The organism is Mesorhizobium sp. UC74_2 (assembly GCF_042701485.1).
Lineage (GTDB): Bacteria > Pseudomonadota > Alphaproteobacteria > Rhizobiales > Rhizobiaceae > Mesorhizobium.
The window spans coordinates 3,672,182-3,728,623 of the sequence record NZ_CP170562.1; the positions used below are offsets into that span (position 1 = coordinate 3,672,182).

Consider the following 56,442-nt stretch of genomic DNA (forward strand, 5'->3'; position numbering starts at 1 on the left):
TATCCGCTGTTCCCGACCGATCTCGAACAGCGCAAGTTCGATCCCGAGAAGGCCGCCGAATTCTACAAGAAGTCGGGCCATTCCGGCACCATCCTGCTTCGGACCTCGGACGTTGCCTTCCCCGGCGCGGTTGACGCCGCCCAGCTCTATCAGCAGAGCTGCGCCAAGGCCGGCATCAAGATCGAGGTGAAGCGCGAGCCGGGCGACGGCTACTGGTCGGAAGTCTGGAACAAGCAGCCATTCTCACTCTCCTACTGGGGCGGACGGCCGACGCAGGACCAGATGTATTCCACAGCCTACATCTCCAGCGCGGACTGGAACGACACGCGCTTCAAGCGGCCGGAATTCGACAAGATGGTACTGGCGGCTCGTGGCGAACTCGATCAAGATAAGCGCAAGAAGATGTACAGCGACATCGCGACGGTGATGCGCGACGAGGGGGGCCTGATCGTTCCGTTCTTCAACCAGTATATCGACGCTTCCGGGAAGGGTGTTCAGGGTTGGGTAAGCAACCCGGCGCAGGAGATGTGCGGCGGCTACGCGCTGTCGATCTGCTGGCTTGCGGCCTGATCCGGACCGCCCGGTGAGTTCGCCCATCCTGAAGCTGATCGCCCAACGCATCGCGTTGGGCCTTCTGCTCCTGTTCGCCGTCTCCGTGCTGATCTTCGTCGGCACGCAGATTCTTCCGGGCGACGTCGCCCAGTCCATCCTCGGTCAGTCGGCGACGGCAGAGTCGCTCGCCAACCTGCGCGAGGCACTCGGCCTCAACGATCCCGCCTATATCCGCTATTTCAGATGGCTGGGCGGCATCCTGACCGGCAACCTCGGCACAGCGCTGTCGTCGGGACAGGACATCGCTTCCGCCATCAGCGGGCGGTTGTGGAACACGTTGTTCCTCGCCTTCTGGGCTGCCATTGTCTCGGTGCCGCTGGCGATCGGCCTCGGCCTGCTTGCGGTGCGCTACCGCAACGGTTTCGTCGACAAACTCATTTCGGGTCTGGCACTGGCGTCCACATCACTGCCGGAATTCTTCATCGGCTACCTGCTCGTCTATTTCTTCGCCGTGCAGTGGCAGATCTTCCCCGGCATCTCGACGGTCTATGACGGCATGCCGTTCCTGGAGCGCATGAAAGCGATCGCCTTGCCGGCGACGGCGCTGACGCTGGTCGTGCTGGCGCATATGATGCGCATGACACGCGCAGCGATCCTCAACGTCATGCAGTCGGCCTATATCGAGACCGCCGAGCTCAAGGGGTTGTCGCCCTTCGACATCATCCGCAAGCACGCCTTCCCCAATGCGATCGCGCCCGTGGTCAATGTGGTGATGCTGAACCTTGCCTATCTGATCGTCGGCGTCGTCGTGGTCGAGGTCATCTTCGTCTATCCTGGCATGGGGCAATATCTGGTCGACCATGTCGCCAAGCGCGACGTGCCGGTGGTGCAGGCTGTCGGCCTGATCTTCGCCGCCGTCTACATCACGCTGAACATGATCGCCGACATCGCCGCGATCCTCGCCAATCCGCGTCTGCGGCATCCGAAGTGAGGGCGGCATGAAAAACATTCCGCTCACCGCCTGGATCGGCCTGATCCTTACCGGACTGTTCCTGATCTGCGCGATCTTCGCACCCTGGATCGCGCCCTACGGCAACGGCGAAATCGTCGGCGACGTCTGGGCGCCGATGTCGTCGGCGAACGTGCTGGGCACCGACAATCTCGGCCGCGACCTGCTGTCGCGCATGATCTACGGCGCGCGCGTCACCATCTTCATCGCGGTGCTGGCAACGGCGCTGGCGTTCTGCCTGGGCTCCATCCTCGGTTTCACGGCAGCGACGATCGGCGGCAAGTTCGACATGATCCTGTCGCGCTTCGTCGATCTGCTGATGGCGATCCCGACGCTGATCTTCGCGCTGGTGGTGCTGTCGGTGCTGCCCTCCACGATCCTCACTCTGATCCTGGTCATGGGCATCCTCGATGCCACCCGCGTCTATCGCCTGTCGCGCGCGGTCGCCGTCGACATCAACGTCATGGATTTCGTCGAAGCCGCCAAACTGCGCGGCGAAGGGATGCGCTGGATCATCTTCCGTGAGATCCTGCCCAACGCGCTCTCGCCCCTGATTTCGGAACTTGGCCTGCGTTTCATCTATGCGGTGCTCTTCCTGTCGGCGCTGTCCTTCCTTGGCCTGGGCGTCCAGCCGCCTGACGCCGACTGGGGCGGTATGGTGAAGGAGAACAAGGACGGCATCGTCTTCGGCATTCCCGCGGCCCTCATCCCGGCGGCAGCGATCGCCCTGCTCGCCATCTCGGTCAACCTGGTCGCCGACTGGGTGCTGAACCGCACCTCGGACCTGAAGGGAGGACGCGGCAATGGCTAAGGCTCAGGCGGCAACGCAAAAGCCCGAAATGCTGCTCGACATCCGCGATCTCAGGATCGAGGCGCGGGTGTTTCCGCCCGACGAAGCACCGAAGACCGTGACCCTGGTGCATGACGTCTCCTTGACGCTGAAGCGCGGCAAGGTTCTGGGCCTCATCGGTGAATCCGGTGCCGGCAAGTCAACCATTGGCCTGTCGTCAATGGCTTATGGCCGTGGCGGTGTGAAGATCACCGGCGGCCAGGTCCTGCTCAACGGGCGCGATATCCTGCCGCTGAACCCGAAGGGCGTGCGCAAGCTGCGCGGCCGGGAAGTCTGCTATGTAGCGCAATCGGCCGCAGCCGCCTTCAACCCTGCGCACAAGCTGATGGATCAGGTCGTGGAAGCGGCTCTGCTGCACGGTGTCGCCACGCGCGCCGAGGCAGAAAAGCGCGCCATCGCGCTTTTCAAGAAACTCAGCCTGCCCAATCCCGAGGCCATCGGCAACCGCTATCCGCACCAGGTCTCGGGTGGTCAGCTGCAGCGCGTGATGACGGCGATGGCGCTGTGTTCGGAACCGGACCTCATCGTCTTCGACGAGCCGACGACAGCGCTGGACGTGACGACGCAGATCGATGTGCTGGCGGCGATCAAGGATGCCATCCGAGACACCCATGTCGCGGCGCTCTACATCAGCCATGACCTCGCCGTGGTAGCCCAGGTCGCCGACGAAATCCTGGTGCTGCGCCACGGTAGGCTGGTCGAGCGCGGCGATACGCACCAGATCATCAAGCTGCCGCAGCAGGACTACACCCGTGCACTGGTGGCCGTGCACGAGATCGACCACGCCGAAAAGCAGCCGAGTTCCACGCCGGTGCTTTCGGTGAAGAATGTGACGGCGGCCTATGGCGGCGGCGCCGTCAAGGTCCTGAAGAATGTTTCGGTCGACCTGCATCCCGGCCAGACGCTGGCGGTGGTCGGCGAATCCGGCTCCGGCAAATCGACGCTGGCCCGGGCCATCACCGGGCTTCTGCCTCCGGAAGCGGGCTCGATCAGCTTCGATGGCCGCACCTTGTCCAACCGCCTCGCCGACCGGCCGAAGGAAGACCTGCGCCAACTGCAGATGATCTACCAGATGGCCGATGTCGCCATGAACCCGCGCCAGACCGTGCGCACCATCATCGGCCGGCCGCTCGAATTCTATTTCGGCATGCGCGGCAAGGCGCGCGACCAGCGTGTCGCCGAACTGCTCGACAAGATCGAGATGGGCCAGGGCTTCGCCGACCGGTATCCGGCCGAGCTTTCCGGCGGCCAGAAGCAGCGCGTCTGCATCGCCCGCGCGCTGGCGGCGAAGCCGAAGCTGATCATCTGCGACGAGGTCACGTCCGCACTCGACCCGCTGGTTGCCAACGGCATCCTGAAACTGCTGCTCGAACTGCAGCAGGAAGAAAAGGTCGCCTACCTGTTCATTACGCACGACATCGCCACGGTGAAGTCGATCGCCGACGCGATCGCGGTCATGTATCGCGGCGAAGTCGTTCGCTACGGTCCCGAAAACCAGGTGCTGGCGCCCCCCTTCGACGCCTACACCGATCTGCTGCTTTCTTCGGTGCCGGAGATGGAACAGGGCTGGCTGGAAAGTGCGATCCAGGGCCGGCGCATGGAGAGCGCCGGGAACTAGGTTTCCAGCTGACTGTCATGCGGCCGCAACGAGCGGCCGCCACTGTGATCTTCTTGGGGGCGGACAAGCCCAAAATGGGAAGGGAGCAGAACATGACAACCGAACTCGATCATCTCGCCAGGCTGGCCGGCAAAGGCGGCATCACCCGCCGCGATTTTCTCGGCCGCGCCGCAGCGCTCGGCGTGACCGCCGCCATGGCCGGCACGCTGGCCGACCGCGCTTTTGCACAAACCCCGGCCAAAGGCGGTCTCCTTCGGGCCGGCCTGCAAGGGGGCGAGTCGACCAACAGCCTCGATCCGGCGACGAACCTCAGCCAGGTCACTTTCAATTTCTGCAAGCAATGGGGCGAGTTCCTCAATCGGCTGACGCCGGACGGCGACCTGGAAAACATGATCGCGGAGGAGATCGGTTCGTCGGACGATGCCAGGATCTGGACGATCAAGGTCCGCGACGGCATCGAGTTCCACAACGGCAAGACCGTGAAGGCGGAGGATGTGCTCGCGACACTGGAGCGGCATGCCGACGAGAAATCCAAATCGGGTGCGCTCGGCGTTCTGAAGAACATCAAGGCGATGAAAGCCGAAGGCAAGGAAGTGATCGTCTCGCTGGCTGAGCCAGATGCGGACTTCCCTTACCTGATGGCCGACTATCACCTCGTCATCCAGCCGAATGGCGGCAGGGACAACCCCAATGCCGGCATCAGCGCGGGCCCCTACAAGGTCAAGGTCAACGAGCCCGGCGTGCGCCATGGCGGCGAGCGCTTCGCCAACTATTGGGGCGGCGACAAGCTTGGCCACGCCGACCAGGTCGAGATCGTGGTCATCAACGACGCGACCGCGCGGCTGGCGGCGCTGCAGGGCGGCCAGGTGCATTTCATCAACCGGGTCGAGCCCAAAGTGGTGAACCTCGTCAAGCGGGTGCCGGGCGTGTCGGTGGAAGCGACCTCGGGGCGTGGCTTCTATCCGTTGAACATGTTCTGCGACACCGCCCCCTTCGATAATGCCGACCTGCGCATGGCATTGAAACTGGCCATGGACCGCGAGGAGCTGCTTTCCAAGATCCTGTTCGGCTACGGGTCGCTCGGCAATGACTTCCCGATCAACGCGGCCTATCCGCTGTTTCCGGACAACATCGAGCAGCGCAAATTCAACCCTGAAAAAGCCGCGGAGCACTACAAGAAGTCCGGCCATTCGGGATCGATCCTGCTGCGCACTTCCGATGTCGCGTTTCCCGGAGCGGTCGATGCCGCCCAACTCTACCAGCAGAGCTGCGCCAAAGCCGGCATCAAGATCGAAATCAAGCGTGAACCCGGCGACGGCTACTGGTCGGAAGTGTGGAACAAGAAGCCGTTCTCGCTCTCCTATTGGGGCGGCCGCGCGACACAGGCGCAGATGTATGCAACGGCGCTTGCCTCCACCGCGGACTGGAATGACACGCGCTTCAAACGCCCGGATTTCGACCAGTTGCTGATGAAGGCACGAGGCGAACTCGACCAGGACAAGCGCAAGGCGCTGTTCCATGACATGGCAATGATGGTGCGCGACGAAGGCGGCACGATCGTACCGTTCTTCAACCAGTTCATCGACGCTGTGGCGACCAGCAAGATCGACGGCTGGGCCGCCAATCCGCAGGGCGAGATGATGGATGGTTATGCCCTGGGAGCCTGCTGGCTGAAGGCCTGACCCTCAAGAACACAGCGCCATGCGGCAGGAAGGGATCGCCGCATGGCGCTGAAGACGGTGGCTCAGCGCATGAGTTAGGAGAGCTTCGTCATGCGCGAATTTTCAGGGCGTCCCTTGTCCGTCTGAACGGACGCAGGCCGCCCTAGTGCCACCAGTCATAGGCATGAACCACATGATCAATCCGGGCGTTGTCCGCCTGAACGTTCGCGTTGTTCAACTCATAGGCGCGGATGTAGTCGACCTGCATTTCGGCGGGTGTCGCCAGCCCGTCCGACGGTGTTCCGGCGGCGCCGCCCACAGCCAGATTGACCAGCATATACATGGGCTTGTGCATGTCTGACGGCGTTTGAGTCCGAAAGATCTCGGTATCATCGAAATACCAGACCAGTTCGTCCTCGGTCCAAAGCAGGCCGTAATTGTGGAAACCCTCGGTATCGGGAACACCTACCGCCGAGCCGACGGTGGTACGGCTGCCGGTCTCGTTTGAATGCGCAGCGACATTGACCGTGTTCGGATCCTGGCCACGCATTTCCACCACGTCGAGCTCCGGCGGCCACGATCCGTCCGCCGGCAACAGCCAGAAAGCCGGCCAGACGCCGTGGTTGTCGGGCATGTCGGCGCGGATCTCGAAGTAGCCGTAGGTCTGGGCGAACGATCCGTAGGTGTTGAGCAGTCCCGATGTGTAGTCGTAGTTGTTGATATAGGGCTTGATCGTGTCTTCGGCCCGGGCGGCGGTGATGGTCAGCACGCCATTCTCGACATCGAACGGCTGGACCGAACTGGTCGGTGCATAGTCGTGGTCGATGTACCACTGCTTTTCGCCGTTCGAGGTCAGCGTGCTTCCGTTCTTGGCGCCCCACCAGAAATTGGTGTCCCAGGTGCCGCAGGTGCCGTTGCGCAGGCTCAGCGTGTTGAACTCATCCGAGAAGGAGAGGTTGAGATGGGACCGGTCAAGGCTGAGCTCGAACTGGTCCGCCTTCAATTGGTCGACGGTGGTGTTGGCAAAGACGGGAATTCGGTTGGCCCGAGGTTCAGCCGCACGTCGTTGCCGGACTGGACCATGCTGGCCCTGACCTCGGCGAAGGAACTGAAGCCATAGCCGGTCAGGCGGACATTATCGTCGCTGCCGAAATCCAGGATCAGGTCACTGCCATTGCCTTTCTCGAACAGGAAGGTGTCGCTGCCCCCTCCGCCCTTCAGGACATCGTCGCCCAGTCCACCGTCGATCGTCTGCTTGCCGGCACCGCCGCTGATGATGTTGTTCAGATCGTTGCCGATGGCGTAGCGCCCATTGCCGGTGACGGTGAGGTTCTCGATGTTGGCGGGCAGTGTATAGCTCATCCAGGTTTCGACAGTGTCGATCCCCTCACCCGGGCGTTCATCCGCGCGGTTGATGGCCGAATAGAGATGGTAGATATCGTCGCCCAGCCCGCCATGCATGGTGACGTTCACCCTGCTGTCGCCCCACAGCGAATCGTTGCGGACGCTGCCGTAGAGGTCAGGGCCGGAATTGGTCGCCGAAAAGTGGCTGACGGAGGGATCACTGTAAGGAAGCAGCACGCCCTTGGCGTTGCGCACGGTGGCCATGACGATCTCCTGTCGTCGAAAATGCCACCCGTCTTCAAGCTAGCATCCACCCGCTAATCTGACGACCCGCTAAAATGCTAACATTATGATACAGGCTGTTACCGATGGCCGCGGCTCAATGCGGCCATTCGCTTCTGCCCAGTCGCCACACGGCTTCCACGATGCGCGAGAAGCTTTCACGGGCACGCGTCACGGTGTGGCGGGCGCGCAGATAGCCGTGCACAAGGCCTGCTTCCTCTCGCCAGAACGCTTTGCCGCCAGCCGCCAGGATACGGTCGCGATAGGCTTCGCCATCGGAAGACAGCGGGTCGCATTCGGCCGTGATGACCACAGTGGGTGGAAGTTTTGAAAAGTCGCGGTCGAGCATTGGCGCAATGGTTGGGTCGAGTATGCGCCCTTCCCCGCCGGTGCGGACATTCTTGTAGAAGATCAGGTCGCGCATCGTCAGCATCGGCGCTTCGGCATGAGTGACGTAGGAACCCTTGGACTGATCGCCGCCGAGACCGGGATAGATCAGCAGCTGACCGACAGCCCGGCGTGGATGCGCGCGCGTCGCATGCGCGACCGCAGCCGCCAGGTTGCCGCCGGCGCTGTCGCCGACCAGCAGGATCGGCACCTGGTAGCGGGAAGCTGCCCAGCCGAATGCCGCCATCGCGTCGTCGAAGGCGGCAGGATGACGATGCTCCGGGGCCAGCCGGTAATCGACTGAAACCACCTCGTAACCGGTGCGGCCGCACAGTTCGGCGCAGACGTCATCATGGCTGTCCAGCCCACCGAGTATGAACCCGCCGCCATGGAAATAGAGGACCAGCGCCCGCGGCTCCGCGTCCGCCTGGCGGTAGATGCGGATGGGAATGGGATGATCAGGCGTTGCGATGGTGGTCGTTTCCGCCGAGACGCCCTCCGGATAGCCCGCAAAGAACTCCCGGCACATGCGGTTGTAGATGCCGCGCTGCTGCTCGATCGTGTAGTCGATCGTGTCAGGCGGATAGTAGGAATTGGTCTTCTCGATGAAGGCCCAGGTCTCGGCGTCGATCAGCTTGGTGTAGTCGGTCATGACCGTCTGTCGCTCACTTGCCTTTCCACACCGGATCGCGCTTTTCCGCGAAGGCCTTGAAGCCCTCCAGATTGTCTTCCGAGGCATACAGCTCGTCCACAGTGCGGAACTGGCGCTTGGTGATGCGGTTCATGGTCTCCTGGAAGCCCATGGTCTCGGCGGCGCGCGCCACTTCCTTTATGGCCGCGAAGACCAGAGGCGGACCGCCGGCGAGCAGACGGGCGACCTCCCAGACACGATCTTCCAGTCTGTCGGCCGGCAGCACCTCGTTGACGAGGCCCCAGCGATGCGCCTCCTGCACATCCATCCAGCGGCCGGTGAGCAAAAGATCCATGGCGACATGGTAGGGAATGCGCTTCGGCAGCTTGATGGTGGCGGCATCCGCCAGCGTGCCGGCGCGGATCTCGGGCAACGCGAAGCTGGCATGATCCGAGGCGTAGATGAGGTCGCAGGACAGTGCCAGTTCGAAGCCGCCGCCGACTGCCATGCCATTGACGCAGGCGATGACCGGCTTGTTCAGGTCGCGCAGTTCCTGCAGGCCGGCAAAGCCGCCGACACCATAATCGCCGTCGACGGCGTCGCCGGCAGCCGCGGCCTTGAGATCCCAGCCGGCGGAGAAGAACTTGTCGCCGGCCGTCTTGACGATGGCGATGCGCAGTTCCGGGTCATCGCGAAACGCCTTGAAGGTTTCGCCGAGCAGGCGCGACGTCTTTAAATCGATGGCGTTGGCCTTGGGCCGGTCGAGCGTGACTTCGAGGATGACACCTTCGCGGCGGGTTCTTACGACGTCAGACATTCTTTTTCTCCATCGGCCGAAACGCCGGTTGTCTTTTCGGGAAGCTGTGGGACGGCCACGACCAGCAAGGCGTCCGCGATCCACGCTCCCTTGCCTTCGGCGCAGACGATCAGCGGGTTGATGTCGAGTTCCTCGATGCCACCGGCATGAGCCATGGCGAAACGGGCAATCCCCTCGATTGCCGCCACGGCGGCGTCGAGGTCGGCCTTGGGCCGGCCGCGATAGCCATCGAGCAGCGGGAACATGCGCAGGCTGCGCAGTGCAGCCTCGATCTCGTCGCGCGCGGTCGGCAGAAGCAGCGTGGCGCTGTCCTTCAGAAGCTCCACCAGCACCCCGCCAGTGCCGACCGTCATCACCGGACCGAAGACCGGATCGCGGGTCAGACCGACGATCAGCTCCGCGACGCCGCCGGTCACCATCGCCTCGACATAAAGCCCGCTGCCCAGTGGCAGCAAAGCGGTAGCGGCATCATGAACATCCGCAGCGCTCCTCAGATTGAGCCGCACGGCGCCAAGTTCACTCTTGTGCGCAACGCCGAGCGCCTTGAGCGCAACCGGAAAGCCGAGCGCCTCGGCCGCCGCGACGGCCCCGGCAACGTTCGCCGCCTGCCTGCCTTGCGGAACCGGCAGGCCGGCAACCGCCAGCATGGCCTTGGCGGTGGCTTCGTCCGGCTGCCGCTCAGGCGCGACAGCCTCGCCTCCGCCAAGTGCGGAACCACCGATCCCGATGCTCGGCGAGGTCGGATGCTGCCATGCTTCCGCAACGAACACGGCCGCTTCGGCTGCGTCGAACGCCTCGGCGATGCCATGGATCGGGACGATCCCGCGCCTGAGCAGTTCGGTCGAATGATCTTCCGACAGGTTCTCCCCCATCGAGGCGACGATGGCGCCATGCGCGCCGTTGGCCTTCAGCGCGGCCTCGAACGCATTCACGGTCGGCCACCAGTCGGCATCGGAACAGCGGTCCGTGCGCGGAAAATCCAGCACCAGCATGTTGAGGCCGAAGCCGCCGGACGCCATGGCCGAGAAGGTTGCGGTGAGCGCGTCCTGCTTGCCCCAGATATAGGTGTTGTAGTCGAGCGGGTTGGCGACGGCGACCAGCGGCCCGAGCGTTTCCTGCAAGCGCGCCTTATGCGCTTCGCTCAAGGCTGGAAAGTACACGCGCCGGCCTTCGGCGGTATCGGCCATGACCGACGCTTCGCCGCCTGAGCAGCTCATCGACGACAGCGTTGGTTTCGAAAGCGGCCCAACCGCGTGCAGCAGCTTCAGCGTTTCCAGGAATGACGGGATGGTATCGACACGCGGAATGCCGAGCCGCTTCAGGAACGCATCGGAGGCGGCATCCGAACCGGCAAGTGAAGCAGTGTGCGAAATGGTGGCGGCGCGCGCCTGTTCGGAGCGGCCGACTTTCATGGCAACGATCGGCTTTTTCAGCTGCCGCGCCCGTGCCGCCAGCCGCTCGAAGCCGTCGACCTTGTCGAAGCCTTCGATGTGCAGGCCAAGGCAGGAGACGCGCTCGTCCTCGATGAGGCCGAGCGCCATTTCGGAAAGGCCGGTCTGCGCCTGGTTGCCTGCCGTCATCAGGAACGCCACGGGCAGGCCACGCGTCTGCATGGTCAGGTTGCAGGCGATGTTGGAGGACTGGGTGATGATGGCCGCACCCTTCTCGCCATCCTGTAGCCGGCGACCGCCATGCTGGTCCGGCCACAGCAAGGCGCCGTCGGCGTAGTTGATCAGGCCGTAGCAGTTCGGGCCGATGATCGGCATGCCGCCGGCGGCTTCGATCAACGCCAGTTGCAGGTCCTGGCCTTCGGCCTCGTAGTGCGCGGTCTCGCGAAAACCTGCCGCAAAACAGATGGCGCCGCCGGCGCCGCTCGCACTCAACTCGCGCACCACATCGATGGTGAGATGCCTGTTGACACCGATGAAGGTGGCATCCGGTGCATGCGGCAGATCAGCGAGCGAGCGGTAGGCCTTGACGCCTGCCACCTCGTCCTTGCTCGGATGGACCGGCCAGATCTCACCGGCGAAGCCCATCTTGAGCGATTGCCTGACGACATTGGGGGCAAAGAAGCCACCACCAACGACGGCGATGGACTTCGGGCGCAGCAGGCGGGAAAGGTCGCGGGGCGTTGTCATGGTTCGATGGTCACAACTGCATTGTCCGCGCGAGCCGCACGGAGCTTTTCGATTTCGGTCAAATAGTCTTCCGTCGCCTTCACGCCCTTCGGGCTCAGCGCATAGATACCGGTGCCGACCCGCTCGAACCATCCGTAGTGATTGTCGGCCATCAGACGGCGGGCATGCGTTATGCCGGTCTGCCTGGCAACTTCGGCCGCCTTCGTCGGCCCTCTTTCATCGAGCAGATTGAGGCAGCGCAGCGCTTCCTGACGATATCCGGTCACGAGATTGCGGCGGGTTGCGCCACCGAGGTTCGGATCGCCGACCAGTCTTTCGAATTCACGCAGCAACCGGGTCTTGCGCGGCTTCGACTGCCGCGGCTTGTAAGGTGCGGGATCGCAATGAATCTCGGTAAAACCGTCGGCGAGCCGGACAGTGATCAGGCCGAGCCCAAGTCGCCGGCAGAGTTTCCGGTTGTCGACCAGCGCCTTGAGCGAAGCGCGCCCGGCGCCGCGCGGCACAGCGACATAGACCGCATCGCTGATGGCCTGACGCTGAATTGCCTGGTGGAACAGCGACAGCGAAAACCCCGCTTTCAGTTCGACGATGACCGGGTCGTCGCCGTCGCGGACAGCCACGATGTCGGCAGCACCGACCTCTCCCTTGACCGAATAGCCCTGCGCTTCGAGCAGATGCTTGACAGGCAGATAGAGCTCGGTCTCCCTGATGCCGGTCTTAGCCATGAGACGGGGCCATGATGCGAGGCTATCCTCCGACTGCCCGCAACAGGGCACGCGATATGATGTGGCGCTGGATTTCGGACGTGCCTTCCCAGATGCGCTCGACGCGGGCGTCGCGCCAGATACGCTCCAGCGGCAGGTCGTCCATCAGACCCATGCCGCCATGTATCTGGATCGCCTCGTCGGCGATATAGGCCAGCACCTCGGTGGCCTTGAGCTTGGCCATCGCCATGTCCTGGTCGGTCACGCTGCCCTGGTCGTATTTCCAGCCGGCTTCCATCACCATCAGGTTCGCTGCCTTCAGTTCCGTCGCCATGTCGGCCAGCTTGAAGGACACGCCCTGGAATTTGCCGATCTGCTGGCCGAACTGCTCGCGCTGCGCGGCATAGTCGATGGCGTGCTGCAGCGCGCGCTCGGCCCGGCCGAGGCATGTGGCACCGACCTGCAGGCGTGTGGCGCCCAGCCAGCTGTTGGCCACCTCAAAACCTTTGTGGATCTCGCCCAGCACCTGTTCCTGCGGGATGCGGCAGTCGTCGAACTCCAGCACCGAATTGGTGTAGCCGCGATGCGAGACGTTGCGGTAGCCGTCGCGCACGGTGAAACCGGGCGTGCCCTTGTCGACGAAGAAGGCGGTGATCTTCTTGCGTTTGCCGCGCGGGCTGTCCTCTTCGCCGGAAGCCATGAAGCAGATGGCGAAGTCGGCAATGTCGGCATGGGAGATGAAGTGCTTGGTGCCGTTCAGCACCCAGTCGCCGCCCTTCTCGATCGCGCTCGCCTTCATGCCGCGCAGGTCCGAGCCTGCGCCAGGCTCGGTCATGGCGAGGCAGTCCCATTTCTCGCCGCGGATGCAGGGAAAGAGATATTTCTCGCGCTGCGCGTCGGTGCCGGCGAGCAGGATGTTGGATGGCCGCGCCACGCAGGTCCAGTGCAGCGCATAGTTGGCGCGGCCCAACTCCTTCTCGTAGAGCAGCCAGGTCAGCGTATCCAGGCCGGCGCCACCGACTTCGGCCGGCATGTTGGCGGCATAGAGGCCAGCGGCGATCGCCTTGGCCTGCAGTTCCTTGATCAGGTCCATGCGCAGGTGGCCGCTGCGCTCGACCTCCAGCTCATACGGATAAAGCTCGTTCTCGACGAAAGCGCGCGTTGTATCGACGATGAGCTGCTGTTCTTCGGTCAGGCCGAAATGCATGGCTCAGCCCTTCTTCCCGGCCGTCTTCTTGGTCGCCTTTTTCACTGGCTTGGTCGCCTTGGCTTTCGCCGCGGCGCTGGAAATCTTTGTCCTTGCCGTGGCCAGATCAGTCAGCTGCTTGGTGTAGCTGTTGTGCAGCGCGCCGGCGCCCCAGCCCTTGCCCTTGTTCTGTTTTGACAGCGCTTCCATGATCGCGACGAGGTTGTCGTCGCGGATCTTCTCGAGCTCGCGGATCGACCATTTGGACGACTGGTCATCGGATTGGCCAGCGATCAGGTCGACCAGTTCATCGTTGAACTCCGGCACGTTGGTCAGCTTCGTCCATGGCCACTGCAGGCATGGCCCGAACTGCGCCATGAAGTGGCGCATGCCGGCCTCGCCGCCGGCAATGCGGTAGACCTGGAACATGCCCATCTGCGCCCAGCGCAGGCCGAAACCGTAGCGCATGATGTCATCGAGTTCCTCGACGGTGCAGATGCCGTCCTTGATCAGCCAGAGCGCCTCGCGCCAGGCTGCTTCAAGCAGACGGTCCCCGACAAACGCCTCGATCTCCTTGCGGATGACCACCGGTTTCATGCCGATCGACGAATAGATCTCCCTGGCGACCTCGATCGCTTCCGGGAAGGTCTGCGCGCCGCCGACGATCTCGACCAGGGGCAGCAGATAGACCGGATTGAACGGATGGCCGACGACCAGCCGTTCAGGGTGCTTCTTCATCGCCACCTGCATGTCGGACGGCTTGATGCCGGAGGTCGACGAACCGATGATCGAATTGGCCGGCGCATGCAGGTCGATCTCGGCCAGCACCCTGTGCTTCAGGTCGAGCCGTTCCGGCACGCTTTCCTGGATAAAATCGGCATCCGTCACCGCTTCGGCGATCGTCTTGGCGAAGGTAAGCTTGCCCTCCTTGGGCAGGCCGCCGGGCAGCATCCGCTTGTAGGCGCGGCGCGCGCCCTTCATCACTTCGCTGACCTTGCGCGAGGCCTCTGGATCGGGATCGTAGATCGAGACGTCGATGCCGTTGAGCAGCAGGCGCGCGACCCAGCCGGCGCCGATGACTCCACCGCCGATGGCGGCCGCTTTTTCGATTGTCATTCCTGTCGTTCCCCGAAACGGCTTCAAGTTTTCGAAGCTTATGCCGCCAGCGGCGCGCGCTTGGTCAGGTTGAGCTTCTTGCGGACTTCTTCCGGCCCGATCACGCGGGCGCCGAGATTTTCGATAATGCCGACCGCACGTTCGACCAGCTGCGCATTGGTGGCAAGCACGCCCTTGTCCAGCCAGAGATTGTCTTCCAGCCCGACGCGGACATTGCCGCCCGCAAGCACGGCCGCGGCAGCGTAGGCCATCTGGTTGCGGCCGAGCGCGAACGCCGAGAACGTCCATTCCTTCGGCACGTTGTTGACCATCGCCATGAAGGTGTTGAGATCATCCGGGGCACCCCACGGCACCCCCATGCACAGTTGCACCAGCGCATCGGGCGCCAGAACCTTTTCTTCCACCAATTGCTTGGCGAACCAGAGATGGCCGGTGTCGAACGCCTCGATTTCCGGCTTCACGCCCATCGCCGTCATCATGCTGCCCATGGCACGCAGCATGCCCGGCGTGTTGGTCATGACGTAGTCGGCTTCATTGAAATTCATCGTGCCGCAATCCAGCGTGCAGATCTCGGGCAGGCACTGGCGCACGTGCTCGACACGGTTGCTGGCGCCACCCATGTCGGTGCCCTGCTGTTTCAGGGGCAGCGGATTTTCGACGTCGCCGAACACCATGTCGCCGCCCATGCCAGCGGTCAGGTTCAGGACGACGTCGACATTGGCGTCACGGATGCGTTCGGTGACTTCACGATAGAGATGGATGTCGCGGCGCGGCTTGCCGGTTTCCGGATCGCGGACATGGCAATGCACGATCGCAGCACCCGCCCTAGCCGCCTCGATGGCCGAGTCGGCGATCTGCTTGGGCGAACGCGGCACATGTGGGCTGCGGTCCTGCGTGCCGCCGGACCCGGTCACGGCACAGGTAATGAAGACCTCGCGGTTCATCGCAAGCGGCATCGCTTTTCCTCCCGAAATGCTTTGACGGATCATCGCGCCGCTTGCCGAAGTCTGTTTTGCGTTTTACGAACCAAACATGGCAAAAACCGAAAGGCCCTCAATCTTTCTTGCCGAGCGCGCGCCGCTCAAGGTCACCCTGCTTGTCTTCTCCGGTTCGTCGATCATGTGCGTGGCGTCCGCGATCGATCCACTGCGCGCAGCCAATCGCATCACCGGCGAGACGCTGTTCGACTACCGGCTCGTGTCCATGACCGGCGATGCGCCAGTGACCACCTGCGGCTTGCCCGTCGCCGTCTCGGGGCGTTTCGACCCGGCCGAAGCCGCCGACATGCTGGTGGTGATTGCCGGTTTCGGCACGCAGAACTACGCCACGTCGGCTTTGCTGGCAGGCTTGAGACGCGCCGCCCGTACCGCGCGTGCGGTCGGCGGTGTCGAGGCCGGAACCTGGCTCGTCGGCCGTGCCGGATTGCTGGAAGGACGCAGCGCCACGACCCATTGGGAAGACATGGAGGATTTCACCGCGGCCTTTCCCGGCAGCGACGTTCGGCCCGACCGCTATGTCATCGACGGCCCTGTCTTCACCTCGGGTGGCGCCTCACCGACCTTCGACCTGATGCTGCATCTGGTGCGCTCGCGGCTCGGCATGGCCGTGGCGCTCGATGTCGCCAGTGTCTTCATCTACGATCAGGCCCGCGCGGCAACCGATGCGCAGCCACTCGTCTCGCTTGGACGGCTCGACGGCTATGATCCGCGCCTTGCCCAGGCCATCCGGCTCATGGAGGCACATGTCGATCGACCGCTGACGATCGCCGCAATCGCAAAACGTGCGGGCGTCACCGCCCGCACGCTGGAGAGCATCTTTCGCGGCTCGATCGACGAGACGCCGGGGGCGTACTATCTGCGGCTCAGGCTCGGTGCGGCCAGGCGCCTCGTGGTGGATACACGCATCGCCATGACGGACATTGCCGAACGCACGGGATTTTCATCCGCAGCGGCATTTTCCAGAGCATTTTCGAAAGCGTTCGGCGAAGCGCCGACGAAGGTAAGAGGTAGCTAGATCGCCGCCCGGATCAGGCAGCGCGGCGAGGTCCGTCAATGAGGTCACGCATCTGCCTGGCAAGATGCGCCTCGAAGCGGCCTGCCACTGCACGGTCCCATTCATTGGCCACCTTTGCATCGCTGGCAGGGCGCGGCATCGACATCAGCCGGTCGATGATCGAGCCGGCATGCTCACGCGACAGAAGAGCGTCGATTTCGTGTTCGGTCTGCATTCTTCGCCTCCTTTCGGTTCGTGCCAGAGCAATTCCAGCAAAAGTGCGTAGCGGTTTTGCGTCCGGAATTGCGTAAACAAGGGTTAGAGCGTTTCCGCGTTTCTGCGAAACGCTCTAGCGAGGCCTGTATATAGGAAACCTGTGACGGCTTCTTGAAGGCAAGCTCAAGGCGATTGAAAGGCGAATGGAGAAAATTGAGTCACGAATTTGTGCAGATGCGGTGATTTTATTTCACCAGCGCTTATTCGACTAAGCGATCCTAGAATTTCTTTTCGAACGCCACCGTCGTCAGATCGCTCTCCCACTCCAGGTCGGGATAGCGGCCTTTCTCTTCATAACCGAGCGCCTTGTAGAAGCCTTGGCTCTGCTGATTGAAGCTGTCGGTCTCGAGCCGCACCTGTGCGTGGCCAGCGGCCTGCATGGCTTTTTCAGCTTCCATCATCAACGCGCGACCGATACCGAGACGCTGATGGCGCGTGCTGACATGCAGGGCATCGATGAAATCGTCCTGCCAGCTGACGAGCCCTGCGACATCCCCATCGACCGTGGCAACAAGGAAATCGAGGCCCTGCTCCTCGACGAACCGGCCGCCGACATCCGTCTCCAGATAACGCCGGGCGGCCTCTGCCGTGATTTCAGGCTGCCATGTGCTTGCGAAAGTCTCGCCCAGGATCCGCTTCAGATCTGGAAAATCTGCCTCGGTCGCGCGCCGAACGATGATCTCGGGAGTTTTTGCCTTACCGTTCTGCGAAACGTCACCGGTCGTCATTTTCATAAACTCCTGCGAACCGCGTGCGGGCGCCATGGCCATTGCCGCGATCTCGCCCGGAACAGCGTTTTTAGCAAGCGCCTCCTTCCCCCCGGTACTGGACCAGCACGGCGCGGATCAGTGAAGGACATCACGCCGATTACCTGCCGCGTAATTGGTTCCGTTTTGTCGCCGGGTGAAAAGGTCATCGTCAAAACCCGAAACAAAGGAACCTGATCATGACCGACCTCACCGCCATCGCCCAGAACTACTTCGCTGCCTGGAACGAGACGGACGCAACACGCCGCGCCGGCCTGCTCGACGCCGCCTTCACCCGGGACGTCAGCTACCAAGACCCGATCATGCAGGGCGACGGCCACGATGGCATGACCCAGTTGATCGAAGGCGTACAGCAGCGCTTCCCGGGCTTCCGCTTCTCGCTGCGCGGCACGCCTGACGGTTTCGGCGACTTCATCCGCTTCGCATGGAACCTCGGCCCGGAAGGCACCGATTCGGTGATCGAAGGCACGGATATCGGCGTGATCGAGAATGGTCGACTGAAAAGCGTCACCGGTTTTCTCGACAAGGTGCCGGCGTAATAGCGGCTGATATCATTGCCCTCCCTTCCGGGAGGGCCGGACCTACATCGTCCCGCGGATCGCAGGATAAAGTGCGCGATAATGTTTGTAGGCATCCTCGAAGGCAGCAGCCAAGGCCTGCTCAGGCTCGATTGTCGTCGCAACGGCAGGAGCCGTGCAGACCACGAGCGGATCCGAACCGCTTGCTGCGATGAGCCCAAGCCGCGCCGCGCCAAAAGCGGCGCCAAAATCGCCGTCGGCGGGTACGTCGACCGGAATGCCAAGCGCGGTGGCTATCGCCTTCAGCCAATAACGCGAGCGCGAGCCACCGCCGATCGCCGTCACGCGTTGCAGCGTGGTTCCTGCCGTGCGCAGGGCCTCCAGACTGTCGCGGAAAGCAAAGGCGACCCCTTCCAGAACGGCCCGGGTTAGCGCAGCCCGATGCGATTCATGCTCGAGCCCGACAAAGGCGCCGCGAATGGCGGCATCGTTGTGCGGCGTACGCTCGCCCGACAGGTAAGGCAGGAAGGTGACACCACCGGGCGTCTTCAGCGCATCGCCGAGTTCACCCGTCAGCTCACCGGCAGTTTTGCCGGTGATGTTCGAGAGCCAGTTGAGCGAATCCGTCGCCGACAAGATGACGCCCATCTGGTGCCATGTCGCCGGCAAGGCATGGCAGAAAGTGTGCACCGCGCTCTGCGGATTGGGCAGATAGGACGCGTTGGCGGCAAACAGCACGCCTGATGTACCGAGTGAAACAAAGGCATGGCCTTCTCCGACCGTGCCCATGCCACACGCGGAAGCGGCGTTGTCGCCGGCGCCTCCGGCAACAGGAATGCCGGCATTGATACCCCATTCCGAGGCAAGCTCGGCGCGCAGTCCACCGGCCCGTTCGGTGCCTTCGACCAGCGCCGGCATGTGGCTTTCAGCGAGCTCTGTCGCGGCCAGAAGCTCCTGCGACCAGCGCCGTTTTTCGACATCGAGCCAGGAGGTGCCGGCAGAATCCGACATTTCGGAAATGTGCTCGCCGGTCAGCCAGAGCCTCAGATAATCCTTCGGCAAAAGGACCTTCGCGACCTTTGCAAAAATGGCCGGTTCGTTTGCCTGCACCCAGACTAGCTTGGGCGCGGTGAAACCCGGAAAAACGATATTGCCGGTGAGCTTGCGGAAGCGTGCATCAGCGTCGAGTTTCGCGGCTTCGGCAAAGCTGCGTGTATCATTCCACAGGATGCAGGGGCGCAGCACGGCATCGCCGGCGTCCAGCAACGTCGCGCCATGCATCTGGCCGGACAGGCCGATGCCTCTGATCGCGGCAAACTCCCTGCCGTGGGCAGCTTTCAATTCGGCGATGGCCTCGCGGCAGGCGCGAACCCATTCGGCTGGATCCTGTTCAGACCAGCCATGATGTGGACGCGACACGTCGAGCGAGGCATGCCCGGAGCCGATTATGGCTTGTCCGTCATCAATCAACAGTGCCTTGATACCGGAAGTGCCCAGATCGAGCCCGAGATACATGCCTTCCTCCCATCTGGTCGACGCGCGACCTAGAGCATTTTGTAGCCAAGTGGAATCACTTGGCGTTACAAGAATGCGGCGAAAACAAAAACTTAGAGCGTTTCCGCGTTTCCGTGAAAAACGGAAACGCTCCGGTGTCGTTCCATCGCACCTTCTTATATTTTTCGAGTACCGAAAAATATAGTCGCCAGTTCTACTTTAATGGCCCGATCTGGTCAATTCGCGTCCAGGGTGGAGGCGCGCTGCATGAACAGTGTCGACAAGGGGCTTTCAGGTCGTGCCAGCGCCCGTTCCGCTGTCAGCGCTCTTGCCAATGGTGTGTTGCCGTCGCGCAGCGCGGCCTCGATCAAGGTCAGATCGATGACGTCGCGTTGCGCATGGCTGCCGCCGAAACTGTGCGCGACAGCACGTATGGGTCTCAGCAGCCGCACAGTCTCGGCATAGTTGCCTTCGCCGAAGGCTTTCACCGCCAGTGTCACGGGATGGCCGACATCGCGGGTGAAGCCAGCATTGTCATCACCCGCCAGCATCGCCTCGCGTTGCGTTTCGAGCAGCGTTCCCGCCGGCGCCTCCAGTCCGGCGCCGACAAAGGCCATCATGGCATGGGCATCGTTGAAGGCGTAGTTGCCCGCGGCAGCCTTCGGCGCCCAGTTTGCGGCCAGGTGGGCCCAGCGGTCACCGACATCGATCCCGCCGAGATGGAGACGCCACAGGATCGCGGATGCGTCGACCATGTTGAGCGATAATGTCGAGCGCTTGCCGTAGATCGGACCATCGAACAGCGCGAGCACCGCTTCGGTCTCACCGAGATCGTAGTGGAACAGTGCCAGATGCCACCAATTGTGTACCTGCAGGAAGCTCTCACGCGTCCAGCCATCCTTGTTGGCGTGCATCCAGGCAATGCCGTCGCGCTGGCGGCTTTGCATCTCCATCACGTGCGCCACAGCGTGTTGCGCCCAGCCATCACGTGGTTCGAGTTCTATGGCGGCACGGCCAAACTGCTCGGCCCGTCGGTAGTCACCGGTTTCTTCCAGCCCGAAGGCCTGCATGCCGAGAATGGCGTGGCAACCCGGCATCGCCTTGTCCCACGCCGGCAGAGCACGACCGATACGATCACGCAGCATGCGGGCATTGCCGGTGAAGAAATCTATCTGGTGACCGGCCTGCAGGGCCAGTGCGTCGAGCGGAAACTCGATCGTGAGGTCTTCCAGTACACGCGAAGCTTCGTGCCAGCGTCCCGCAGCCAGGTGGCCAAGCGCCATGACGTGGCCCTGTTCACGCGCAGTCGCGACGAGCGGCAGTGCGGCTTCGTGGCAGGCACGTGCGACAACCATCGCCTCGCGTTCCGTCGCCAGACCGAACAGGTAGCCCTTCAGCACATGCGCCATGACAAAGCCGGGCGCCTCGGCGATAGCCAGGTCGACCGAGCCGACGGGATCGCCAACGAAACGCTGCAACTCGGAGAGGCCGCGCAGATAGTGCTCCCGGGCACTCCCTGAGGCGCCGGTCAAAGCGAGGCCGGATGTGTCGGGGGTCATCATCGCTGTTCAGTCCTGTCCACCGCCAAGCAATATGATTTACGGAAATGTTTCAAGGAAAGCGCGGTCTTGCCCAAAAGTCCGTATGTTCGAATATTCGCAAATCATAAACCATGGCAACAAACCGTGTTTGGAAGCACACGCCAAATCATGGCTTCTTTGTGGCAGCCAGCCTGATCGGCGGTGCGGGGATATCAACGGGGTTGTCGAGACGAAAGGTTCCTAGACCAGCAAAAACAGGCAATTGAGAGGGACGACATTCATGCGGCAACACCACTCGACCCGGCCGAACCGGGTCAGGTTATCCGTGCGCAGCAAACTTGGATTGCTGGCCTCCACCTCGCTCCTTCTCGGCGTGCTGCCGTCCTCCCCCGCTTCGGCGGCCTGTGTGCTTGCGACCTCGCCCGGCGATGACACCGTCATCTGCGACAGCGGCACGACTGTCGGTAACCTTGTCGATACCGGCGGCAACAACACGCTGGTCTTTCCGGCTGGCGGCACGGGACAGATCACCGGCAACGTCACCTATGGCGCTGGCGCCGACCGCATCGAGATGCAATCCGGCACTATCACCGGTGCAGTGGATCAGGGCGATGGCCAGGACAGCTTCGTCATCGGCGCCGGCACGGTGAACGGCAATGTCCAGCAGGGCGCAGGCATCGACAACTTCCAGATGAGCGGCGGCCAGATCGGTTCGCTCAATCAGGGCGACGCACTCGACACTTTCTTCATGTCTGGCGGCCGTATCGTCGACTTTTTCGACGACGGCGACCAGGCCTTCATGAGTGGCGGACGCATCGGCCGCGTCAACATGAAGCTCGACAAGAACTACTTCAACATGTCCGGCGGCGTCATCGATCGCAACCTCGTCACCGGCTTCGACCAGGACACGGTCATCATTTCCGGCGGCACGATCGGCGGCAACATCAGCGTCAGCGGCGGCAACGACAACGTGACGGTGACAGGCGGCTCTATCGGCGGCGATGTCCTGCTCTCGTTCGGAGAAGACGCATTCACCTGGAGCAATGGCGGCATCATCTACGGCACGATCGACCTCGGCGGCGACAATGACACCGCCACGCTGAGCAACCTCAACAACGGCAATCTCGGTGCCACGAAAGCGGTCAGCGGCGGGCTCGGCGCCGACACCATCACTCTTTCCAATGTCGACTTTGCCAATGTCTCCCGGTTGCAGAACTGGGAAAGCGTCAACGCGACCAACGATACCGAGCTCAAATTCGGCGGGACGCTGGCACTTGGCGATACCGGCACCGGCACGGGCACGCTCAACGTCGACGCAACCAGCACGCTTTATGGCGGCGGCGGCAATGGCGGGGTCTCGGCCTTCACGGCAGGACAACTTGCCAATGTCGTCAATGCCGGGCGCATCGATCTCACCAATGGCGGCAACAGCCTGACCGACACCTTCACCATTGCCGGCAACTACACCGGCAGTGATGGCCTGCTGCTGTTGCAGACCGCGCTCGGCGACGATTCGTCGGCGTCCGACAGACTGGTCATTTCCGGCGGCACGGCAAGCGGCGGAACCAGCATCACCGTTGTCAATGTCGGCGGTGCCGGCGCGGCCACGACACAAGACGGCATCATGGTGGTGCAGGCCGTGAACGGAGGCGCCACCACCGCCGGGGCCTTCGCACTCAACGGACCAGTGGCGGCCGGTGCCTACGAATATTACCTCTTCAAAGGCGGTGTCAGCGCGGGCAGCAACGAGAACTGGTATCTGCGCTCGACGCTGATCACATCCAATCCGGCCCCGGGGCCGGATCCGCTGGAACCGACGCCGCCACCGCCGCAGCCAATACCGCCGGAGCCGGAACCGCCAGCGCCGCCGCCGGTCACGCCGCCGCCACCGGTCCCACCGGAGGCTACGCCCGGTAATCCCAATCCCGTCGACCCCGCGCCACCGGTGACCCCAACCGACCAGCAGCCGGTGGCTCCGCCACCGCCGCCGGCGGTGGCACCGCCAGACCCACCACCACCGCCGCCAGACGTGCCGACGACAACACCACCAACGGATGGGAGCGCCACACCGCCATCCCCTGGCGCCACCCGGGTGACGGGTACTGCTGTGCCGCTCTACCGCGTCGAAGTGCCGACCTATGCGGTGCTGCCACCAGCCGGCTATTATCTGATGAGCGCCAATCTCGGTACCTTCCACGAGCGACGCGGCGAGCAGGCGCTGCTCGGTGGCGTCGGCATGGTGCCTGGAAGCTGGGGCCGCGTGTTCGGCCAGGACGCCGAGGTAGAATGGGGCGGTACCGTTGCGCCAACATTCGACGGCCATCTGTTCGGCTTCCAGTTGGGCACCGATCTGATCGGCTGGGAAGGACCGGCCGGACATGAAAACCGCGCGGGCCTATTCATCGGCCACACCCGCATGGACGGCGACATCCGCGGCCAGGCGCTGGGCTGGAACAATCTCGGTGTCGGCGACCTCGACCTCAACGCCACGAGCCTTGGCGCCTACTGGACCCATATCGGGCCGGGCGGCTGGTATCTGGACGGCGTCGTCATGGGCACATGGCTCGATGGCAAGGCCACATCCAATCGTGATGTCGGCATCGACGTCGACGGGACCGGCGTCACGCTGTCGCTCGAGGGCGGCTATCCGATCCAGCTTTCATCGGAGTGGACACTGGAACCGCAGGCCCAGCTGATCTGGCAGCACCTGTCGCTCGACGGGCAGCGAGACCGGTTCTCCACTGTCTCCTTCGACAATGACGACAGCGTCAGCGGCCGCCTTGGCCTGCGCCTGCAAGGCGCGATGCCGATGGGCAGCGCGGTGCTGCAACCCTACCTGAAAGCCAATCTCTGGCACGACTTCGACGCCACCGACCGCGTGAACTTCGGTGGCGACCCGATCGATGTCGAGCGCGGCGGCACGTCACTCGAAGTCGGTGGCGGCGTGGTGGCCAGGCTTTCGCAAACGCTGAGCGTCTTTGCGACGGCGGATTACACGACCAATCTCGGCGGAGAAAAGCGCCGGGTCTGGGAGGGCAATCTGGGCGTCAGCGTGAAATGGTAAGTGATGGCGGGGCTGACCGGCCCCGCCCTTCGTCTCAATTTCCGGACCGCATCGCCACAGTGGCGATGCCGGCACCAACAAGCAGCGTACCACCGGTGCGGTTGAAAACGCGGATCGCCTTGGGATTGCGTACGACGTTGCGTGCCCGGGAGGCGACCAGCGCGTAACCGAAGGCGTTGGCGAAAGCCAACGTCAGGAAGGTTGCCTCGAAGATCGCCATCTGCGTCCAGAAATTGCCGTGCCGATCGATGAACTGCGGCAGGAAGGCAACGAAGAAGGTGATGCTCTTGGGGTTGAGAGCCGTGACCAGCCAGGCATGCGCCATCATCTTCGCCGCCGACACGGCATCATGGCGCGGCGTCGCCTCAAGCGTGCCGCCGGCACGAAACAGCTTGATGCCGAGATAGACGAGATAGGCGGCACCGATCACTTTGAGGACCGTGAAGACGGTGGCCGAAGCTGCCAGCAATGCGCCGATGCCAAGCATCGACAGCGTCATGGCGGTGAAATCGCCGAGCGCCACGCCAACCGCCATCGGTAGCGCCGTGCGCCAGCCCTGGCCCAATGCGTAGGAGACGACGAGCAGGATGGTGGGCCCTGGGATGATGAGAAGGATGGAAGATGCGGCAGCAAAAGCTGCCCAATTCTCGAAGGACATGGGTCTCTCCTGTTAAAGAACAGGATAAATCCCTGCCTTCAGGCGGATGTAAAGCGGTTTTTGCAATACACTCTGGCGCCGCAGGCGGGCATAAGATCGCGTCGCTCGGTGCGCGCGACACACCGGCCGCGCCAGCGCACGCGATGGCCATGGTGGCCGATGAAAGCAATGCCATATCGGTCGTCGCGGTCCGCCATGTGAAGGCCCGTTCCCGTTTCAAAAAATCGGTGCTCAAGGATCGGGGGAAGGGATAAGTGCGACCCGTGCCGGCATTGTGACCGAAGCAAGGAGTTTTGGTGCGGGAGCGACCGGAAGTGAGGCGGCGCAGACGTAGCCAAATCGACATGGAGACCGCAAAAGCAGGTCGCGCAAGGGTTTCACGCTTTTTAAACCATGAATCGTGAAAATGCGACGCATCCGGCGGGCATGTGGGCCCGTCCGTTCGTATGGGGTAAAGTGTGCATGCGTAAGCCGCAAGACCTGACGCCTTCGTCCAGCGTCGACTTCCCGCAGTCCAATACCATCATTTCCCGCCGTGGCGTGCTGTCCGGCCTCGGCATCATGACCCTGCTTGGCGCCTCCGGCTGCTCGCAGACCCTCGACCTCCCCTCGCTCGGACCGGTCGGCCCATCGAACGGAATGCCTCCGCTCGACGACATGTCGACCGGTTCGATCCGCCCGATCCCGCCGATCAGCGTCGACAGGAACATTACCGACAACAGCGCAATGTATGCCTCGTTGACCGACAATGGCTTCGTTGTTCCCGCCATTCCCTTCCAGAAGGTCAAGGCGGAGTTTCGCCGCCAGATCGTCGTCGACCCCACCGGAGAAGCGCCCGGCACCATCGTTGTCAGGCTCAATGAACGCCATCTCTACTGGGTGCAGGAAGGCGGTGAAGCGATCCGTTATGGCGTCGGTATCGGCAAGGCCGGTTTCGAATGGAGTGGCCGTGCGGTGATCCAATACACCAAGGAATGGCCGACCTGGACGCCGCCCCGGGAAATGATCGCGCGCAAGCCGGAGCTGGTGAAATGGGCGGGCGGCCAGCCGGGCGGCCTCGACAACCCGCTCGGAGCGCGTGCGCATTATATCTACAAGGACGGCCAGGACACGGGCTACCGGGTGCATGGCTCGCCTGAATGGTGGACCATCGGCACACAGGCCTCGTCCGGCTGCGTGCGCATGATCAACCAGGACGTCATTGATCTTTACAACCGGGTCAAGGCTTCGCCGAACAAGGTGCCGATTGTCGTGGCTTAAGGCGGTAAGGCATTAAGGCAGTAGGGGAGTGGGCAACAGCCCTCCGATCTTTCTGCCTTATTCCCATACTGCCCTATTTCCCCATCTTCCTAATCGATTGAATTCCCCGTTGCGTCGGGCCTGAATACAGGCGAAAGTTCCTCTTGAGACGCATCGGGAGGATCGAACAATGGCCGGAACTTTTGTCATCGCCCAGGGTGGCGGTCCCACCGCTGTGATCAACCAGACGGTGGTCGGCGCGGTCCTCGAAGTCCGCAAGAAACATCCCGGCGCACGTGTTCTCGGTGCACGCCACGGCGTGCGCGGCGTGCGTGACGGCGACTATGTCGACCTGACCGACATGCGCGAGGACCAGCTCAGGCTGATCGGCCGGACACCTTCGGCCGCCCTGGGCTCGACCCGTGACAAGCCGGATGCCGCTTATTGCGACCTGGTGCTGCAAGGCTTGCAGAAAGCTGGAGCCGACGCCTTCATCTATATAGGTGGCAACGACACGTCCGGCACGCAGCAGATCCTGACCGATGCGGCGGGCGGCAAGATCGCCTTCGTGCATGCGCCCAAGACAATCGACAACGATCTTGTCGAGAACGACCATACGCCGGGCTTCATCTCGGCGGCGGAATTCGTCGCCGGAGCTTTCCTGTCGGTCGATCTCGATTTCCGTGCCCTGCCCGGCATCTATGTCGGAATCGTCATGGGTCGTCACGCCGGTTTCCTCACCGCTGCCTCCGCCGCCTGGCGGATGGATGCAGACAGCGGCCCGCATCTTGTCTACGTGCCGGAGCGGGCCTTTTCGGTGGACCGTTTCATCGAGGATGTGAAAGCGACAATGGCCAGGCACAAGCGCTGCATCGTCGCCGTCTCCGAAGGCGTGTCGACCGCGGACGGCCGCTCACTGGTCGAAACCATCGTCGGGTCCGACAAAGTCGAGCGGGACGCGCATGGCAACGTCAAGCTCTCGGGCAGCGACCTCAACCGCGCTTTCGAACAGGCGCTGGCCGAAAAGCTGCCCGGCAAGCGCGCCCGCGTCGACGCGCTCGGTTACATGCCACGCGGCTACATCGGTGCGATCAGCCCAGTCGACGCGCAGGAAGCCTTCGATGCCGGCGCTTTCGCTGTCGGCGTGGCCGCCGAGGGCGGCGGCTCGGTGGCGCTGCAATATGACGGCAGCAAAACCGTGTTCAGGAAAGTGCCGCTGAGCAGCGTTGCCGCCAAGACCAGGCATATGCCCGACGACTTCATGCTCGAGGACGCCAACCAACTTTCCGATGCCGGCCTTGCCTACCTGAACCGGCTGGTTCCAGCCAAGTACCAGGTCGGCAAGCCATTCGTATAAGGGTGCCGGCATGACGGGCTGGTTCGGCAGGAAGGCGGTCGATCCCGCGCTGACGCGGATCACCGAACCGTTCGTGCATCCTTATATGAGCGCCAATATCTGGCATCTCAAAGGGCGAGACGCCGACCTGCTGGTCGACACCGGCATGGGGATCTGCCCGCTGGCTCCGGAAATCGACACGCCAACAGGCAAGCCGCTGCTGGTGGTCGCAACCCACATCCATCTCGACCATGTCGGATCGCTGCACGAATTCGCCGAGCGCGCTGGACCGCGGCAGAGCGCAGCCGAATTCGCCTTGATGGGTGACGCCGCCACCTACGCCCAGGAATTCCGTGAACTGGAAGGCGCAGTGTCGCGCCTGCCCTACCCCGGCTGGAGCCGCGAAACCTATCGCATCGAACCGGCGCCGCTGACGCGGGTTCTCGGCGAGGGCGACATTGTCGACCTGGGTGACCGGCGCTTCAGTGTGTTGCACCTGCCTGGCCATTCGCCGGATTCGATCGCGCTTTTCGACGAGCGCGACGGGATCTTCTTCAGCGGCGACGCCATCTATGACGACACGTTGCTCGACGACTTGCCCGATTCCGATCCAGCCATCTATCGCCACACCATGCTACGGCTGCTTGAACTGCCGATCAGCATGGGCCATGGCGGCCACGGCCCGAGCTTCGATCGCAACCGGATGCAGGAGATTGCCCGAGCTTACCTGGGCATCGGCTGAATTCCACAAAAACCAAGTGTGGAGCGCCGGGCAAACAGAAAAGGCGCCGCCCAGGGCGCCGCCTTTTCTTTACGCAAGCAGCAAGAGCAGCGTCGGTTTAACCGACCTGGTCGGGTTACCCGACCTGCTCATCCCAGCCGGAGATCGCCTTGACTTCCAGGAAGTCCTCGAGGCCCCACTTGCCGCCTTCGCGGCCGAGTCCCGAGGCCTTGTAGCCACCGAAGGGGCTGCCGTAGGGCCGATCGGCACCGTTGATCTGGACCATGCCGGCGCGGATTTGGCGTGCCACGCGCTGCGCTTTGACCTTGTCCTGCGTCTGGACATAACCCGACAGGCCGTAAGGCGTGTCATTGGCAATGGCGATCGCATCCTCTTCCGTGTCGAAGGGGATCATTGCCAGCACCGGCCCGAAGATCTCTTCGCGGGCAATGGTCATGTCGTTGTTGACGTCGGCAAAGACGGTCGGGCGCACATAGTAGCCGCGGTTGAAGCCTTCGGGACGGCCGAGACCGCCGGCGACGACACGCGCACCTTCCTTGATTCCCGCCTCAATCATGCTCTGCACCTTGTTGAACTGCACTTCGGAAGAGAGCGGACCGATATGGTCACCATCCTCGGCCGGATTGCCGACCTTGACGGTGGCCGCGTAGTCGGCGGCAAGGCCAACAGCACGGTCATAGACCGGCCGCTCGACCAGCATGCGGGTCGGTGCGTTGCAGGACTGGCCGGTGTTTTCGAAGCAATGCGCCAGGCCGCGCGCGATCGCATCCGGCAGATCGCTGTCGGCAAAGACGATGTTCGGCGACTTGCCACCGAGTTCCAGGGCAACACGCTTGATGCCGTCGGCGGAAGACTTGGCCACGGCAATGCCGGCGCGGGTCGATCCGGTGAAGGACATCATGTCGATGCCGGGATGACGCGACAGCGCCTCGCCGACGGTCGGGCCGTCGCCATTGACCATATTGAACACGCCGGCAGGGAAACCGGCCTCTTCCATCATCTCGGCAAAAACGATGGACGAGACCGGCGCGATCTCGGACGGCTTCAACACCACCGTGCAGCCGGCGGCAAGGGCCGGCACGACCTTCAATGTCACCTGGTTCATCGGCCAGTTCCATGGCGTGATCAGGCCGCAGACACCGATCGGCTCATAGACGATATGCTCTTCCTTGTTGCGCTCGCTGAGCGGCGTTTCGAAATGGAAGTCTTTCAGCGTGCGGATGAACGCCTTGATGTGCCCGGCACCGCAGGCTGCCTGGGCCTCCAGCGCCAGCTTGATCGGTGCCCCCATCTCGTCCGAAATGGCCTTGGCCATGTCGTTCATGCGCTTGTTGTAAGAGGCAAGCAGCCGCTCCAGCGCCGCAAGACGCTCCTCGCGGCTTGTCCGGCTCCAGCTTTCGAAAGCACGGCGGGCAGCATTGACTGCCTTATCGACATCGGCGGCAGAGCCCAGCGAAATGACGGCAAAGGGTTGCTCGTCAGCTGGATTGATGACTTCGAGTTCCTTGGCCACGACCGGCGCGACCCACTTGCCGTCAATGAAGAAATCCGTCTTACGCAGCATTCTGTTCTCCCTGTTCACGACTGCTTTAACAGCCGGCCCGGTTGGCACGGGCGGTGAAACCGACATGGTTTTTAGTGTTGCGGCAGTGTTCTAGCCTTGCCTTGAGGGGCGGCTCAAGCCTCAGCGAGGGGCCTGCGTGAGGCCAGCGGATGAAAACAAGAAGGCTTTCAAGCCTTCCCGGAGTGATTGTGGGGTGAAATCGGTTGACGATGCGTGCACGACGTCATGAACGCCGGCTTAGTATCCTTTTGCATATCAGCCAATGGTCATCGTTCGTACCTGATTGTAATCATTACAGTATTTCTCAGATTTAGAGCTCACGCTGGCGGTTTCAAGGACCGTTCCCGTGGTCCAGGCGGCACTTTTTCGTGATTGGAAACCTGGCCGTGGCTTTCCCAGATATGCCCTGTCCGAACGACGCGAATTCCTCCCAAGAACACGCCGCATGACGGACAGACATTGATATTCGGAGTACGAAAATGAAAAAGATTGCTCTTGCTACTGCTGCTCTCCTGGTCGCCGCTGGTTCGGCTTTCGCAGGCAGCGACAACTTTGATGCCTATGCCGGTTCCAACCCGCAGGCGCTTGGCTCGACCATCGACGGCGGCTACACCGCTTCGGTGAAGGGTGGCTCGCATGACATCAACGTCAACAACGTTGCAACGCCGGTCACCGATGGCGCTCCGCGTCTCGGCGGCAACAGCTGATCGCAGTTGACGCAATGGCCGGCCTCTGGTCGGCACAAAACAAAGCGGTGGGCTTGCCCGCCGCTTTTTTCGTTTGAACACTCCCCACCGATTCCTGTCGGCTCTCGCAGTCAGCTTCACAGCTTCACAGCTTCACAGCTTCACAGCTTCACAGCTTCACAGCTTCACAGCTTCACAGCTTCACAGCTTCACAGCTTCACAGCTTCACAGCTTCACAGCTTCACAGCTTCACAGCTTCACAGCTTCACAGCTTCACAGCTTCACAGCTTCACAGCTTCACAGCTTCACAGCTTCACAGCTTCACAGCTTCACAGAAATGATGATTTCGACTCTTCTCGACGTCAACATTTTCAAGCCAAAAACCATCCTTTTGTTCATTAAATGGAGACAATCCGTTCAGAATGCACTGAACGATGGTTCAGTATGCATTTTGATACCAGTCGCCTGACGGCACCATAAGCCATTGAAAATAAACGTGTATACAAAGCCTTTGTGTCACCAAAATCAAACTTCAAGAGCCATTTTTGCATGGCTGCTAAACATTCTCGTGATTGGAACCTTTTGCGGGCCAATCCCATTTCTGTGCTGTCCGAACGACGAGATTGCCTCCCAAGACACCACGCCGCGTGACGGACGGAAAAAGAGATTTTGGAGTACGAAAATGAAAACCCTCGCTCTTACTGCTGCTGCCCTGCTCGTTGCCGCCGGTTCGGCTTTCGCCAACGGTAGCGACCACTACGGCTCGAACTTCACCTATTCGAATGTCGACGGTTCTTACACCGCTTCGGTCAAGGCTGACGCTGCCAAGCATGACTTCGGCACGATCGCGAAGCCGGTCACCGACGGTGCCCCCCGCCTCGGCGGCAACAGCTAATCACAGCCAACACATCAACCATTCTCATTTGGAGATACGAAAATGAAAACCCTCGCTCTCACCGCCGCCGCCCTCCTGGTTGCCGCCGGCTCCGCTTTCGCCAACGGCAGCGACCACTACGGCTCGAACAACACCTATTCGAACGTCGACAGCTCCTACACCGCTTCGGTCAAGGCTGACGCTGCCAAGCATGACTTCGGTACGATCGCGAAGCCGGTCACCGACGGTGCCCCGCGTCTCGGCGGCAACAGCTAATCACCAACCGAAACATCAACTGATCATCCCAATTGGAGATACGAAAATGAAGACCATTGCTCTCACCGCCGCCGCCCTCCTGGTTGCCGCCGGCTCCGCTTTCGCCAACGGCAGCGACCACTACGGCTCGAACAACACCTATTCGAACGTCGACAGCTCCTATACCGCTTCGATCCAGAATGGTTCGGCTTCCTCGCAGGAAACCGTGAAGACGGTCACCGACGGTGCTCCGCGTCTCGGCGGCAACAGCTAATCTGGCAGCCGGCGCCAGCCGGCATCCAGCCTCAAAAAGCGGTGGGCTTGCCCGCCGCTTTTTCTGTTTATATGGCAACCTGGAATAGTCTTCTTGTGACTATCTCCGACCAGACTCCGATTTCTATCAACATCTGACACTCGGCTCACGAAATTCCGCGCATCGCAGTGTCGGATTATCCGAGGATAAATTCACCTCCCCTCACCCCCTCGAAAACAAACATCTTTGCTTGTTGCTGTGAAGATCACGCAAAACTTCAAGAGGCAATCATCACATCGCGATAAACATTCTTGTGATGGGAACCTTTGGCCATCTGTTTTCATTTATGTCTTGTCCGAACGACGCGATGACCTCCCAAGAAACACGCCGCTGACGGACGGAAAAAACCCGAACGTTGGAGTTTGAAAATGAAGACCCTTGCCCTTACCGCTGCCGCTCTTCTGGTTGCCTCTGGCGCCGCTTTCGCAGGTAGCGACAATTTTGATGCCTATGCCGGCTCGAATCCCTATGCGACGACTGTCGATACGGGACACACCGCCTCGATCGCCACCCACAGTGTTGCTGCCGAGTGGCTAGGTGGTGGCAAGCTGAGTTCCGCCGACAAGGCCGACCAGGCAGCCATCGACTATCGGGTTGACCATTTCGGCAACCGCTGACAGCTGGCTTTATCCGAAATGCGAAAAGCGGTGGGCTTGCCCGCCGCTTTTGTTTTGTCGCAACCCGTTTGACCTGCGGCGAGTTTCGGTGCGCAGGAAAACCAGTTGCATTTCACAATCAGCCACCGTATAACCAGTTGCAAATAACAATCGGTTATAGGAGCTTGTGATGTCCAAACTGGTGGTTCGCGCATTCTCGATTTCGCAGGATGGTTACGGCGCCGGGCCGAACCAGAGCCTGGAAAACCCGCTCGGTGAGAATGGCGAAAAGTTGCATGAATGGTTTTTCGAAACCGACACCTTCCAGAAGATGGTTGGCCAGCAAGAGGGATTGAAGGACGTCGACAATGAATTCGCCATGCGCAGTTTCGACAATCTTGGTGCCTGGATTCTCGGCCGCAACATGTTCGGGCCCGTACGCGGTCCATGGCCGGACGAAAATTGGAAAGGCTGGTGGGGCAACAACCCGCCCTATCACGTGCCGGTGTTCGTGCTGACGCACCACCCCCGTGCGCCCATCACAATGGAAGGCGGCACAACTTTCCATTTCGTCACTGGCGGCATCGAGGACGCGCTAGTGCAAGCCAGGCAAGCGGCGGCGGGCAAGGATATCCGGATCGGCGGCGGCGTAGAGACGCTGAAGCAATATCTCAAGGCGCGGCTCATCGACGACCTGCATCTCGCCGTCTCGCCCTTCCTGATGGGTTCCGGCGAAAACCTGTTCTCGGATATCGACCTTGCGGCGCTTGGCTATCGCATCACCGATCGGGTGCTGACGAAAAAAGCGACGCACCTCACTGTCGCCAGAGACGACAACTGACATCGGCCTGTCAGGCGTTCAAAATACAAGAGGGCCGCGCAGCCCTCTTGTTGTCCGTAGTTTTGGCCAGCCTCAAGCGGCCTTGGCTGCCGCTTCATAGTGAGCGAACGAGCGACCATCCGCGTCGAAGATATGCAGGTCCTCGGCACTGGCGGTGAGCTTCAGGCTGCTGCCCCGCTGTACTTCGACATTGCCTGGCAACTTGGCGGTAAGCGGCTGGTCACCACGGCCGATATCGACATAGACCAGTTGCACTTCGCCAAGCTGTTCAATGTAGTCGACCTTGCCTTCGAACAGGTAGTCCGAACCCGTGGCGATGGAGAGATCTTCCGGCCGCACGCCGAACGAGATTGCCGCCCCCTGCGCGCCGGCCGGCGTTGCGATCGGCACCGAAGCCTTGCGGCCGTCGACATGGCTGATTGAGGTCGAAGCTCCCGACTTTTCAACCGTCGCCGGCAGGATGTTCATGGCAGGCGAGCCGATGAACTGCGCGACGAACAGGTTGCCCGGCCGCTTGTAGAGTTCCATCGGGGTACCGACCTGCTCGATATGGCCGTCCTTCAGCACGACGATGCGGTCGGCCAGCGTCATCGCTTCGACCTGGTCGTGGGTAACGTAGATCATGGTGGTGTTGGGCATCGATTCCTTCAATTTGGCGATCTCGATGCGGGTAGCGACGCGCAGGGCAGCGTCGAGGTTCGACAAGGGCTCGTCGAACAGGAACACCTTTGGATTGCGAACGATGGCGCGGCCAATGGCGACACGCTGACGCTGACCACCAGACATCGCCTTGGGCAGACGGTCGAGATATTTGGTCAATTGCAGGATCTCCGCGGCCTGCTTGACGCGGCGGTCGATCTCTTCCTTCTTCTCGCCAGCGATCTTCATGCCGAAAGCCATGTTGTCGTAGACCGTCATATGCGGATAGAGCGCGTAGGACTGGAAGACCATGGCGATGCCACGCTTCGACGGCGGCACGTCGTTGACCCGCTCGCCGGCGATGTTCAAATCGCCCGAGGTGATTTCCTCAAGGCCGGCGATGGAACGCAGCAAAGTGGATTTGCCGCAGCCGGACGGACCGACAAACACGATGAACTCGCCCGATTTGATGTCGAGGTCGATGCCGTGAAGAATGTGGATGTTGCCGTAGGACTTCTTCACCTGCCTGAGGGTCAGATCGGCCATTGTTTCCTCCCTTTTGTTCTGTCGGCTCAGGCAAGACGCCCGAACCAGGCTCCATAACCGCCAAGGCGAAGCTTGCCGGTCCCCGACTGCGAAGAAAAACCATGCCCCGGCAAAGGTTGCAAGGAACGTCCGCCACCGAGATCCACTTCGGTGATGCTGTTGCCGAGATTGAAGGCGCAGACGATGCGTTCATTGCCTTCCTGGCGCGAGAAGACGACGACGTCACCCTGCCCCTGCACGAACTCGATGTCTCCCTTCGCCAGCGCTGGATGGGCGCGGCGGAAGGCAAGGAAGCGGCGATAGTGCTGGAGCAGCGAGGTGCGGTCGCTTTCCTGGACATTGACGGCCTTGGACAGATGTTCGCCCGGCACCGGTAGCCATGGCTTGGCGCTCGAGAAACCGCCATTGGCTGATGCGGCTTCCCAAACCATGGGCGTGCGGCAGCCGTCGCGGCCCTTGAATTCCGGCCAGAACCGGATGCCGTACGGATCCTGAAGGTCCTCGAAGGCCAGATTGGCTTCGCCGAGACCAAGCTCCTCGCCCTGATAGATACAGGCGGAGCCGCGCAGCGACAGCAGCAGGGCCGACACGACCTTGAGATAGGCAACCGGGTCAGCCTCGCTGGTGGCCCAGCGCGAGGCGTGGCGCACCACATCGTGGTTGGAGAAAGCCCAGCAGGACCAGCCGTCGCTGGCGACACGGCCGAAGGCTTCGAGCACGGCACGCACTTTGGCGGCACTGATCTTTTCGGGCGCCAGAAAATCGAAGGAATAGCACATGTGCACGCGCTTGCCGCCCGCGGTGTAGGCAGCGACAACCTCCAGCCCACGCTGGGAGTCGCCGACTTCGCCGACGGCCGCTGCCGCCGGATATTCATCCAGCAGGGAGCGGAAGCGCTCGAGGAAACCAAGGTTTTCCGGCCGGCTCTTGTCGTAGATGTGGTCCTGGTAGTTATAAGGGTTCACCGACGGCGCGGTCTGGTCGTTGCGCTCTTCCGGCGGAAGCGCCGGATTGTTCTCCAGGCCCTCGCTGTGGAAATAGAAATTGATCGTGTCGAGACGGAAGCCGTCGACGCCGCGCTCCAGCCAGAAACGGGTGATGCCGAGCAGCGCGTCCTGGACCTCCCGGTTGTGGAAATTCAGGTCCGGCTGCTCGGAGAGGAAGTTGTGCAGGTAGTATTGCTGGCGGCGGGTGTCCCACTGCCAGGCTGAACCACCAAAGATCGACAGCCAATTGTTGGGTGGCGTGCCGTCCGGTCGGGCGTCGGCCCAGACATACCAGTCCGCCTTCGCATTGTTGCGGCTGGACCGGCTTTCGACGAACCAGGGGTGGATGTCGGCGGTGTGCGACAGTACTTCGTCGATCATCACCTTGAGGCCGAGACGATGAGCCTCCGCCACCAGCGCATCGAAATCCGCGAGCGAGCCGAACATCGGATCGACGTCGCAATAGTCGCTGACGTCGTAACCGAAATCCTTCATCGGCGATTTGAAGAAAGGCGATATCCAGATCGCATCCACCCCCAGTGAAGCGATGTAGCCAAGCCGGGCGGTGATGCCCTTGAGATCGCCTATGCCGTCGCCGTTCGTGTCCTGGTAGGAGCGCGGATAGATCTGGTAGATCACCGCGCCGCGCCACCAGTCGCGATCGACCGCCGGCATGGCTGCCTTGGCCATGCGCTGCACCGCTTGCTTCACCATCAACCTCCTTTTACCGAACCTGCCAGCAGGCCACGCACGAAGTAGCGCTGCAATGAGAAGAACACGATCAGCGGCAGGATGATCGTGATGAAGGCGGACGTCGTCAGGATGTCCCAGTCACCGCCACGCGATCCCAACAGCGCGTTGAGCTTGCCGGTGAGCACCAGCTCGTTGGAGCCGGTCCCCAGGAAAACCATCGCCACCAGAAGATCGTTCCATACCCACAGGAACTGGAAGATGGCGAAGGAGGCCAGCACCGGGAAGGACAGCGGCAGAACGATCTTCATGAAGATCTCGAAATCGCTGGCGCCGTCGATGCGAGCCGATTCCATGATCTCGCGCGGCAGGCCGGCGATATAGCTCCTGAGCAGGTAGATGGCGAAAGGCAGACCGAAGCCCGTATGCGCAAGCCATATACCGAGATAAGTCTTGGAGGGAACGCCGAATAGATTGCCGACGCCATTGTACATTTCAAGCAACGGGATGAGCGCCATCTGCAGCGGCACGACCAGCAGGCCGATGATGACGGCGATCAGCAGCGCGCGCCCCGGAAACCGCATCCAGGCGCAGGGCATAAGCGGCGAAAGCGGCAATCATGATCGGGATGATCGTCGCGGGAATGGTCACAGTCAGCGAATTCAGGAAGGAACGGCCGACGCCCTCTGAGGTCAGCACGTTGCCATAGTTCTCGGTCGTGAACCTTGGCGGGACGGTCGACGAGAAGTAGACGCGCTGGCCGCGCGTTCCTTCGAACTTCTTCGTGGAGGATTGCACGTAGCTGCCGTCGGCGTTGATCTGCAGCGTTTCGCCGTCGCCGAGATCGGCCGTTGTTCCAACCTGGAACTTGGTCGGCTCCTGGGCGCGGGCACCGAAAGCCGAAACCTGGCTGGTGCTCGGATTTTCAAAGACATTGCCTTCGATGATGAACTTGCCGTCCTTCTCGGTCTGTTTGTCAGGCGCGGCCAGGCGCACCTGCTGCACCTGCGTCGAACTGAAGAAGGAAGCCCACCAGCCCGAGCCGACGATCTGGTCCTTGTCGCGCAGCGATGTGACCAGAATGCCGAGTGTCGGGATCGTCCAGACCACGACGAAAAGCAGTGCAGCGATATGGACACCCCAAGTGCCAAGGGAAGACCGACCCGCCGATTTGCCGCTTGCCTGCGCCATCTCACAAGCCCTCCCGGTTTGCCTGGCGGATGTTCCAGATCATGATGGGCAGGACGGCGATCATGATGATGACCGCAATGGTCGCGCCCTTGCCGAAATCACCACCGCCCCGGAACATCCAGTCGAACATCAGATTGGCGAGCACCTGGCTGTTCCATTGCCCGTTGGTCATGGTCAGCACGATGTCGAAGACCTTGAGCACCAGGATGGTGATGGTGGTCCACACCACGATGATCGTGCCCCAGATCTGCGGGATCATGATCTTCCAGAATATCTGGAAAGGGTTGGCGCCGTCGATGACGGCCGCCTCGATGGTCTCCTCCGGGATGCCGCGCAACGCCGAGGAGAGGATGACCATGGCGAAACCGGTCTGGATCCAGATCAGGATGATCATCAGGAAGAAGTTGTTCCAGAACGGCATCGAGATCCATACCTGCGGATCACCACCGAGCCACTGCACGAGTGCATTGAGTGCGCCGATCTGCACCTGCCCCTCACCGCGATATTCGTAGATGAACTTCCAGATCACGCTCGCGCCGACAAAGGAGATGGCGAGCGGCAGGAAGATCAGCGATTTGGCGATCGTGCCCCACCAGATCTTGTCGGTGAGCACGGCGATGACAAGGCCGAGGAAGGTGCAGGCGGCCGGCACGACAAGCAGCCACAGCAGATTGTTGAAGATCGAGTTGCGGAACTGCCCGTCGCCGAATGCCCATTGGTAGTTCGCGAGCCCGACGAAACCATGACCCGACTTGTCCTGGAACGAGGTGATGAGCGTGCTGATGACAGGATAGATGAGATAGGTGACCAGGAGGATCAGTGCCGGCCCGATGAACAGCCAGGGCCGGATCAGTCCCTGCCGGCGCAGATTGTCGATCGCCGCCTGGCCGCTGACGCCCCTTGAGGGAAAGATGAGATCGACAAATTTGTTGGCGCCCCAGAAATAGGCGACGCAGCCGCCGACGCCGATAAAAATCACAAGAATGGCCGAAAAGATCTGTGCCGCCATGGGTTCCTCCCCTCGCTACGGATCCAGAGCAATTCCAGCAAAAGTGCGCAGCGCTTTTGCGACCGGAATTGCGTAGAAACAACAGTCAGAGTGTTCCCGCGTTTCCGCGAAAAGCGGAAACGCTCTGTGCCAGCGCCAAGACCGGGCAGCGCAGGCACGCCACCGGACCGTTGCCGTTTCCCCTTCCCCGACCTCGTATCCTCAGGCCGATCCGGGGCCAATTTGCCCGGACCGGCATGCCTTGGGAGGCCGCACTCCTGGATTACTTAATACCGTCCCAGCTCTTCTGGATATCGGCCGCAACCGCGTCGGGAGCCTTGCCGCCGACCATGTCGATCATACCGGTCCAGAACGAACCGGCGCCGATCTTGCCGGGCATCAGGTCCGACCCGTCGAAACCGAAGGTCGAAGCGTTCAGCAGCACCTCGCCTTCACGCCTTAGGATGTCGTTGGCATAAGCTTCCGGCTTCGTTGTCTTCAGAGCCGAAAGGAAGCCGGACTGCGCCATCCAGATCTCATGCGACAGTGGCATCTTCAGGAACTCGATGAAGGCGCGGGCCGCCTTGGAGTCCTTGGTGACCATCGCGAAAGTGCCTGCGCCCAGCACCGGCTTGCCGAGGTCCGCGTGAGCTGCCATCGGCGGCAGGTAGAAGAAGTCGGCATCCTCGCCAAGTTTCTTGCCTTCCGGGAAGAAGGACGGGATGAACGACGCCATGCGGTGCATGTAGCATTTCGGCGGTACGCTGAAGAGACCCTTGGGTGAATCGCGGAAGTCTGTCGCCGCGACCGCGGCGGTACCGCCATCGACCATTTTCGGGTTCTGCACGATGTCGTTGAAGACCTTCAGGGCGTTGACGACCTGCGGATCGGTGAACGGAACCTCGTTCTTGGTCCACTTGACATAGACGTCGGGCTTGACCGTGCGCAACATGATGTCTTCGACCCAGTCGGTGGCCGGCCAGCCGGTGGCACCGCCGGAGCCGAGACCGATGCACCATGGTACACCGCCGTCGGCAATGATCTTTTCGGAAAGAGCCATCATGTCTTCCCAGGTCTCGGGGACCTTGTAGCCGCTCTCCTCGAAATTCTCCGGCACGTACCAGACCATCGATTTCAGGTCCTGTTTCCAGGGATAGGCAAAGAACTTGGCGTTGCCATCCTTGTCCTTGTAGGTGCCGAGATCGACCCAGCTTTGGCCGGCGCCGTAATTGTCCTTCACATAGGCGGCAGTGGCATCGTCCAGCGGCGTCAGCATGCCCTTCGACGCGAGATCCTGGATAAGACCCGGCTGCGGAAGAATGGCGATGTTGGGTGGGCTGCCGGCCTGCGTGTCGATGACGATCTGCTGTTCGTAGTTTTCCGACGAGGAATAATTGATGGTCACTCCGGTCGCCTCGCGGAAGTAATCCAGGACGGACTGGAACTGCGTCTCGTCCGGACCGCGCCACGGGCCGAAGACGGTCAGCGTCTCGCCCTTGAGATCGACTTTCTTCAGGTCCTCGTAATTGGCCCAGTTGAATTTGGAATCCTCGCCAGGCTTGAATTTCAGCTCGGCGGCGTGTGCAGGCACGGCAAGGGCCAGCGCGGCAAACGCCGTGCCCAGCAACAAAAGCTTCTTCATCTGCAATCCTCCCTCTGGATCGGATACCGACGGAACCTCCATTCCGCCGCCGACGTCACCTGACTGTGCCCGAGCCCGGAAAGGTCTGCAACCTTCCGAAACCGGCATTCAAAGCGCTTTGGCTTTGCACATCTCGCCACCGAAACCAGAAAGAGTCAAGGGTAACCACAATTAATCGATTTAAATGACTGAAACATGGCGTGAAAATCGCATTGCAGCATGGTTTTTCGGCATTGCAGCAGCAAATTCACTTCAAAGCCGCATCACTTGGACCTAATGTAGTCCTCTTTGCAGACTTGGCCGACAAGGCCGAGAAGGCTCTCCAAGCGCTTTGGGAGGCGCAATTGAACCTCAAGCAGCTATCGCAGATGCTGGAGCTGTCTCAGACCACGGTGAGCCGCGCGCTGAACGGCTATCCCGAAGTCAATGAGCAAACACGCCGGAGGGTCGTCGACGCCGCCAAGCGCCACGGCTATCGTCCCAACCCCTCCGCGCGTCGACTGGCCACCGGCAAGACCGGCATGATCGGCTACGTCCTGCCAACGGGTTCGGCTGTCGACATCGACCCGCATTTCGTCGAGTTCCTGTCCGGACTGGGCGACTATGCCCGCGCGCATGAACTTGACCTCGTGCTGTCGCCCGCCGATGCCGAGGAGCAGGAAACCACCTATCGACGCATCGTGGCCAACAAGCAGGTGGACGCCGTCTATGTCTCCTCGCCGCGCCCGCAAGACAGCCGTGTCGCCCTGCTCGACACGCTCGGCCTGCCCTTCCTGGTGCATGGGCGCAGCGACGGCTTTGATTTCGACTACCCCTATCTCGACATCGATAATGAGGGTGCGTTCCATGAAGCAACCCGTCTGCTGATACAGCTCGGCCACCAGCGTATCGCATTGATCAATGGCGACGACAGGGAGACATTCGCAATACACCGCGAGCGTGGGATGCGGCGCGCGCTCTCCGGCAGTGGTCTCGTCTTGCCCGACCATCGAATCTCTTCGACCGTGATGACCGAAGAAAATGGCTATCGCGCAGCTCGACGCCTGCTTGAGGGCGATGCTGCACCGACGGCTATCCTGTGTTCCAGCCTCATCATGTCGCTGGGCATCGCACGGGCGGTTCGTGAGCTCGGCCTCACCATACCAGGCGACCTGTCGCTGATTGCGCATGACGACGTGTTCTCCTGGCTGAAGCCGGAGAATTTCTCGGTGCCGCTGTCGACGACCCGCTCCTCGATCCGGGCTGCAGGCGCCAGGGTGGCGGAGCGGCTGATCGCGCGACTGTCCGGCCTGGAGGATGGCGCGCGCGGCGAGGTCTGGCCCGTCGACCTCGTTGTCAGGGGATCGATCGCCGGCGCGCCAGCCGGTACGTGACCCTGGCTCTAGCGCCCGGGAGCCGGCCAGATATCCGCCGGCAACGACGCGGCGCGCACGCTGGCGGCAAGCGCCTGCGCCCCGTTTGCCGCCAGCTGTGATGCCGCCGCCTGTTTGCGACTGATGACAAGGCCGTTGGCAACGGCATTCCGCCGCGAAAACAACCTCCTGATCCAGTGCGAGCGAGCGCCGCGAGCCGATGAAAACCGTGCCGGCTTGCCAGAGTGCGCGATATGGTCGGCGACGACATCTGCCCAGCCCTCGACGAGCCTCGCCCCCGGCTCCAGGAACAGCAACCAGTCGCCCTTCGCCGCGGCGATGCCGGCGCCGATGCCGCCAGCTGTCAGATGGCGGCAGCCCGCGTGCTCGGCCACCTTGGCGGTCTGATCGGTCGAGCCGAGATCGCAGACGATCACTTCGCGCACCATGCCTTCGACGACACCGCCGACCAGCGACGCCAGGGTGCGCGCCAAGCCCTCTTCGTTGTTTCGCGTTTCGATCAGAACACTGAGCATTCCTGCCGAATAGCGGAAAGCCACGATCGGCGCCAGCCACCTTCACCCATCAGAGTTCTTGATTTGTTCTCAAAACAGAGATAGGAATAATTTCATGAGGACAGCGATTCGACGCCCTGCAGAGAGCCCCTGGGAAAGAGCCAAGATGGAACAGGTTGTGCGTGCCGACATTGCCGCTTTCGGCGCAGGAAGGGCAGAGATGGCGAATGCCATCCTTGACCAGAGCGGAATGCGCGTGCGCCCCGAGCGCAATCGCGGCCGCTCGGCCGGCATCAACCCCTCGGGGCGCTTCGAGCCGGTCAGCCGCCATGTCTTCGACGACGGCTGGGAGTCACTCGAGGAGTTGCCGCCGTTCAAGACCGAGGTGCAGGTGGAGAAGCCGCGCACCATCATCACGCGAAATGAATCGCCCGACATCTCCTTCGATCGGTCGATCAATCCCTATCGAGGCTGTGAACATGGCTGTGTCTATTGTTTTGCACGGCCAACGCACGCCTTCATGGGCCTTTCGGCCGGGCTCGACTTCGAGGCCAAGCTGTTTGCCAAGCCGGACGCAGCACGCCTGCTCGACAAGGAACTGTCGAAGGAGGGCTACCAGCCACGCACAATCGCCATCGGCACAAATACCGATCCGTACCAGCCGATCGAACGGCAGTACCGGATCATGCGCGAAGTCCTGGAAGTGCTGGAAGCCCGCGGCCATCCTGTCGGCATCGTCACCAAATCTGCACTGGTGACACGCGACATCGACATCCTGTCCCGCATGGCCGAGCGTGGCCTGGCCAAGGTCGCGCTGTCCGTGACGACGCTGGATCGCATGCTCGCCCGCACCATGGAGCCGCGCGCATCGACACCGACGAAGCGGCTGGAAGCCATCCGGCAATTGTCGGACGCCGGCATCCCTGCCTCCGTGATGGTGGCGCCGATCGTTCCCGGCCTCACTGACCCCGAGATCGAGCGCATTCTCGATTCCGCCTATGCCGCCGGTGCACGGGAGGCCGGATACGTGGTGCTGCGGCTGCCTCTGGAAGTCAGCCCGATCTTCAAGGATTGGCTGCTGCGTCACTATCCCGATCGCTACCGGCACGTGATGTCGCTGATCCGGTCGATGCGCGACGGCAAGGACTACGATTCGGAATGGGGCAAGCGCATGAAGGGTGCCGGCCCCTATGCCTGGCAGATCGGCCGGCGTTTCGAGATCGCCGCCAAGCGGCTCGGTTTCAATCTCGAGCGCCGGCAATTGAGGACGGACCAGTTCGTTCCGGCCGCGCGTCCGTTCGAGCAGCTGACGCTGCTGTAGACCACAGTGGCAGGCTCGCCCTGCCGCTCTCCCGGGCACTGATACATGTGCTCGGGGCCAGGATCCCGTCCGGCCCTGTCCCCCGGCCGTCAGACGGTGCCCTCCGCCAGCTACCCCGGCTGGCCTGAGGGCTTGCGGAGAATCGGGACGGGTGCGAGTCTTCGCCGTATTATGGCTCGCATGCGTCCTGATTCTCCGCTCTTGTTCGAAATCGTCGAAAAGCCGGACTTCTCGATCGAGAAGAAGGCCATTGCGCAAGGCCTGTGGCCGGTTGCGGGCATGGACGAGGCGGGACGCGGGCCACTCGCAGGTCCTGTTGTTGCTGCCGCGGTGGTGCTCAATCCCGACGACATTCCCGAAGGCCTGGATGATTCAAAACGGCTGACACTGCCGCAGCGCGAGGCACTGTTCGAAGTGATCCTGGCCAAGGCGCACGCAATCGGCATGGCCTCGATCTGTGCCGAGGGCATCGACGGCTCCAACATCCTGCGCGCGAGCCTGGAAGCGATGCGGAGATCGCTCAACGGGCTTTCACTACAGCCAAAGCTGGCGCTGGCCGACGGCCGCGACATTCCTCCAGGCCTGCCCTGCGAGGGCCGTGCGCTGATCAAGGGAGATCAACGCTCGCAGTCGATCGCGGCCGCTTCGATCGTCGCCAAGGTGATGCGCGACCGCATGATGACCGGCTGCGGTCGTCGCCATGAGCATTATGGCTTCGAGGTGCATATGGGTTACGCCACGGCGCGTCATCGCTCGGCTATCGCGGCACACGGCCCGCTGCAGCGACTGCACCGGATCTCCTTTGCGCCATTTCGTCTCGATGCTGTAGCAGTTGAAGACTGAACACCCATTTGGAATGGCATGCTTTGAAAGCATTCCAACGACATGAAAAAAGCCGCCGGGTTTCCCCAGCGGCTTTTTAAATATCCATCGAGTGGACGGCTCAGTTGAGCTTGGACTTCACGTCCTGAAGCGAGCTCTTGAACAGATCGGCAGCAGCCTTGGCGTCGACCTTGCCTGCGAGAACGGCGCGGGCAGCCTCAACCGCCAGGTCGACCGCGCTGGCGCGAACCTCGGCAATCGCCTCGCGCTCGGCCTGGCCGATCTTCTGCTCGGCAACCGCGGTACGACGCGAAACATAATCCTCGGTCTTCTTGTGCGCTTCCTCGGCAAAGGCCTTGGCCTCGCGCTTGGCAGCCTCGACGATGTCGGCGGCTTCCTTCTCGGCTTCCTTGCGCTTCTTCTGGTATTCGGCCAGCAGCGCCTGCGCTTCTTCGCGCAGCTTGCGGGCTTCGTCCAGTTCGGAGCGGATCTTGTCGGCGCGGCTGTCGAGCGACTTCGCCAGCGTACCCGGAACCTTGAGATAGACCATGGCTCCGAGCAGGATGAACAGCGAAATCGTTGCCCAGACTGTCGCGAGAGATGTGGCGTCCATGACGGGTCTCCTCAGCGAGCGGCTTTGACAGCGGCAGCCACTTCGGCCTTGTCGGACTTGCCGACCAGGCTGTCGAGAATGGCGGAGGCGGTCGTCTCGGCGATCGAGCCGACATCCTTCATGGCGCTTGTCTTGATCGCGGTGATGCGCTCTTCGGCTTCGGCCAGCTTCTTCTCGAGGCCGGCTTCGACACTCTTGCGAGCCGTCTCAGCTTCCGCCTTGGCTTCGTCGCGGGACTTCTGGCCGATCGTGTTGGCGTTGGCCTTGGCCTCCGCCAGCTCCTGCTCATAAGCAGCAACCGCGGCATCCGCCTCGCCTTTCAGCTTGGCCGCCTGGTCGAGATCCTGAGCGATGCGGTTGGAGCGCACTTCAAGAATGCCGCCGAGACGCGGCATCACGACCTTCTTCAGGAAGATGTAGAACAGGCCGAAGGTGATCACCAGCCAGAACAGCTGCGAGGAGAAGGTGGCTGGATTGAAAGGCGGGAAGGTATTTCCGCCATGGCCGCCTTCGGCTGGCACTTCAGTGCCGGCGTGCGTCTGGCCTTGCGCGGCATGGTCGCCGGCAGCGGCAGGCGCGGCCTCTTCAGCATAGGCTGGTGTCACGAACATCTCGTGGTTCCTGTCATTCTTGCCCGAAAGTCAGGCCGGCAGCAGAACAGCCACCGGCCGGCATCAGGTCTGTATCAGCCGAACAGCGCCAGCAGGGCGATGAGCAGCGAGAAGATGCCCAGAGCTTCCGTCACGGCGAAGCCGAAAATCAGGCGGCCGAACTGGCCGTCAGCAGCCGACGGGTTACGCAGAGCGCCAGCCAGGTAGCTGCCGAAGATGTTGCCGAGGCCGATGCCTGCGCCGCCCATGCCCAGGCAAGCGATACCAGCACCGATGTACTTTGCGGCTTCAGCGTCCATTTCAATTAACTCCTTGATGAATCTGGATTGCTTGGATTGGCCGGCGGGTTGCGCCGGGTATTCGTCAGTGTCCGCCCGGATGGACGGCGTCGTTGAGATACATGCAGGTCAACACCGCGAAGACGTAGGCCTGCAGGAAAGCGACCAGGATTTCGAGCGCGGTGATGGCGACCGTCATGATCAGCGGCAGCACCGCACCGGCAATGCCGACGGCACCCATCGAAGTCAGGGTCACCACGAAACCGGCGAAGACCTTGAGCGTGATGTGACCGGCCAGCATGTTGGCGAAAAGACGGACGGAGAGGCTGATCGGGCGCGAGAGGAACGAGATGACCTCGATCGCAACCACCAGCGGCAGCAGAACACCAGGCACACCGCTAGGAACGAACAGCTTCAGGAAGCCGAAGCCATGCTTGTAGAAACCGTAGAGGATCACGGTTCCGATCACCAGCGCGGCTAGCGCGAAGGTGACGATGATGTGGGTGGTGACGGTGAAGAAGTAAGGGAACAGGCCGAGCAGGTTCGCGGTCAGCACGAACATGAACAGCGAGAACACCAGCGGGAAGAACTTCATGCCGTGCGAGCCGGCTGAATCGCGCAGCATCGAGGCGACGAATTCATAGGACATTTCCGACACCGACTGCAGGCGGGTCGGGATCAGCGCACGTCCCGAGGTGGTCAGGAGAAGGAAACCCGACGCCAGCACCACGGTGACGACCATGAACAGCGCGGAATTGGTGAAAGAAACATCATAGCCGCCGATGTTAAGCGGAACGATGTTGTTGATGTGGAACTGATGGATCGGATCGACCTTGTCAGCTGCTGCCACTTTCTAACCCTCTCGAAAGCCACTTCAGGCTTTTTGCGTTCATGTCGGCTTCGGTACGAGGCCGCATTTCATTTCTTCGGTTCGTCCGGGCTTTTTCCGCCCTGTCCGAACTCGGCGATAGATCCCGCAGAGCGCAGCACATTCAATATGCCGGCTCCGAAGCCGAGCAGCAAGCCGACGATCAACCCCCAGGGCGATGAACCCGCCAGACGATCGACCATCCAGCCAAGCCCGGTGCCGACGGCAATGCCGGCAATGAACTCGCTCGATAGCTTGAAAGCCTGACCATACCCGCTGGTACGACCGGCATTCGCTGCTTCTTCCCCCTGGCCCCTGCCCGGATGCCTTGTCGCAAGACCTGCTTCAAGGGCGCGCCGGCGGCGCTCAAGATCATCGTCGTGAAAGCCCGGCTTGCCGTCGCCGCCTGTCCGTCCGGTTCCGTCTGGCTTATCGGCCATCGTAACCTCCCTACCCGGCCAAAACGTCGCCGTTCGCCCGCTTTCAAGTCGCGGGCAACATAGTTAGAGGCCATCCCCCCGTCAAGCCGAGGGGGAAGCTTTGTCGGCAAGTATTTTCCGCTGCTAAATCAATCAGTTAAGCAAGTGCGACATCGTGCCCGGCATGAAGTGGACAGGCAAGGGAGAGAATCCACCCCTTCGACCGAGCCCAACTCGGGTGTGCTGCGGTCAGCTCCAGCCGCCGCCATAGGTGCGATAGAAGATGTGCAGGCCGATCCTGGTCATCTTCTTCATCGCACGCGCCCAGCCAGGGCTCACATAGGCGGCGTAATAATGAGTCGAGGAACCGACTTCAGGCAGGAAGATCTTGCCGGCGGTGACGGCCATGCCGATTTCCTGCGCAACCTTGTAGTTCTGCGGCTCCGTGATGCGCTTGCGACGACCGTCGCAGGCGAAGGAGAACTGGCAGCGGTTCAGCCAGTCGTCATTCTGGTAGACGACGCCGCAGATCGACTTCGGATAGGCCGGATTGCGGACGCGGTTGAGGATGACCTGGGCGACGGCGGCCTGGCCGCGCAGCGATTCGCTGCGCGCCTCGAAATAGATCCCGTTGGCGAGGCATTTCTGCTCAGGCTGCGAGAATACCGAAGCCGGCAATGGGGTCTGCATCCAGGCATGGTCGCCTTTGCCCAGCGGTGGGATGAAACGTCCGCCGGCCGGCTTTTCATCCTGCAACAGCGCTTCGAAAGGCGATGCCTTTGCGTAGTCTGGCTCGGCAGGCGCGTAAGCAGTGGCAAGGACATCGGCGTTGTTGTTGTTGACGAGGCTTGCCAGCATCGTCGGCACGCCGTCATCCTTCTTCTTTTCTTCACGCAGGTGGAAAGCCGAAGCGATCTGGACTTCCTTGCCCTTGATGTCGGGCTTGGCGAAGGCGAGTTTCAACCCACTGTCCAGACTCGGCCGCAGCAGCGAGGACGTGCGCTGGAAAATAGAGCCGGCGGAAAAGTTCTTCGGCGGCGCGACCGGAGCGATCTTGACGATGCGGCCCTTCTTGTCCGCGCGTTGCACACGGCCTTCGTCGGAAACTTCTCCGGTCTTGGCGACCTTACCGCTGAAAGCGACGGTGCCGATACCGGGCAATTGAACGCCCGAGCCGGCGAGCGACCCGGTGACGGCATCCTTGTCGACGAAGGGCAATTCGGCCGCATGGATGGAGCCGGCAGCGGCCTTCTGCACATAGGCGTTCCAGCGGGCATTTGAGGATTCGAGGCCGGAGATCAGGCTGGTCATGTCCTGATAGGCAACCGCGGTGGGAAAACCGATCCAGATACCAAGACCAACGGCGAGTGGAGGCAGGAGGGAGCTTTTGCGGTCGCCGGCGGCGGCAAGAAGCCGCTTTGCGATTCGTCGATGCACGGAACTCTCCAGGACGCTGATCAAAAGCCACTGGAAAACAAAATGAAGCATTAACCTTGATGGTCGGTTAACGATCGGCCGACCATCTGTCCGAAACCGGGACGCCTGCTGGTGCTGCCGTCTCAAGCCCGCGCTTCAGGCTTCAGCAGGATCGGCCAGGCAACCAGCGCACATGCCGCCGCGGCCATCCAGATGCCGGCCCAGGACGTTGCCGCCAGGAGATGGGGGATCGACAGCGGCACCAGGAAAAAGCCGATGAAAACCAGTGTATTGGCAAGGCCGAGCGCGCTTCCGGCATGGTCGGCCCCGGCCAGCGTGGCAATCTCGGCATAGGCGACGCCATGCCACGACGAGACGCTGATGCCGGCGAACACCAAAGTGGCAACGAGCGCGGCGGCAAGCCCCATGCTGCTTACCGAAGCAATACCGGAGAGCATGACCAGCAGCGCCAGGACGGCGAAGGCGATCCCACTCAACAGCGCGCAGAAACGCAGATAGGCGCGGCGGTTGCGATGGCGGTCGGTCCAGCGCCCACTCCAGACGCGCATCACCATCGCACCGATCTGGACAGCAGCCAGTGATGCACTGGTGACGAGCGTGCCGATGCCGGCAAAGTCGTGCAGGAACACCGTGGTGAAGGTCAGCACCGCCACCTGCGGAAAGCAGAGAACGCCGACGGCCATGGCAAGACGCCAGATGGCGACACTACGCAAGGGAGCGGTCGCGACCTTCGCCGAAGACAAAGCAGGCTTCGCCGCCCGATGCGACTGCGGCTCATGCAGCCAGAGCCAGGCAAAAAAAGTGCAGACCGCCGCTGCTACGGCCAGCACTGCATAGACCGCCGCGAAGCCAAGGGCTTCGGCCAGCGACGGCAGCAACAAGGCGCCGAGACCGCCGCCGAGCGGAATCGCGGTCTGCCGGATGCTCATGGCGAAGCCGCGTTCGCCTTCGCTGAACCATGCCATGATCGCGCGGCCGCTGGAGCCGTTGACGCTTCCGCCAAGCAGGCCGACGACCAGCATATTGGCGGCCAGGAAAGGAACTGTCGGAGCATAGGCCTGCGACGGCACGAGCCAGGTGAGCATCAGCACGAGCCAAACCACCAGGGAGCCGAGCCCGGCCAGCAGCACGCGACGATCACCCCAGCGATCGGTGAGCAGGCCCCAGGGCAATTCACTGAGGGCAACACCAAGACCAAGACAGCCCAGCACCAGGCCAAGGTCGGAATTGGAAAGATAGTAGTCGCTCCGCATCGCGACGGCGGTGCTGGGCAGGCCGGCGAAGATCATCGAAAAGCAGGCATTGGCGGCGACGCCGACACCCAGCACTTTCCAGCGATGGCCCGCAGCAAACTGCGGACCAGTGGTGAGGCTATCCGCTACGGCGCAGGCGCCTGCTTGCGGCGAGAGGTGGTCTATCGACATTCCCGGTGTCCTTGTTTCGGCATGCCGCCCGACAGCGGCCTTGACGAAACCTGACTACACCCATAGCTTCATCCGAAAAATCAGGAAGTTTTTGACAAATAGTCCTGAAAACCGGGATTAATCGCATGAGCCGCACCACCTTTGATCTCGACGCTTTGCGCAGTTTCGTTACCGGCATGGAACTCGGCAGCTTCGCAAGGGCATCGGAACGCCTCGGCCGGTCAACGTCGGCAGTGAGTGCTCAGCTCAAGAAACTCGAAGAACAGGCGAACACTGCCCTCTTCCGCAAGGCCGGACGTGGGCTGACACTGACGGAAGCGGGCGAGGCCATGCTCGGCTACGCCCGCCGGCTGATCGACCTCAACGATGAAGCGGCAGCCGCCGTGCGCGACGTTGAACTGGAAGGCTGGGTACGGCTCGGGCTGCAGGAGGACTTCGGCGAAATGGTGTTGCCGCAGGTGCTCGGCCGCTTCGCACGCGCCCACCCCAAGGTGAAGATCGAAGCCAGGATCACCCGCAGCCAGGAACTGGCTGAGCGCGTGGTGGCCGGTAACCTCGATCTGGCACTGGCATGGGACAATGGTGCGGCGCTGCCCAACAGCGATCCGGTCGCCGATGTGCAGTTGCGCTGGATCGGACCGGCCAATTTCGACATCGCGGACTGGCACGGTTCAGCGCTGCCGCTGGTGTCCCTGGAAGCGCCCTGCCTGCTGCGCACGATCGCGACCGAGAGGCTCGACCGCGCCGACCGGGCATGGCGACTGGCCTTTTCCAGCCCAAGCCTTGCCGGCATCTGGGCAGCCGTCGCTGCCGGCCTCGGCCTGACCATCCGCACCGACATCGGCCTGCCATCGACGGTGAAAGCCCTAACACCCGGAGCGTCGGGATTGCCCGCCCTGCCGAAAATCGGATTGCGACTGCACCGGAAAGACGCGGAGGCAGATCCCGTCACGCAACGGCTGGCCGACATCCTGCTGCAGGCGGCGCGCGCAGCCCTGCCTGGCGATCAAAGCCAGACACGTTTGCGAAGTGTCGCTTAGCCTTTTTTCTTCGCGCGGTTGGCGAAGGGATTGTCGGACGTGCGCAATGCCATGCGGATCGGCACGCCCGGCATGTCGAAGGATTCGCGCAGGCTGTTGACCAGGTAACGCACATAGGATTGCGGCAGGGCGTCCGGCCGCGAGCACGAGACGACAAACCCCGGCGGGCGCGTCTTGGCCTGCGTGACATATTTGATCTTGAGCCGGCGACCGGCGACGGCGGGTGGCGGATGATGCGCCAGGATGCCTTCCAGCCAGCGGTTCAGCTTGCCGGTGGAAACACGGCTGTTCCAGACCTTGTGGGTGCGCACGACCGCATCCATCAGCTTGTCGAGGCCACGCCCGGTCTCGGCCGAAACGGTGACTGCCTGCATGCCACGCGCCTGCGGCAGCAACCGCTCGGTCTTTTCGCGCAGTTCCGCCAGCACTTCCTGCGGATGATCGATGAGATCCCACTTGTTGAAGGCGATGACGGGTGCCCTGCCCTCGCGGATGATCAGGTCGGCAATCTGAAGATCCTGCTTCTCGAAAGGAATCGTTGCGTCGAGCACGATGATGACGACTTCGGCAAAGCGCATGGCACGCAAGCCGTCGTGGACCGACAGCTTCTCCAGCTTTTCCTGCACCTTGGCCTTGCGGCGCATGCCGGCCGTGTCGAACAGCTTGATCTGGCGCCCGCGCCAGTCCCAGTCGACCGAAATGGAATCGCGGGTGATGCCGGCCTCCGGGCCGGTCAGCAGGCGCTCTTCGCCGATCAGTGCATTGATCAGCGTCGACTTTCCGGCATTGGGGCGGCCGACCACGGCGATGCGGAGCGGCTTTTCCTCGTCGTAGGCCGGTATATCTTCCGCGTCGGGATCAGCAATATCCTCGCCGATCAGCACCTCGGAGATGGCGACCTCATCGTTGGCGTCCTCGTCTTCGCCGAAGACCCGCTCCTCGCCGAGTGCCGCGATCACCGCATCGCGCAGGTCGGGCATGCCCTGGCCGTGTTCCGCCGAAACCGGCACCGGTTCGCCAAGGCCGAGTTCCCACGCTTCCAGCATGCCGCCCTGGGCACCGCGGGCTTCCGCCTTGTTGGCAACCAGGACCACGGGCTTGCCGGAGCGGCGCACGACTTCGGCGAAGGTGCGGTCGTCCGGCATCAGGCCGGCCTTGGCATCCATCAGGAAGAAGATCAGGTCGGCTTCGCGGATGGCGATCTCGGTCTGTTGGCGCATGCGGCCAGGCAGCGTCGACGCTGGCGCGTCCTCGAAACCCGCCGTATCGACCACATCGAAGGTGATGTCATAGAGCTTGGCTGGATGAACGCGACGATCGCGGGTGACGCCAGGCGTGTCGTCGACAAGGGCCAGCTTTCGCCCGGCAAGGCGGTTGAAAAGCGTGGACTTGCCGACGTTAGGCCGGCCGATGATGGCGACTTTGAAGCTCATTGCTCATCACGATGCGTTGCCGGAGCCGCGGATCAGATCAGCCATCATCGAGGCACGCTGGCGGGCATTGCCCGGCGCGCCTTCGTCCGCGGAGATCTGTTCGAATAGCTTGAGCGCGTCCTTGGACTTGCCTTCCTTCCAGGCAGACAGGCCGAGCGCCTCACGCGCGGTGTGGCGCAACGGGCTGGTGTCGGCGGTCAGCGCCTCGACGCGGCTGGAGACATCGGCGAAGCTGCCGTGGTCGACCAGAAGCAGGCCAGCGCGCAGGCGTGCGATGTCGCGGATCGAAGCAGGGATCGCACCGTCAGCAGCAACGTCATCGAAATCCTTCACCGCGCCGGCGAAATCGCCCTTATCCGCCTTGACGGTGGCGGCGCGCATGCGGGCCAGCAGCGGATAAGCGCCGTAGCCATCCTTTTCCAGTGCGGACAGCGCCGTCAGCGCCTCGTCCTGCTTGCCGGCATTGGCCAGCGTCAGCGCCTGCGAGAAAGCGTCGCCGGAACGGTTGGCGCGGCTGGTGTCCCAATAGCGGTAGCCGACGAAAGCAGCTGTGCCCAGCACGATCAGCACGGCAGCGACAAGCAGTGCCGGACCATAGCGGTCCCATAGCGCCTTGGCGCGATCGCTGCGGATCTCTTCGTTGACTTCGCGGATAAAACTGTCGTCGGACATCAATCAAACCGTTGCCGCCCGGCCAAAATGCCGAGCCTAAAGATGAGCCCCGCCTTGTAGCGGAATTTTGTCGGCATGGAAGGGGGGAGCCGGAAAATCGGCACGATCGCCCCTGTCCTCAACATTCTTGGGGACCGTATCGACGCCACATTTGAAGACTAGGCGATTGCACCTCACCATTGCCCGGACAGCGGCAATCGCTTATCCATCTGGACGAATTGCAGTTTTTGTACCGATGATGCCCAGTTTGTTGCGCGTGCTTGCGTGTTCCTGCCTGATTGCCGCCACCACGACGGCGGCGCTTGCCGATCCGCCGCGCTCACGGTTACCGGCTGCGCCCAAGCAGGTCGTCATCATCTCCTTCGACAATGCGCGCGACATCGCGCAATGGAAACGCAGCCGCGCGCTGGCGCAGCGCACCGGCGCGCATTTCAGCTATTTCCTGTCCTGTGTCTTCCTGCTGTCGAAGGAGACCCGCAAGGACTACGCCACACCGCCGAAGGGAATCGGCAAATCGAATATCGGCTTTGCCGCTTCCAAAGAGGAAGTGGCGGAGCGGCTGGAGCAGATCAACCTGGCGGTCGCCGAGGGGCACGACCTTGGCAGCCATGCCTGCGGCCATTTCGACGGCAAGGACTGGAGCAAGAGCGACTGGCTGGCCGAACTCGGCGCCGCGCGGCGCATCCTGGAGAACGCCTACACGATCAACGGCATCGCTTCCGAACCTGCCGGCTGGCGCGACGTGGCCAGGTCGGTGACAGGTTTCCGGGCACCTTATCTTTCAACGGGCAAGGGCCTCTATCAGGCGCTGCCTGAAGCGGGTTTCAGTTATGACGCCAGCGGTGTCTCGCAGGGCCCTGCCTTGCCGACGAAATCCGGCGGCGTGACGCGTTTTTCGCTGCCATTGATCCCGGAAGGCCCGAAGCGTCGGCCGGTGATCGCGATGGACTACAATCTGTTCGTGCGCCATTCCGGCGGCTTCGAACGGCCAAGCCAGGCCAAGGAATTCGAGGAACGAACCTACGAAGCTTTCCGGACGGCCTTCGACAAGCAGTATGGCGGCCAGCGCATTCCGCTCGAACTCGGCTTCCATTTCACGCTGATGAACGACGGCACCTATTGGAACGCACTCGAGCGTTTCGCAGGAGAAGTCTGCGTGAAAGCCGATGTCGAATGCATCAGCTATCGCGACTACCTGGCCAGGGGCAAACCTATCAAGCCGGCGACCGTGGGCGGCTGATGCCGCCCACATCGATCGTTACGCAGCACCCTGGTCCTGCGCGTGTTTCTCCATGTAGCGACGGTCCAGTTCAGGCAGCGGTTCGCCATGAAGCGTGGCCTCGAACGCCTGAAGACGCTTATAGATCGAAATCAGTTCCACGATCGTCGGCCACGCGGTGACCAGATACTGGAACGAACTTGAGACCTGGCCAAACGCCGTGCTGATCTGCTGCCAGATGCCCATCGTAATGCGGCCGGCGGCTATGGTCGGGATAAGAATCACCGCCGAGAAGATCGCATCGGCCTGGCCAAAGCCTGCGCGGAAGATGTTGAAATAGGCGTAGTGGAAATAATAGCGGAAATAGGTCCGACGCACATTCTGGAACAGTTCACCCAAAGTGGGCGGCGTCGCCCGGTTGGGATCGTCTTCTCCATAGACGAGTTCCTTGCGGTAGGCTGCCTCGACCCTCTGGTTCCTGAACTCCATCCCAGGGAGTTTGATGCCAGCGACCGCAAGAAGCACGGTGCCAAAGATAGACCACGCCAAGGCGGCAACGACCAGCGAGTAGGGAATCGAGCCGATCAGCGGCAGGGCCGTTATGTGCTTTGAAAGCTCCGCAAGCACCGGCAAGAACGCGATGAGCGTGAGGATCGAGTCGGCAAAGGCCACGCCCAGCGCTTCCATGGTGGTCGAGAAACGCATCGTGTCTTCCTGAACACGCTGGGAGGCACCCTCGATGTGGCGGAGCTTCGGCCAGTTCGCAACATAGAATTCGTTCATCGCGGTGCGCCAGCGGAAGATGTAATGGCTGACGATGAAACGCATCACCACATAGACGGAAACGAACATCATTCCGATAAGGGCGTATATCCAGAAAAGGTTGTAGAGCTCGGCAGCAGTCACCGAATTGGGGGTGGTGATAGCCTTCTGGAAGAGATCGAAGAACGGCCCGCGCCAATTGTTGATGGCAACATAGATCTCAACATTGATGTATGTGAAAAACAATATGAGGGCGGATACCAGGATCGACCAGTTCTGCCATGGATGCGGCGCGTAAAACCGCCAGAAAAGATAGAATAAACCGAGCAGAACGGCGAAATAGACATAGAACCAGAGAAACGGGGCTGACCAGAAAACCGGAATACCGAGAATTGGCGGCGATCCGGCTGCCGCGGGGGGCAACCCGATGATTGCTCCGAAATCCCGTCCTCCTGCAAACCACAGCAAAACACCAAACAAGGTCCACGCCGCGGCCGAAAGGAAAAACAGCTTCGGCTTCGGAAAGAAAGAAACGAACACGTTGGCCTGCCCCAGATGACGCGCGAGCGCGATTGCGATTCGCAACCATCAAGTCACAGTTTTTGCGGCAAAGGAATGGTGGCCCGGCCTGCCGGCGAATTACTTTTTCGTCACGTTGGCGAGCGGGCTTCTTCTTGGACTTGTTGTTTGACGTCACGGCCCGCCGACCAGACGACCACGGCCGAAATGACCAGGACAATGGCCGCGGCGATCGACGGCACGAAGAAACTGCCGCCGGAACGCTCCGCCAGCACGCCCGCCACCAGCGGGCCGATCAGCTGGCCGATGCCGAAACTCGCCGTCATCAGCGCAAAGGCGCGGCGCGGCGCCAGTGGCGAGAGCACCCTGCCCGCCTGCAGGCCGAGTGCGGTGATGGCAATGAAAGTGCAGCCGAGAAAGAAACCGCCGAGCAGCGGACCGACCGGCAGGCTCATTGCCACGCTGGCCGTCACCCCCACAGCCTCGACCAGTGAGGCCAGGGCATAGGCGACATACAGCCCGGTCTTGCCGGCAATCTTCTGCCAGACCCAGATGGAAGGCATGCCGGCAAGACCGGTCACCATCCAGACCATTGCCTCGAAAGTGCGGCTGCCACCGCCCTGGCGCACGATGGCAACGAGGAAGGTGGCCGTGACGATGTAGCCGAAGCCGAACATGCCATAGGCGATGGTGACTTTCATCAGCGGTGCGCTCCAGTTCAAAGCCGGCTCCCGCCCCGAACCGGTGGTCAGCGCCGGACCGCGATCGATCATCAGAACCGTGATAACGAACCCCACAAGCGAGAGCGCGGCGGCGATCATCCAGCCTGCCACCCAGGTGGCGTGAGTGCTGACCAGCAAGGCCATCATCAAGGAAGAACCGGCAATGCCGAGGCCGACACCGCTGAAATGCAGCGCCTGCAGTCCATTGCGGCCGGCTACGGCGAGATGGCTGAAGACGATCGCGGCCAGGAAGACGATGACGAAGGCGCTGGCAACACCCGCCAGGAAACGGATGACGAGGAAAGCCAGGGTGGAGTCTGTCAATCCCATCGCCCCGGCCAGCACACCGCTGGCGGCCAGCGCGGCCAGCATGACGATCCGTTCGCGGCCATGTGCCCAGCCGCCTGCGGCAGCGAAGGCGCCAAGCAGATAACCGAGATAGTTGGAAGACGCGATCAGGCCGGCGTCGCCGGCGGACAAATGGAGTTCTTCCATCATGCCGGGCAGGATCGGCGTGTAGACAAAACGGCCAATGCCCATGGCGACCGCCATGGCAACCATGCCGGCAAGGGCGAAGCGCAGCGGAGAGGCCGGTGTCTCGTTCATTGCAGCGCACAATAAAACTGTGCGCCTGCGAGGCAATGCGTTTCGTTTGGGCCAGTTGCGTGGCTGGAGCGTGATC

At 62.0% G+C, this 56,442-nt stretch carries 51 protein-coding genes and 2 pseudogenes (1 of these 53 running past the window's edge); 22 read left to right on the forward strand and 31 right to left on the reverse strand.

Annotation, left to right across the window (positions count from 1 at the left end; translation table 11 throughout):
- The 5 genes from ACFJIU_RS17895 to ACFJIU_RS17915 form a co-directional block, all read left to right on the forward strand.
- Positions 1-570 carry the 3' end of an ABC transporter substrate-binding protein gene (locus tag ACFJIU_RS17895; protein WP_379062057.1) on the forward strand. It extends 1,020 nt beyond the left edge of the window, so the window shows 570 of its 1,590 coding nt (coding positions 1,021-1,590); the start codon falls outside the window, past its left edge; its stop codon occupies positions 568-570.
- 13 nt (positions 571-583) lie between these two features.
- The gene (locus tag ACFJIU_RS17900; RefSeq protein WP_379062060.1) at positions 584-1,543 is read left to right on the forward strand and encodes an ABC transporter permease; all 960 of its coding nucleotides are present in this window, start codon (positions 584-586) and stop codon (positions 1,541-1,543) included.
- 7 nt (positions 1,544-1,550) lie between these two features.
- Complete coding sequence (locus ACFJIU_RS17905) at positions 1,551-2,372, forward strand: ABC transporter permease (RefSeq protein ID WP_379062063.1); 822 nt, start codon at positions 1,551-1,553, stop codon at positions 2,370-2,372.
- Positions 2,365-4,029: an ABC transporter ATP-binding protein gene (locus ACFJIU_RS17910; RefSeq protein WP_379062065.1), complete on the forward strand. Its 1,665-nt coding sequence runs from the start codon at positions 2,365-2,367 to the stop codon at positions 4,027-4,029. Before ACFJIU_RS17905 ends, ACFJIU_RS17910 begins: the two co-directional genes overlap by 8 nt.
- A 92-nt stretch (positions 4,030-4,121) precedes the next feature.
- Positions 4,122-5,711, forward strand: a complete 1,590-nt coding sequence (locus tag ACFJIU_RS17915; RefSeq protein ID WP_379062068.1) for an ABC transporter substrate-binding protein — start codon at positions 4,122-4,124, stop codon at positions 5,709-5,711.
- Between the two features lie 142 nt (positions 5,712-5,853).
- Here ACFJIU_RS17915 and ACFJIU_RS17920 read toward each other — a convergent pair.
- From ACFJIU_RS17920 to ACFJIU_RS17955, 8 genes and pseudogenes are all read right to left on the reverse strand, one after another.
- A pseudogene (locus ACFJIU_RS17920) lies at positions 5,854-7,298 on the reverse strand (family 16 glycosylhydrolase).
- 115 nt (positions 7,299-7,413) lie between these two features.
- Positions 7,414-8,355, reverse strand: a complete 942-nt coding sequence (locus tag ACFJIU_RS17925) for an alpha/beta hydrolase (protein WP_379062071.1) — start codon at positions 8,353-8,355, stop codon at positions 7,414-7,416.
- A 13-nt stretch (positions 8,356-8,368) separates the two neighbouring features.
- Positions 8,369-9,151, reverse strand: coding sequence for a carnitinyl-CoA dehydratase (locus tag ACFJIU_RS17930; RefSeq protein WP_379062073.1), 783 nt, complete (start codon positions 9,149-9,151; stop codon positions 8,369-8,371).
- On the reverse strand, positions 9,136-11,289 hold the full coding sequence (locus ACFJIU_RS17935) for an acetate--CoA ligase family protein (protein ID WP_379062076.1): 2,154 nt from the start codon (positions 11,287-11,289) through the stop codon (positions 9,136-9,138). The genes ACFJIU_RS17930 and ACFJIU_RS17935 overlap by 16 nt, the downstream gene beginning before the upstream one ends.
- Positions 11,286-12,014, reverse strand: a complete 729-nt coding sequence (locus ACFJIU_RS17940) for a DUF2161 domain-containing phosphodiesterase (RefSeq protein ID WP_379062078.1) — start codon at positions 12,012-12,014, stop codon at positions 11,286-11,288. The genes ACFJIU_RS17935 and ACFJIU_RS17940 overlap by 4 nt, the downstream gene beginning before the upstream one ends.
- A 22-nt stretch (positions 12,015-12,036) precedes the next feature.
- Positions 12,037-13,200, reverse strand: coding sequence for an acyl-CoA dehydrogenase family protein (locus tag ACFJIU_RS17945; protein ID WP_379062080.1), 1,164 nt, complete (start codon positions 13,198-13,200; stop codon positions 12,037-12,039).
- Positions 13,201-13,203: 3 nt separating this feature from the next.
- Entirely contained in the window at positions 13,204-14,295 is a 1,092-nt protein-coding gene (locus tag ACFJIU_RS17950) for a 3-hydroxyacyl-CoA dehydrogenase NAD-binding domain-containing protein (protein WP_379062083.1), read from the reverse strand.
- Between the two features lie 38 nt (positions 14,296-14,333).
- Entirely contained in the window at positions 14,334-15,251 is a 918-nt protein-coding gene (locus ACFJIU_RS17955; RefSeq protein ID WP_379062085.1) for a 3-keto-5-aminohexanoate cleavage protein, read from the reverse strand.
- A gap of 76 nt (positions 15,252-15,327) precedes the next feature.
- On the opposite strand from ACFJIU_RS17955, the gene ACFJIU_RS17960 reads away from it, so the two are divergent.
- Positions 15,328-16,308 (forward strand): GlxA family transcriptional regulator, encoded by a 981-nt coding sequence (locus ACFJIU_RS17960; protein ID WP_379062088.1) that lies wholly within the window; start codon positions 15,328-15,330, stop codon positions 16,306-16,308.
- Positions 16,309-16,321: 13 nt separating this feature from the next.
- Here ACFJIU_RS17960 and ACFJIU_RS17965 read toward each other — a convergent pair whose 3' ends face one another.
- Together ACFJIU_RS17965 and ACFJIU_RS17970 are read right to left on the reverse strand one after the other, a co-directional pair.
- Positions 16,322-16,522, reverse strand: a complete 201-nt coding sequence (locus tag ACFJIU_RS17965; protein WP_379062090.1) for a hypothetical protein — start codon at positions 16,520-16,522, stop codon at positions 16,322-16,324.
- Between the two features lie 259 nt (positions 16,523-16,781).
- Positions 16,782-17,291: a GNAT family N-acetyltransferase gene (locus tag ACFJIU_RS17970; protein WP_379062092.1), complete on the reverse strand. Its 510-nt coding sequence runs from the start codon at positions 17,289-17,291 to the stop codon at positions 16,782-16,784.
- Between the two features lie 218 nt (positions 17,292-17,509).
- On the opposite strand from ACFJIU_RS17970, the gene ACFJIU_RS17975 reads away from it, so the two are divergent.
- Positions 17,510-17,869 carry a nuclear transport factor 2 family protein gene (locus ACFJIU_RS17975; protein WP_379062095.1) on the forward strand — a complete coding sequence of 120 codons (360 nt, stop codon included), beginning with the start codon at positions 17,510-17,512 and terminating at the stop codon, positions 17,867-17,869.
- Positions 17,870-17,911: 42 nt separating this feature from the next.
- On the opposite strand, the gene xylB is transcribed toward ACFJIU_RS17975, so the two are convergent.
- Together xylB and ACFJIU_RS17985 are read right to left on the reverse strand one after the other, a co-directional pair.
- On the reverse strand, positions 17,912-19,363 hold the full coding sequence (gene xylB, locus ACFJIU_RS17980; protein ID WP_379062098.1) for a xylulokinase: 1,452 nt from the start codon (positions 19,361-19,363) through the stop codon (positions 17,912-17,914).
- Positions 19,364-19,578: 215 nt separating this feature from the next.
- Complete coding sequence (locus tag ACFJIU_RS17985) at positions 19,579-20,904, reverse strand: tetratricopeptide repeat protein (protein WP_379062100.1); 1,326 nt, start codon at positions 20,902-20,904, stop codon at positions 19,579-19,581.
- Positions 20,905-21,163: 259 nt separating this feature from the next.
- Here ACFJIU_RS17985 and ACFJIU_RS17990 point away from each other — a divergent pair, with 259 nt between their 5' ends.
- Complete coding sequence (locus ACFJIU_RS17990; protein WP_379062102.1) at positions 21,164-23,947, forward strand: autotransporter outer membrane beta-barrel domain-containing protein; 2,784 nt, start codon at positions 21,164-21,166, stop codon at positions 23,945-23,947.
- A 34-nt stretch (positions 23,948-23,981) separates the two neighbouring features.
- Here ACFJIU_RS17990 and ACFJIU_RS17995 read toward each other — a convergent pair whose 3' ends face one another.
- Positions 23,982-24,605, reverse strand: a complete 624-nt coding sequence (locus ACFJIU_RS17995; protein WP_379062105.1) for a LysE family translocator — start codon at positions 24,603-24,605, stop codon at positions 23,982-23,984.
- Positions 24,606-25,067: 462 nt separating this feature from the next.
- Here ACFJIU_RS17995 and ACFJIU_RS18000 point away from each other — a divergent pair, with 462 nt between their 5' ends.
- From ACFJIU_RS18000 to ACFJIU_RS18010, 3 genes are all read left to right on the forward strand, one after another.
- Complete coding sequence (locus tag ACFJIU_RS18000) at positions 25,068-25,865, forward strand: L,D-transpeptidase (protein ID WP_379062108.1); 798 nt, start codon at positions 25,068-25,070, stop codon at positions 25,863-25,865.
- 169 nt (positions 25,866-26,034) lie between these two features.
- The gene (locus ACFJIU_RS18005; protein WP_379062110.1) at positions 26,035-27,201 is read left to right on the forward strand and encodes a diphosphate--fructose-6-phosphate 1-phosphotransferase; all 1,167 of its coding nucleotides are present in this window, start codon (positions 26,035-26,037) and stop codon (positions 27,199-27,201) included.
- 10 nt (positions 27,202-27,211) lie between these two features.
- On the forward strand, positions 27,212-27,922 hold the full coding sequence (locus ACFJIU_RS18010; RefSeq protein WP_379062113.1) for an MBL fold metallo-hydrolase: 711 nt from the start codon (positions 27,212-27,214) through the stop codon (positions 27,920-27,922).
- Positions 27,923-28,037: 115 nt separating this feature from the next.
- On the opposite strand, the gene ACFJIU_RS18015 is transcribed toward ACFJIU_RS18010, so the two are convergent.
- Positions 28,038-29,486, reverse strand: coding sequence for an aldehyde dehydrogenase family protein (locus ACFJIU_RS18015; protein WP_379062115.1), 1,449 nt, complete (start codon positions 29,484-29,486; stop codon positions 28,038-28,040).
- A gap of 479 nt (positions 29,487-29,965) precedes the next feature.
- Here ACFJIU_RS18015 and ACFJIU_RS18020 point away from each other — a divergent pair, with 479 nt between their 5' ends.
- The 6 genes from ACFJIU_RS18020 to ACFJIU_RS18045 all read left to right on the forward strand — a co-directional run bounded on the left by ACFJIU_RS18020 (position 29,966) and on the right by ACFJIU_RS18045 (position 33,051).
- Positions 29,966-30,193 (forward strand): DUF680 domain-containing protein, encoded by a 228-nt coding sequence (locus ACFJIU_RS18020; RefSeq protein WP_379062117.1) that lies wholly within the window; start codon positions 29,966-29,968, stop codon positions 30,191-30,193.
- A 661-nt stretch (positions 30,194-30,854) separates the two neighbouring features.
- A complete protein-coding gene (locus ACFJIU_RS18025) occupies positions 30,855-31,067 on the forward strand; it encodes a hypothetical protein (protein WP_326895645.1) in 213 nt (70 codons plus the stop codon).
- Positions 31,068-31,109: 42 nt separating this feature from the next.
- A complete protein-coding gene (locus ACFJIU_RS18030; RefSeq protein ID WP_379062119.1) occupies positions 31,110-31,322 on the forward strand; it encodes a hypothetical protein in 213 nt (70 codons plus the stop codon).
- Between the two features lie 46 nt (positions 31,323-31,368).
- Positions 31,369-31,575, forward strand: coding sequence for a DUF680 domain-containing protein (locus tag ACFJIU_RS18035; RefSeq protein ID WP_379062121.1), 207 nt, complete (start codon positions 31,369-31,371; stop codon positions 31,573-31,575).
- A gap of 407 nt (positions 31,576-31,982) precedes the next feature.
- On the forward strand, positions 31,983-32,231 hold the full coding sequence (locus ACFJIU_RS18040; RefSeq protein WP_379062123.1) for a DUF680 domain-containing protein: 249 nt from the start codon (positions 31,983-31,985) through the stop codon (positions 32,229-32,231).
- A 169-nt stretch (positions 32,232-32,400) separates the two neighbouring features.
- A complete protein-coding gene (locus tag ACFJIU_RS18045) occupies positions 32,401-33,051 on the forward strand; it encodes a dihydrofolate reductase family protein (protein WP_379062126.1) in 651 nt (216 codons plus the stop codon).
- Positions 33,052-33,123: 72 nt separating this feature from the next.
- Here the strand turns inward: ACFJIU_RS18045 and ACFJIU_RS18050 are convergent, their stop codons facing one another.
- From ACFJIU_RS18050 to ACFJIU_RS18070, 5 genes and pseudogenes are all read right to left on the reverse strand, one after another.
- Entirely contained in the window at positions 33,124-34,236 is a 1,113-nt protein-coding gene (locus tag ACFJIU_RS18050; RefSeq protein WP_379062129.1) for an ABC transporter ATP-binding protein, read from the reverse strand.
- A 26-nt stretch (positions 34,237-34,262) separates the two neighbouring features.
- On the reverse strand, positions 34,263-35,936 hold the full coding sequence (locus ACFJIU_RS18055) for an alpha-glucosidase (RefSeq protein WP_379062131.1): 1,674 nt from the start codon (positions 35,934-35,936) through the stop codon (positions 34,263-34,265).
- A pseudogene (locus tag ACFJIU_RS18060) lies at positions 35,936-37,103 on the reverse strand (carbohydrate ABC transporter permease). Before ACFJIU_RS18060 ends, ACFJIU_RS18055 begins: the two are co-directional and overlap by 1 nt.
- A gap of 1 nt (position 37,104) precedes the next feature.
- Entirely contained in the window at positions 37,105-38,112 is a 1,008-nt protein-coding gene (locus tag ACFJIU_RS18065; RefSeq protein WP_379062134.1) for a carbohydrate ABC transporter permease, read from the reverse strand.
- A gap of 262 nt (positions 38,113-38,374) precedes the next feature.
- Positions 38,375-39,733: an ABC transporter substrate-binding protein gene (locus ACFJIU_RS18070; protein ID WP_379062136.1), complete on the reverse strand. Its 1,359-nt coding sequence runs from the start codon at positions 39,731-39,733 to the stop codon at positions 38,375-38,377.
- 344 nt (positions 39,734-40,077) lie between these two features.
- Between ACFJIU_RS18070 and ACFJIU_RS18075 the strand changes: the two genes are divergently transcribed.
- Positions 40,078-41,106, forward strand: coding sequence for a substrate-binding domain-containing protein (locus ACFJIU_RS18075; protein ID WP_379062138.1), 1,029 nt, complete (start codon positions 40,078-40,080; stop codon positions 41,104-41,106).
- Between the two features lie 8 nt (positions 41,107-41,114).
- Here the strand turns inward: ACFJIU_RS18075 and ACFJIU_RS18080 are convergent, their stop codons facing one another.
- Entirely contained in the window at positions 41,115-41,579 is a 465-nt protein-coding gene (locus ACFJIU_RS18080) for a glycosyl transferase family 2 (protein ID WP_379062140.1), read from the reverse strand.
- Positions 41,580-41,766: 187 nt separating this feature from the next.
- Here ACFJIU_RS18080 and ACFJIU_RS18085 point away from each other — a divergent pair, with 187 nt between their 5' ends.
- Together ACFJIU_RS18085 and ACFJIU_RS18090 are read left to right on the forward strand one after the other, a co-directional pair.
- A complete protein-coding gene (locus ACFJIU_RS18085) occupies positions 41,767-42,921 on the forward strand; it encodes a PA0069 family radical SAM protein (protein ID WP_379062142.1) in 1,155 nt (384 codons plus the stop codon).
- A 171-nt stretch (positions 42,922-43,092) separates the two neighbouring features.
- On the forward strand, positions 43,093-43,764 hold the full coding sequence (locus ACFJIU_RS18090; protein ID WP_379062144.1) for a ribonuclease HII: 672 nt from the start codon (positions 43,093-43,095) through the stop codon (positions 43,762-43,764).
- Between the two features lie 100 nt (positions 43,765-43,864).
- Here ACFJIU_RS18090 and ACFJIU_RS18095 read toward each other — a convergent pair whose 3' ends face one another.
- The 7 genes from ACFJIU_RS18095 to ACFJIU_RS18125 all read right to left on the reverse strand — a co-directional run bounded on the left by ACFJIU_RS18095 (position 43,865) and on the right by ACFJIU_RS18125 (position 49,393).
- On the reverse strand, positions 43,865-44,356 hold the full coding sequence (locus ACFJIU_RS18095) for a F0F1 ATP synthase subunit B (RefSeq protein ID WP_379062146.1): 492 nt from the start codon (positions 44,354-44,356) through the stop codon (positions 43,865-43,867).
- An 11-nt stretch (positions 44,357-44,367) separates the two neighbouring features.
- Positions 44,368-44,967 carry a F0F1 ATP synthase subunit B gene (locus ACFJIU_RS18100; RefSeq protein ID WP_379062148.1) on the reverse strand — a complete coding sequence of 200 codons (600 nt, stop codon included), beginning with the start codon at positions 44,965-44,967 and terminating at the stop codon, positions 44,368-44,370.
- 74 nt (positions 44,968-45,041) lie between these two features.
- On the reverse strand, positions 45,042-45,266 hold the full coding sequence (locus tag ACFJIU_RS18105) for a F0F1 ATP synthase subunit C (protein WP_006206606.1): 225 nt from the start codon (positions 45,264-45,266) through the stop codon (positions 45,042-45,044).
- A 64-nt stretch (positions 45,267-45,330) separates the two neighbouring features.
- Positions 45,331-46,095, reverse strand: a complete 765-nt coding sequence (locus ACFJIU_RS18110) for a F0F1 ATP synthase subunit A (protein WP_379062151.1) — start codon at positions 46,093-46,095, stop codon at positions 45,331-45,333.
- A gap of 68 nt (positions 46,096-46,163) precedes the next feature.
- Positions 46,164-46,553 carry an AtpZ/AtpI family protein gene (locus tag ACFJIU_RS18115; protein WP_379062154.1) on the reverse strand — a complete coding sequence of 130 codons (390 nt, stop codon included), beginning with the start codon at positions 46,551-46,553 and terminating at the stop codon, positions 46,164-46,166.
- Between the two features lie 228 nt (positions 46,554-46,781).
- Positions 46,782-47,969 carry a cell wall hydrolase gene (locus ACFJIU_RS18120; protein ID WP_379062157.1) on the reverse strand — a complete coding sequence of 396 codons (1,188 nt, stop codon included), beginning with the start codon at positions 47,967-47,969 and terminating at the stop codon, positions 46,782-46,784.
- A 122-nt stretch (positions 47,970-48,091) separates the two neighbouring features.
- The gene (locus ACFJIU_RS18125; RefSeq protein WP_379062159.1) at positions 48,092-49,393 is read right to left on the reverse strand and encodes an MFS transporter; all 1,302 of its coding nucleotides are present in this window, start codon (positions 49,391-49,393) and stop codon (positions 48,092-48,094) included.
- Positions 49,394-49,518: 125 nt separating this feature from the next.
- Here ACFJIU_RS18125 and ACFJIU_RS18130 point away from each other — a divergent pair, with 125 nt between their 5' ends.
- Positions 49,519-50,433: a LysR substrate-binding domain-containing protein gene (locus ACFJIU_RS18130; protein ID WP_379062162.1), complete on the forward strand. Its 915-nt coding sequence runs from the start codon at positions 49,519-49,521 to the stop codon at positions 50,431-50,433.
- On the opposite strand, the gene der is transcribed toward ACFJIU_RS18130, so the two are convergent.
- Together der and ACFJIU_RS18140 are read right to left on the reverse strand one after the other, a co-directional pair.
- Entirely contained in the window at positions 50,430-51,866 is a 1,437-nt protein-coding gene (der, locus tag ACFJIU_RS18135) for a ribosome biogenesis GTPase Der (RefSeq protein ID WP_379062165.1), read from the reverse strand. The genes ACFJIU_RS18130 and der overlap by 4 nt on opposite strands.
- Before the next feature lie 6 nt (positions 51,867-51,872).
- The gene (locus tag ACFJIU_RS18140; RefSeq protein ID WP_379062168.1) at positions 51,873-52,538 is read right to left on the reverse strand and encodes a tetratricopeptide repeat protein; all 666 of its coding nucleotides are present in this window, start codon (positions 52,536-52,538) and stop codon (positions 51,873-51,875) included.
- Between the two features lie 238 nt (positions 52,539-52,776).
- Here ACFJIU_RS18140 and ACFJIU_RS18145 point away from each other — a divergent pair, with 238 nt between their 5' ends.
- The gene (locus ACFJIU_RS18145) at positions 52,777-53,778 is read left to right on the forward strand and encodes a polysaccharide deacetylase (protein ID WP_379073149.1); all 1,002 of its coding nucleotides are present in this window, start codon (positions 52,777-52,779) and stop codon (positions 53,776-53,778) included.
- Positions 53,779-53,796: 18 nt separating this feature from the next.
- Here the strand turns inward: ACFJIU_RS18145 and sbmA are convergent, their stop codons facing one another.
- Together sbmA and ACFJIU_RS18155 are read right to left on the reverse strand one after the other, a co-directional pair.
- Positions 53,797-55,059, reverse strand: a complete 1,263-nt coding sequence (gene sbmA, locus ACFJIU_RS18150) for a peptide antibiotic transporter SbmA (RefSeq protein ID WP_379062171.1) — start codon at positions 55,057-55,059, stop codon at positions 53,797-53,799.
- A gap of 110 nt (positions 55,060-55,169) precedes the next feature.
- Positions 55,170-56,366 carry a YbfB/YjiJ family MFS transporter gene (locus ACFJIU_RS18155; protein WP_379062173.1) on the reverse strand — a complete coding sequence of 399 codons (1,197 nt, stop codon included), beginning with the start codon at positions 56,364-56,366 and terminating at the stop codon, positions 55,170-55,172.
- Positions 56,367-56,442: the final 76 nt, after the last annotated feature.

Bases quoted from the DNA above. Each gene is read 5' to 3' on its own strand.
- ACFJIU_RS18155 (WP_379062173.1), bottom strand. From the start codon at position 56,366: ATGAACGAGACACCGGCCTCTCCGCTGCGCTTCGCCCTTGCCGGCATG.
- ACFJIU_RS18100 (WP_379062148.1), bottom strand. From the start codon at position 44,967: ATGTTCGTGACACCAGCCTATGCTGAAGAGGCCGCGCCTGCCGCTGCC.
- ACFJIU_RS17985 (WP_379062100.1), bottom strand. From the start codon at position 20,904: ATGATGACCCCCGACACATCCGGCCTCGCTTTGACCGGCGCCTCAGGG.
- ACFJIU_RS17945 (WP_379062080.1), bottom strand. From the start codon at position 13,200: ATGCATTTCGGCCTGACCGAAGAACAGCAGCTCATCGTCGATACAACG.
- ACFJIU_RS18050 (WP_379062129.1), bottom strand. From the start codon at position 34,236: ATGGCCGATCTGACCCTCAGGCAGGTGAAGAAGTCCTACGGCAACATC.
- ACFJIU_RS18005 (WP_379062110.1), top strand. From the start codon at position 26,035: ATGGCCGGAACTTTTGTCATCGCCCAGGGTGGCGGTCCCACCGCTGTG.
- xylB (WP_379062098.1), bottom strand. From the start codon at position 19,363: ATGTATCTCGGGCTCGATCTGGGCACTTCCGGTATCAAGGCACTGTTG.
- ACFJIU_RS17925 (WP_379062071.1), bottom strand. From the start codon at position 8,355: ATGACCGACTACACCAAGCTGATCGACGCCGAGACCTGGGCCTTCATC.
- ACFJIU_RS17960 (WP_379062088.1), top strand. From the start codon at position 15,328: ATGGCAAAAACCGAAAGGCCCTCAATCTTTCTTGCCGAGCGCGCGCCG.
- ACFJIU_RS18020 (WP_379062117.1), top strand. From the start codon at position 29,966: ATGAAAAAGATTGCTCTTGCTACTGCTGCTCTCCTGGTCGCCGCTGGT.
- ACFJIU_RS17950 (WP_379062083.1), bottom strand. From the start codon at position 14,295: ATGACAATCGAAAAAGCGGCCGCCATCGGCGGTGGAGTCATCGGCGCC.
- ACFJIU_RS18055 (WP_379062131.1), bottom strand. From the start codon at position 35,936: ATGGTGAAGCAAGCGGTGCAGCGCATGGCCAAGGCAGCCATGCCGGCG.
- ACFJIU_RS18130 (WP_379062162.1), top strand. From the start codon at position 49,519: ATGAGCCGCACCACCTTTGATCTCGACGCTTTGCGCAGTTTCGTTACC.
- ACFJIU_RS18085 (WP_379062142.1), top strand. From the start codon at position 41,767: ATGGAACAGGTTGTGCGTGCCGACATTGCCGCTTTCGGCGCAGGAAGG.
- ACFJIU_RS18145 (WP_379073149.1), top strand. From the start codon at position 52,777: ATGCCCAGTTTGTTGCGCGTGCTTGCGTGTTCCTGCCTGATTGCCGCC.
- ACFJIU_RS17995 (WP_379062105.1), bottom strand. From the start codon at position 24,605: ATGTCCTTCGAGAATTGGGCAGCTTTTGCTGCCGCATCTTCCATCCTT.
- ACFJIU_RS18030 (WP_379062119.1), top strand. From the start codon at position 31,110: ATGAAAACCCTCGCTCTCACCGCCGCCGCCCTCCTGGTTGCCGCCGGC.
- ACFJIU_RS18065 (WP_379062134.1), bottom strand. From the start codon at position 38,112: ATGGCGGCACAGATCTTTTCGGCCATTCTTGTGATTTTTATCGGCGTC.
- ACFJIU_RS17970 (WP_379062092.1), bottom strand. From the start codon at position 17,291: ATGACGACCGGTGACGTTTCGCAGAACGGTAAGGCAAAAACTCCCGAG.
- ACFJIU_RS17955 (WP_379062085.1), bottom strand. From the start codon at position 15,251: ATGCCGCTTGCGATGAACCGCGAGGTCTTCATTACCTGTGCCGTGACC.
- ACFJIU_RS18000 (WP_379062108.1), top strand. From the start codon at position 25,068: ATGCGTAAGCCGCAAGACCTGACGCCTTCGTCCAGCGTCGACTTCCCG.
- ACFJIU_RS18105 (WP_006206606.1), bottom strand. From the start codon at position 45,266: ATGGACGCTGAAGCCGCAAAGTACATCGGTGCTGGTATCGCTTGCCTG.
- ACFJIU_RS18140 (WP_379062168.1), bottom strand. From the start codon at position 52,538: ATGTCCGACGACAGTTTTATCCGCGAAGTCAACGAAGAGATCCGCAGC.
- ACFJIU_RS18010 (WP_379062113.1), top strand. From the start codon at position 27,212: ATGACGGGCTGGTTCGGCAGGAAGGCGGTCGATCCCGCGCTGACGCGG.
- ACFJIU_RS17965 (WP_379062090.1), bottom strand. From the start codon at position 16,522: ATGCAGACCGAACACGAAATCGACGCTCTTCTGTCGCGTGAGCATGCC.
- ACFJIU_RS18045 (WP_379062126.1), top strand. From the start codon at position 32,401: ATGTCCAAACTGGTGGTTCGCGCATTCTCGATTTCGCAGGATGGTTAC.
- ACFJIU_RS18025 (WP_326895645.1), top strand. From the start codon at position 30,855: ATGAAAACCCTCGCTCTTACTGCTGCTGCCCTGCTCGTTGCCGCCGGT.
- ACFJIU_RS18125 (WP_379062159.1), bottom strand. From the start codon at position 49,393: ATGTCGATAGACCACCTCTCGCCGCAAGCAGGCGCCTGCGCCGTAGCG.
- ACFJIU_RS18035 (WP_379062121.1), top strand. From the start codon at position 31,369: ATGAAGACCATTGCTCTCACCGCCGCCGCCCTCCTGGTTGCCGCCGGC.
- der (WP_379062165.1), bottom strand. From the start codon at position 51,866: ATGAGCTTCAAAGTCGCCATCATCGGCCGGCCTAACGTCGGCAAGTCC.
- ACFJIU_RS17915 (WP_379062068.1), top strand. From the start codon at position 4,122: ATGACAACCGAACTCGATCATCTCGCCAGGCTGGCCGGCAAAGGCGGC.
- ACFJIU_RS18040 (WP_379062123.1), top strand. From the start codon at position 31,983: ATGAAGACCCTTGCCCTTACCGCTGCCGCTCTTCTGGTTGCCTCTGGC.
- ACFJIU_RS18115 (WP_379062154.1), bottom strand. From the start codon at position 46,553: ATGGCCGATAAGCCAGACGGAACCGGACGGACAGGCGGCGACGGCAAG.
- ACFJIU_RS17935 (WP_379062076.1), bottom strand. From the start codon at position 11,289: ATGACAACGCCCCGCGACCTTTCCCGCCTGCTGCGCCCGAAGTCCATC.
- ACFJIU_RS17940 (WP_379062078.1), bottom strand. From the start codon at position 12,014: ATGGCTAAGACCGGCATCAGGGAGACCGAGCTCTATCTGCCTGTCAAG.
- ACFJIU_RS17930 (WP_379062073.1), bottom strand. From the start codon at position 9,151: ATGTCTGACGTCGTAAGAACCCGCCGCGAAGGTGTCATCCTCGAAGTC.
- ACFJIU_RS17975 (WP_379062095.1), top strand. From the start codon at position 17,510: ATGACCGACCTCACCGCCATCGCCCAGAACTACTTCGCTGCCTGGAAC.
- ACFJIU_RS17910 (WP_379062065.1), top strand. From the start codon at position 2,365: ATGGCTAAGGCTCAGGCGGCAACGCAAAAGCCCGAAATGCTGCTCGAC.
- ACFJIU_RS17905 (WP_379062063.1), top strand. From the start codon at position 1,551: ATGAAAAACATTCCGCTCACCGCCTGGATCGGCCTGATCCTTACCGGA.
- ACFJIU_RS18070 (WP_379062136.1), bottom strand. From the start codon at position 39,733: ATGAAGAAGCTTTTGTTGCTGGGCACGGCGTTTGCCGCGCTGGCCCTT.
- ACFJIU_RS18090 (WP_379062144.1), top strand. From the start codon at position 43,093: ATGGCTCGCATGCGTCCTGATTCTCCGCTCTTGTTCGAAATCGTCGAA.
- ACFJIU_RS17990 (WP_379062102.1), top strand. From the start codon at position 21,164: ATGCGGCAACACCACTCGACCCGGCCGAACCGGGTCAGGTTATCCGTG.
- ACFJIU_RS18095 (WP_379062146.1), bottom strand. From the start codon at position 44,356: ATGGACGCCACATCTCTCGCGACAGTCTGGGCAACGATTTCGCTGTTC.
- ACFJIU_RS18015 (WP_379062115.1), bottom strand. From the start codon at position 29,486: ATGCTGCGTAAGACGGATTTCTTCATTGACGGCAAGTGGGTCGCGCCG.